The 42,865-nt window shown below is 63.6% G+C and carries 46 protein-coding genes and 1 tRNA gene (1 of these 47 cut by a window edge); 13 read left to right on the plus strand and 34 right to left on the minus strand.

Going from position 1 to position 42,865, the window contains the following annotated elements; translation table 11 throughout:
* Positions 1-1,717, minus strand: partial view of a GumC family protein gene (locus tag RFN28_RS21370; protein ID WP_320289204.1) — the 5' portion only. It extends 464 nt beyond the left edge of the window; 1,717 of the gene's 2,181 nt are visible here — the first part of the coding sequence; the start codon lies at positions 1,715-1,717; its stop codon lies beyond the left edge, outside the window.
* Positions 1,718-1,981: 264 nt separating this feature from the next.
* Between RFN28_RS21370 and RFN28_RS21375 the strand changes: the two genes are divergently transcribed.
* Positions 1,982-2,545: a polysaccharide biosynthesis/export family protein gene (locus RFN28_RS21375; RefSeq protein ID WP_040969219.1), complete on the plus strand. Its 564-nt coding sequence runs from the start codon at positions 1,982-1,984 to the stop codon at positions 2,543-2,545.
* Positions 2,546-2,553: 8 nt separating this feature from the next.
* The gene (locus RFN28_RS21380) at positions 2,554-3,684 is read left to right on the plus strand and encodes a glycosyltransferase (RefSeq protein WP_320289205.1); all 1,131 of its coding nucleotides are present in this window, start codon (positions 2,554-2,556) and stop codon (positions 3,682-3,684) included.
* Between the two features lie 123 nt (positions 3,685-3,807).
* Here RFN28_RS21380 and RFN28_RS21385 read toward each other — a convergent pair whose 3' ends face one another.
* Positions 3,808-4,920 carry a hypothetical protein gene (locus RFN28_RS21385; protein ID WP_320289206.1) on the minus strand — a complete coding sequence of 371 codons (1,113 nt, stop codon included), beginning with the start codon at positions 4,918-4,920 and terminating at the stop codon, positions 3,808-3,810.
* Complete coding sequence (locus tag RFN28_RS21390; protein WP_320289207.1) at positions 4,878-6,269, minus strand: ATP-binding protein; 1,392 nt, start codon at positions 6,267-6,269, stop codon at positions 4,878-4,880. The genes RFN28_RS21385 and RFN28_RS21390 overlap by 43 nt, the downstream gene beginning before the upstream one ends.
* Between RFN28_RS21390 and RFN28_RS21395 the strand changes: the two genes are divergently transcribed.
* The 4 genes from RFN28_RS21395 (at position 6,250) to RFN28_RS21410 (ending at position 9,891) form a co-directional block, all read left to right on the plus strand.
* On the plus strand, positions 6,250-6,672 hold the full coding sequence (locus RFN28_RS21395) for a DUF1127 domain-containing protein (protein WP_320289208.1): 423 nt from the start codon (positions 6,250-6,252) through the stop codon (positions 6,670-6,672). The two genes, RFN28_RS21390 and RFN28_RS21395, sit on opposite strands and share 20 nt — an antisense overlap.
* A 263-nt stretch (positions 6,673-6,935) precedes the next feature.
* On the plus strand, positions 6,936-8,471 hold the full coding sequence (locus RFN28_RS21400) for an undecaprenyl-phosphate glucose phosphotransferase (protein ID WP_320289209.1): 1,536 nt from the start codon (positions 6,936-6,938) through the stop codon (positions 8,469-8,471).
* Positions 8,468-9,760, plus strand: a complete 1,293-nt coding sequence (locus tag RFN28_RS21405; protein ID WP_320289210.1) for an O-antigen ligase family protein — start codon at positions 8,468-8,470, stop codon at positions 9,758-9,760. Before RFN28_RS21400 ends, RFN28_RS21405 begins: the two co-directional genes overlap by 4 nt.
* A gap of 54 nt (positions 9,761-9,814) precedes the next feature.
* Positions 9,815-9,891: transfer RNA gene (locus RFN28_RS21410), tRNA-Pro, on the plus strand.
* 51 nt (positions 9,892-9,942) lie between these two features.
* Here the strand turns inward: RFN28_RS21410 and RFN28_RS21415 are convergent.
* Positions 9,943-10,401, minus strand: a complete 459-nt coding sequence (locus tag RFN28_RS21415) for a YbaK/EbsC family protein (protein WP_320289211.1) — start codon at positions 10,399-10,401, stop codon at positions 9,943-9,945.
* Positions 10,402-10,606: 205 nt separating this feature from the next.
* Positions 10,607-10,873, minus strand: a complete 267-nt coding sequence (locus tag RFN28_RS21420) for a helix-turn-helix domain-containing protein (RefSeq protein WP_320289212.1) — start codon at positions 10,871-10,873, stop codon at positions 10,607-10,609.
* 305 nt (positions 10,874-11,178) lie between these two features.
* Here RFN28_RS21420 and RFN28_RS21425 point away from each other — a divergent pair, with 305 nt between their 5' ends.
* On the plus strand, positions 11,179-11,784 hold the full coding sequence (locus tag RFN28_RS21425) for a hypothetical protein (protein WP_320289213.1): 606 nt from the start codon (positions 11,179-11,181) through the stop codon (positions 11,782-11,784).
* A 94-nt stretch (positions 11,785-11,878) separates the two neighbouring features.
* Here the strand turns inward: RFN28_RS21425 and RFN28_RS21430 are convergent, their stop codons facing one another.
* From RFN28_RS21430 to RFN28_RS21455, 6 genes are all read right to left on the minus strand, one after another.
* Positions 11,879-12,418, minus strand: a complete 540-nt coding sequence (locus RFN28_RS21430; RefSeq protein ID WP_320289214.1) for a MerR family transcriptional regulator — start codon at positions 12,416-12,418, stop codon at positions 11,879-11,881.
* 131 nt (positions 12,419-12,549) lie between these two features.
* Complete coding sequence (locus RFN28_RS21435; protein WP_320289215.1) at positions 12,550-12,873, minus strand: integration host factor subunit alpha; 324 nt, start codon at positions 12,871-12,873, stop codon at positions 12,550-12,552.
* A gap of 92 nt (positions 12,874-12,965) precedes the next feature.
* Positions 12,966-13,937, minus strand: coding sequence for a beta-ketoacyl-ACP synthase III (locus RFN28_RS21440; protein ID WP_320289216.1), 972 nt, complete (start codon positions 13,935-13,937; stop codon positions 12,966-12,968).
* 9 nt (positions 13,938-13,946) lie between these two features.
* Positions 13,947-15,017: a phosphate acyltransferase PlsX gene (gene plsX, locus RFN28_RS21445; protein ID WP_071098650.1), complete on the minus strand. Its 1,071-nt coding sequence runs from the start codon at positions 15,015-15,017 to the stop codon at positions 13,947-13,949.
* A gap of 130 nt (positions 15,018-15,147) precedes the next feature.
* Entirely contained in the window at positions 15,148-15,696 is a 549-nt protein-coding gene (locus RFN28_RS21450; RefSeq protein WP_320289217.1) for a YceD family protein, read from the minus strand.
* A gap of 11 nt (positions 15,697-15,707) precedes the next feature.
* On the minus strand, positions 15,708-16,250 hold the full coding sequence (locus RFN28_RS21455; RefSeq protein ID WP_320289218.1) for a ubiquinol-cytochrome C chaperone family protein: 543 nt from the start codon (positions 16,248-16,250) through the stop codon (positions 15,708-15,710).
* 117 nt (positions 16,251-16,367) lie between these two features.
* Between RFN28_RS21455 and RFN28_RS21460 the strand changes: the two genes are divergently transcribed.
* Complete coding sequence (locus tag RFN28_RS21460; RefSeq protein WP_320289219.1) at positions 16,368-16,892, plus strand: outer membrane protein assembly factor BamE; 525 nt, start codon at positions 16,368-16,370, stop codon at positions 16,890-16,892.
* A 144-nt stretch (positions 16,893-17,036) separates the two neighbouring features.
* Here RFN28_RS21460 and RFN28_RS21465 read toward each other — a convergent pair whose 3' ends face one another.
* The 23 genes from RFN28_RS21465 to RFN28_RS21575 all read right to left on the minus strand — a co-directional run bounded on the left by RFN28_RS21465 (position 17,037) and on the right by RFN28_RS21575 (position 39,119).
* The gene (locus RFN28_RS21465) at positions 17,037-19,178 is read right to left on the minus strand and encodes a sodium-translocating pyrophosphatase (protein ID WP_320289220.1); all 2,142 of its coding nucleotides are present in this window, start codon (positions 19,176-19,178) and stop codon (positions 17,037-17,039) included.
* A 307-nt stretch (positions 19,179-19,485) separates the two neighbouring features.
* A complete protein-coding gene (locus RFN28_RS21470) occupies positions 19,486-20,235 on the minus strand; it encodes an ABC transporter permease (RefSeq protein ID WP_320289221.1) in 750 nt (249 codons plus the stop codon).
* Entirely contained in the window at positions 20,232-21,167 is a 936-nt protein-coding gene (locus RFN28_RS21475; RefSeq protein ID WP_320289222.1) for an ABC transporter ATP-binding protein, read from the minus strand. Before RFN28_RS21475 ends, RFN28_RS21470 begins: the two co-directional genes overlap by 4 nt.
* Positions 21,164-22,327, minus strand: a complete 1,164-nt coding sequence (locus RFN28_RS21480) for an ABC transporter permease (RefSeq protein ID WP_320289223.1) — start codon at positions 22,325-22,327, stop codon at positions 21,164-21,166. Before RFN28_RS21480 ends, RFN28_RS21475 begins: the two co-directional genes overlap by 4 nt.
* A 330-nt stretch (positions 22,328-22,657) precedes the next feature.
* Positions 22,658-23,569, minus strand: coding sequence for a glycine betaine ABC transporter substrate-binding protein OsmF (gene osmF, locus RFN28_RS21485; RefSeq protein WP_320289224.1), 912 nt, complete (start codon positions 23,567-23,569; stop codon positions 22,658-22,660).
* 320 nt (positions 23,570-23,889) lie between these two features.
* A complete protein-coding gene (locus RFN28_RS21490) occupies positions 23,890-24,216 on the minus strand; it encodes a GYD domain-containing protein (RefSeq protein ID WP_320289225.1) in 327 nt (108 codons plus the stop codon).
* A 105-nt stretch (positions 24,217-24,321) separates the two neighbouring features.
* The gene (locus tag RFN28_RS21495; protein ID WP_320289226.1) at positions 24,322-25,548 is read right to left on the minus strand and encodes an MFS transporter; all 1,227 of its coding nucleotides are present in this window, start codon (positions 25,546-25,548) and stop codon (positions 24,322-24,324) included.
* Positions 25,545-26,039, minus strand: a complete 495-nt coding sequence (gene nusB, locus RFN28_RS21500; protein ID WP_320289227.1) for a transcription antitermination factor NusB — start codon at positions 26,037-26,039, stop codon at positions 25,545-25,547. Before nusB ends, RFN28_RS21495 begins: the two co-directional genes overlap by 4 nt.
* On the minus strand, positions 26,036-26,530 hold the full coding sequence (locus RFN28_RS21505; RefSeq protein ID WP_320289228.1) for a 6,7-dimethyl-8-ribityllumazine synthase: 495 nt from the start codon (positions 26,528-26,530) through the stop codon (positions 26,036-26,038). Before RFN28_RS21505 ends, nusB begins: the two co-directional genes overlap by 4 nt.
* A gap of 136 nt (positions 26,531-26,666) precedes the next feature.
* Positions 26,667-27,656, minus strand: a complete 990-nt coding sequence (locus RFN28_RS21510; RefSeq protein ID WP_430678550.1) for a methyltransferase — start codon at positions 27,654-27,656, stop codon at positions 26,667-26,669.
* A 143-nt stretch (positions 27,657-27,799) separates the two neighbouring features.
* A complete protein-coding gene (locus RFN28_RS21515; protein WP_320289230.1) occupies positions 27,800-28,075 on the minus strand; it encodes a type II toxin-antitoxin system RelE/ParE family toxin in 276 nt (91 codons plus the stop codon).
* Positions 28,075-28,335 (minus strand): CopG family ribbon-helix-helix protein, encoded by a 261-nt coding sequence (locus RFN28_RS21520; RefSeq protein WP_320289231.1) that lies wholly within the window; start codon positions 28,333-28,335, stop codon positions 28,075-28,077. Before RFN28_RS21520 ends, RFN28_RS21515 begins: the two co-directional genes overlap by 1 nt.
* A 55-nt stretch (positions 28,336-28,390) precedes the next feature.
* Positions 28,391-29,008, minus strand: a complete 618-nt coding sequence (locus RFN28_RS21525) for a riboflavin synthase (protein WP_320289232.1) — start codon at positions 29,006-29,008, stop codon at positions 28,391-28,393.
* Positions 29,008-30,138, minus strand: a complete 1,131-nt coding sequence (ribD, locus tag RFN28_RS21530) for a bifunctional diaminohydroxyphosphoribosylaminopyrimidine deaminase/5-amino-6-(5-phosphoribosylamino)uracil reductase RibD (RefSeq protein ID WP_320289233.1) — start codon at positions 30,136-30,138, stop codon at positions 29,008-29,010. The genes RFN28_RS21525 and ribD overlap by 1 nt, the downstream gene beginning before the upstream one ends.
* Positions 30,139-30,140: 2 nt before the next feature.
* On the minus strand, positions 30,141-30,620 hold the full coding sequence (nrdR, locus tag RFN28_RS21535; RefSeq protein WP_040969192.1) for a transcriptional regulator NrdR: 480 nt from the start codon (positions 30,618-30,620) through the stop codon (positions 30,141-30,143).
* Positions 30,621-30,767: 147 nt separating this feature from the next.
* The gene (locus RFN28_RS21540) at positions 30,768-31,358 is read right to left on the minus strand and encodes an invasion associated locus B family protein (RefSeq protein ID WP_320289246.1); all 591 of its coding nucleotides are present in this window, start codon (positions 31,356-31,358) and stop codon (positions 30,768-30,770) included.
* A gap of 98 nt (positions 31,359-31,456) precedes the next feature.
* Entirely contained in the window at positions 31,457-32,770 is a 1,314-nt protein-coding gene (glyA, locus tag RFN28_RS21545) for a serine hydroxymethyltransferase (RefSeq protein ID WP_320289234.1), read from the minus strand.
* Between the two features lie 128 nt (positions 32,771-32,898).
* On the minus strand, positions 32,899-34,542 hold the full coding sequence (locus tag RFN28_RS21550) for a Na+/H+ antiporter (protein WP_320289235.1): 1,644 nt from the start codon (positions 34,540-34,542) through the stop codon (positions 32,899-32,901).
* A 133-nt stretch (positions 34,543-34,675) separates the two neighbouring features.
* Positions 34,676-35,929 carry a L,D-transpeptidase family protein gene (locus tag RFN28_RS21555; protein WP_320289236.1) on the minus strand — a complete coding sequence of 418 codons (1,254 nt, stop codon included), beginning with the start codon at positions 35,927-35,929 and terminating at the stop codon, positions 34,676-34,678.
* A 332-nt stretch (positions 35,930-36,261) separates the two neighbouring features.
* On the minus strand, positions 36,262-36,714 hold the full coding sequence (locus RFN28_RS21560; RefSeq protein ID WP_320289237.1) for a hypothetical protein: 453 nt from the start codon (positions 36,712-36,714) through the stop codon (positions 36,262-36,264).
* A gap of 186 nt (positions 36,715-36,900) precedes the next feature.
* A complete protein-coding gene (gene ldtR, locus RFN28_RS21565) occupies positions 36,901-37,416 on the minus strand; it encodes a transcriptional regulator LdtR (protein WP_013896002.1) in 516 nt (171 codons plus the stop codon).
* A gap of 240 nt (positions 37,417-37,656) precedes the next feature.
* Complete coding sequence (locus RFN28_RS21570; RefSeq protein ID WP_320289238.1) at positions 37,657-38,079, minus strand: DUF6163 family protein; 423 nt, start codon at positions 38,077-38,079, stop codon at positions 37,657-37,659.
* Complete coding sequence (locus RFN28_RS21575) at positions 38,076-39,119, minus strand: enoyl-CoA hydratase/isomerase family protein (RefSeq protein ID WP_320289239.1); 1,044 nt, start codon at positions 39,117-39,119, stop codon at positions 38,076-38,078. The genes RFN28_RS21570 and RFN28_RS21575 overlap by 4 nt, the downstream gene beginning before the upstream one ends.
* A gap of 166 nt (positions 39,120-39,285) precedes the next feature.
* Between RFN28_RS21575 and RFN28_RS21580 the strand changes: the two genes are divergently transcribed.
* The 5 genes from RFN28_RS21580 to RFN28_RS21600 form a co-directional block, all read left to right on the plus strand.
* Positions 39,286-40,101, plus strand: a complete 816-nt coding sequence (locus RFN28_RS21580; protein ID WP_320289240.1) for a DUF8605 domain-containing protein — start codon at positions 39,286-39,288, stop codon at positions 40,099-40,101.
* Positions 40,102-40,260: 159 nt separating this feature from the next.
* A complete protein-coding gene (gene hemB, locus RFN28_RS21585; RefSeq protein WP_320289241.1) occupies positions 40,261-41,292 on the plus strand; it encodes a porphobilinogen synthase in 1,032 nt (343 codons plus the stop codon).
* 48 nt (positions 41,293-41,340) lie between these two features.
* Complete coding sequence (locus RFN28_RS21590; protein ID WP_320289242.1) at positions 41,341-41,637, plus strand: nucleotidyltransferase family protein; 297 nt, start codon at positions 41,341-41,343, stop codon at positions 41,635-41,637.
* 283 nt (positions 41,638-41,920) lie between these two features.
* Complete coding sequence (locus tag RFN28_RS21595; RefSeq protein ID WP_320289243.1) at positions 41,921-42,568, plus strand: dihydrofolate reductase family protein; 648 nt, start codon at positions 41,921-41,923, stop codon at positions 42,566-42,568.
* 79 nt (positions 42,569-42,647) lie between these two features.
* Positions 42,648-42,865 (plus strand): hypothetical protein (locus RFN28_RS21600; protein WP_320289244.1); only part of this gene is annotated, 218 nt, incomplete at its 3' end.

Here is a 42,865-nt window from a genome sequence, read left to right on the forward strand (position 1 = left end):
CATCGGAGACCTCTCGCGCCACCAGAACCGCAGTCGCCGCCGCCTCGTCGCCCTCGGGGGAGACGAAGATGGCGCGCGCGGCACCCGACGCGATCAGCTTCTCCGCCGCCTTTTCGACGTCGATCTCGCCCAGCCTGGACTGCCGGGGCTCAGGCGTTTCGGCGACCGACTCACCGGCCTCGGTGTCTTCGGCGCTCTCTCCGATTTGGTCGCCGGCGGCTGAATCATCGCGGTCTTCGTCGTCGGCTTCGATGACCGCGGGCTCTGTCCGCGCCACCGGCATCGCCACCTGCTCGATCGGCTCGAACTGGGCGCCGGCGGCCGGGCGCATGGCATGGCCGGAGAATAATTCCTTCAGAAGCGTGCCGATCGCCATCAACAGCAGCGACGCGGCCGCGGCGGCGCCGGTGATCGGGCCGACCTTCGGGAAATAGGGTTCGGTCGGCACCTGCGCCTTCGAGAGCAGGCGGGCGTCCACCGGCAGATAGTTGCGGTCCGCGCGCGAAGCCGCCTCGCGATAGCTCGCCATATAGGATTCAAGCTGCTGGCGCTGGGCATTGGCATCCCGCTGCAGCGCGTCGAGTTGCACCTGCTGCTCGCCGGCGCGGGCCGAAGCGACCTTTAGCTGGTTGACCTCCTGGACGAGCTGGTCCTCGCGAGCCTTGGCCGTCTGCGCCTGGGTCGCCAATCCCTTCAGGATCTTCTGCGCCTCGTTGCGGATCTGACCGTCGAGATCGGCAAGCTGCGACTTCAGCGCCCGGATGCGCGGATGGTTGTCGAGCAGCGTGGTCGACAGGTCGGCAATGCTGGTCCTGAGCTCCACCTGCCGCTCGAGCAGGCGCTGGATCAATTCGGAAGACAGGACTTCCGGCACGCTGTCGAGGGTGCCGCCATTCTGGAGCGCCTTGCGCACGCTGTCGGCCGTCGCCTCGGCGGCGGCGCGATTGGCGCGCACCCGCGAAAGCTCGGTCGACAATTCGGAGAGCTGCTGGGTCGCCAGCACCGAATTGTTGCCGCCCATCAAGAGGTCGGATTGCCCGCGGTAGGCGGCGACCTTGGCTTCGGCCTCCTTCACCCGATTCTGCAGATCGGTGATCTCCGGGCCGAGAAAGCCCGTGGCGGCAGTATTCGATTCCTTCTTCGCGTTACCCTTGGAGGCGAGGTAGGCCTGAGCGACAGCGTCGGCAATCTTCGCCGCGAGCTGCGGATCCTTGGAGGAGAACTCGACGGCGATAACGCGCGTTTTTTCAATGCTGTAGACGTTGATCTTATCGTGCATTGCCTTGAGCACGCGCTCTTCCGGCGGGATGTCGAAGGGATCGCTCTTCAAGCCGACAAGGACGAGCGCGCGACTGAGCGCCGACATCTTCAGCGTCTCGTCGAATTCGGGCAACTTCTCCAGATCGAGGTCCGACGCCACCTTCTTGAGGATGTCCGGGGACGATATGATCTGAACCTCGGTGGCCACCGCCTCTTCGTCGGTCGCCGGCTTGTCGTCATTGGCTGCGCCGGCCGGCCGCGTGAAGACCGATTCGCGCGGTCCGATCTCGAGCTTGGCCACCGCCTTATATTGCGGCGTCGCCAGCCAGGCGAAGGCAAATGCCAGCCCGGTGACAGCGAGCGTGACGAGAACAATGCGCAGCCAGTTCCTCGCCAGACTGGCGAAGAGCTGCCTCAGATCGACATCGACATCTGCGGCCGCGGACTGAACGGACATGCATCCTGCTCCGGAACTTTGAGTCGAGGATGGACCGTAAACAACTATGGTAACTCAGCCGTTAAGACCGGAATGCATGCCTATTAGGGGACCCTCAAAGAACATCGTGCGAAGGCAATAGAACAATTGGGCTTTTTGCCTGTCGGCGCTCTTTCCGTTCACCGTCCTTTACCGACCATTAACCCTAACAGGATGATAACAGACCCGCTTCCTGGGGTTGGCCGCCGCACCGGTGGCGAGAGCGATGAAGGTTCGTGTCCGATCATGAAAAGCACTGCTGGTCTCTTTCGCGCCTTGCTTGCCTTGTCGCTGCTTACCGGCTGTTCCAGCTACCGCCCGACGCCCGCCGCCTTCCATGAAGTGCTCGACCAGCCTTACAGGCTCGGCGCTGGCGACCGCATCCGCGTCACCGTATTCGAGCAGGACGGGCTGACCAACACCTACAGCGTCGACCAGTCCGGCTATATCTCCTTCCCGCTCGTCGGCGCCGTGCCGGCGCGCGGCCACACCGCCCAGCAGCTCGAGAAGGAAATCGCCGACAAATTGCGCCAAGGCTATCTGCGCGATCCAGACGTCTCGGTCGAGATCGATCGCTATCGGCCGATCTTCGTCATGGGCGAAGTCGGCGCCGCAGGGCAGTATTCCTACGTGCCGGGGCTTACCGTGCAGAAGGCGATCGCTATCGCCGGAGGCTTCACGCCGCGCGCCAACCAGGAAAGCGTCGACATCACCCGCGATATCAACGGCAAGGTCATGACCGGCAGGGTGCAGACATCCGACCCGCTTTTGCCCGGCGATACCGTCTACGTCCGCGAACGCCTGTTCTGAAAATCAACGTGGCGGCTCACCTCCGCATCGTCCACTGCTTTCGCTCACCTGTCGGGGGAATCTTCCGGCATGTGCGCGACCTGACCGAGGCGCAGGTCGCCGCCGGCCATTCCGTGGGCATCGTCTGCGATTCGACCACGGGCGGCGACTATGAGGAGCGGCTGTTCGAAGCGATGAAGGAGAGCTTGGCGCTGGGCATCCATCGCACGCCGATGCAGCGTCATATCGGGCCGGGCGATATCGCGGCGGCCCGGCGCACATATCGAATCATCAAGGAATTGCGGCCGGACGTGCTGCACGGGCACGGCGCCAAGGGTGGCGCCTACGCCCGTCTGTTCGGCTCACTGTTGCGGGTTTCAAGGTCTCGCGTGGCCCGCCTTTATTCGCCGCATGGCGGCTCGCTGCACTATGACGAAACGACGGCCACCGGGAAGCTGTTCTTCGCGCTGGAGCGCTTCATGGCACGCTTCACCGACTGTCTGCTGTTCGTTTCCGATTACGAGCGCAAAACATACCGCCGGAAGGTCGGCGAGCCGCCTGTGCCCAACAGGCTGGTCTATAACGGCCTGCGCGCCGTCGAGTTCGAACCGGTGGCGACGGCGGCGGATGCCGCCGACCTTCTCTACATCGGCATGATGCGCGACCTCAAAGGTCCCGACATCTTCATCGACGCGCTGGCGCGGGCCGGCAGTGAGCTAGGCCGCCAGTTGAGCGCTGTGATGGTCGGCGACGGCGACGACCTGCCGCGCTACCACGCCCAGGTGGAACGGCTCGGACTGAAGAACCACGTCCGTTTCCTGCCGCCTATGCCGGCGAGAGATGCCTTCGCGCAGGCCGGGCTGATCGTCGTGCCGTCGCGCGCGGAAGCGATGCCCTACATCGTGCTCGAGGCGCTGGCCGCCGGCAGGCCGATGATCGCGACCGCGGTCGGCGGCATTCCGGAAATCTTCGGCGAAACCTCCCCTGCCCTGATCCGGCCGGACGCCGGCCAGCTCGCCGACAAGCTCAAAACGGCCCTCGACGACCCCGGCGCCTACCGGAAGCTGATGCCGCTGGGCGATGAGCTGAAAGCGCGATTTGGCGCCGACGTGATGGCAGCCGAGATCGAGAAAGCGTATTTCGCGGCGCTTCGCGGTTAGAGCAATTCCAGGAAAAGTGTGAAACGGTTTTCCGTCCGGAATTGCGTCAAAACAAAGAGATAGAGCGGTTCGCCATTTCCGTGAAACGGTGAACGGCTCTAGGCTCGACTCGGAAGCCGCAGATCATCGCTCGAAACCCGCAAGTACGTCCGCCTCGAACAAGCTCAACGACCGGCCCCTCCCGCACAGCATAGCGTAGGATTCGGGTTCGAGCTGCGCCGACAAAATGGCCTCGATCCTCTCCCGTTGGGCAGCCTCGGTGGGCTGCCGGCCGTCGGGCCACTCATCAAAGCAATGATCGACAAAGCCTAACAGGAGCGCGGCGTCGCTCAATCTTCCGTCTCGTGCCGCGAGTTCAGTAGCGTTTTGGATGATGCACCAGTGCCATGACCCGTGATCGCGCGGCAGATATTTCCACGCTTCGTTGATGGCGTCCCTGGCCGCCTCGCTGTTGCCGAGCGCCATAGAATAGCAGGCAAGGTTGCTAAGCTGAGCGCCGAGTTCATGCGAGCTGCCGCGTTCCCGAAGGTTTGGCAAGATGCCTTTGGCGAGAGTTAGCGCGCCTTCATGATCCTGCTTCCTGTGAATCATTTCCGCCAGATACATTGTCGAGCGGAACAGGCCGCGCTCGTTTCCGCACGACCGATGCATCGCCAATCCCGCCTGGCATTTGGCCAATCCGGCGACATCTTCTCCACCTGTCAACAGCCACAAGCCAATCGAGACAAGAGTCCAGGCCTTCAGCTTTGATGGCGCAAGCGTGCCCGACAGTGCCTCGAGCCGCGCGAAGATCGGGCCAGCCTCGGGACGACGACTGGCGAAGTTGAGCGTGGTCCCAAGAAGAACGAGAGCGTGCGCCAGCTGCTCATCGTTCGCCTCGGCGTCGAATTGCTCCACCGCCTGGGTAAGCGCTTCGATCGCGCGCAGGTCCTGGGAATTGATCCGCGCCAGCTCCCCCACTGCAAGAAGAAGACGCCCGAGGACTGAAGGGCTGACGTGTTCGGCGAAGGCGACAGCGGCTTCGGCAAACCGAAGGCCTTCGCCACCGAGTTGAGCTTCCATCCAAAAGCGATAACTGGCTGCGGCCAAACCGACAAACAAGCCCCAATTGGCATTTGACCTGGCCCATTCGAAGGCCGAGCGCAGATTATCGGTGTCCGGCCGATAGGCCGCTACCCACGCGGCATCGGAAATCAATTCCCATCTGGCCAGGCTTTCCTCGAAACGGCGCAGCATGTGGTCCGCCAGACACGCCGCGCGTTCTGCTCCTCCGACAGCTTGGCCAATTCCTGCAGAGCGAAATGCCGGGTCGTCTCCAACAGCCTGTAGCGCGTCCGATCGCCGCCGTCGCGCGCGACCAGCGACCGCCGGACCAGCTCGGTCAAATGATCGTCGGCATGCTCTCCGATCACGGCGCGAGCACCATCCAGCGTGAAGCTGCCCTGGAAAACGCCAAGCGCCCTCAGAGCCCTTTGCTCGTCCTCGGTGAGGATGCCATAGCTCCACTCCAGTGACGCCGCCAATGATCGGTGCCGCCCGGATGCATCGCCTCGTCCGGTTGAAAGCTCGGCCAGATGTTCCGCCAACTGGCGATCCACCTCGCCGAGGCCGAGGGTTGCCGATCTTGCCGCCGCCATCTTGAGGGCAAGAGCGATCCCGTCGAGGCGGGTGCAAAGTCGTCTCACGAGAGGCAGTTCGTCGGCGGCAAGGGATTCCCCCTGCGCTTCATAGCAGCGGATAAAGAATATTTCGGCAGCCGAACGTTCGCTTGCGGATGCTGCGTCGATGCTGAAAGGTGCGAGCTTGAAAATGTGCTCTTCACCGAGTCCCAGCGGGACCTGTGACGTAGCGACGATCTTCAGCTTCACGGCTTCGTAGAGCAGGGAGCGAACAACGTTTGCGACGGCGTGAGCGACGTGCTCGCAATTGTCCAGGACGAGGAGCGCCGCCAACGGCCTCAGCAAATCGAGGATGGCTCGCTGCTGGGCGGTCTCGGTTCTGACCGGAATGCCCAGGACCTGCATGATCGCGCTCTCGGCCAGGCTTCCGTCGGAGATCGATGCCAGGTCCACAACCCACACGCCGTCCGGAAAACCGCGAGCGAGCTCCTCGGCCGCTTTCAGGACCAGCGTAGTCTTGCCGACGCCGCCCGGACCGAGGGTAGTGACCAATGGGTATTGATTGACGAGCGTGACGAGGCCTTTGATCTCAAGCTCCCGCGCGATGCATTCCGGCCGGTAACGCGACAGGTTGCCGCCGGACCGAAGGGCAGGTATCTCGGACCCTTGGACGCGCTTGGGCGGTGGGCCCACATATCGATAACCGCGACCATGGATGGTTGCGACGAAGTCTGGACCGAGGGCCTTGCGCAGGGCCGATATGTGAACGTGGAGGGTGTTCTCTTCCACGATCGTGCCGGGCCATACGATATCGAACAACTCGCGCTTTTCGACCAGCATATTGGGCCGCTCGAGAAACACGAAGAGCATGTCGATGCTGCGTGCGCTGAGGTCAATCGCCCCTTGCGGACCGGTCAGTGAACGCTCCCGCTCATCCAGCACGAAATTGCCGAAAGACAGCGCCATCGCCAATCCTGAATTGACCTCACAGAAACGCTACAGAAGATTTCAGCATCGCATCAAGGATTTTCCGTCGGCGCATCCGCATCCTTCGGTCGTTCGCAACGGAGAACCCACGATGCAGCGCCGCCAAACCACCTACATTCGTATTCAGCGTATCCTCATTGCGACCGTTTCGGCCGCTAAATCCGCCCTCGCACTCATGGCGGCGCGACATCGGGATCGCCGGATACTCGACCGGCTAAACTCTGCCGAACTGGAAGATATTGGTCTTTCCCGTGCCGAAAACGGCGTGATCTCCTTCCGGGCAGCGGAGCGCGACCGGCCACCGTCAATCGCTGCCGATTTCCACCCCGATCTCACCGACCTCGGTGCGAGCCGTACGCCAGCCAAGTCGACGCCAACATGAACGCAAGCCCCTACGGCGCCGATAACTATGAAAGGCACGCGTGGGGTCACCGGCGTCGAGACCCTCTTCGGCGCCGCTATGAGGACGGCCGAGATCAAGAGAGCGTATTTCGTAGCGCTAAAGATTTAGAATTTACTAATAGGTTATCGCAAGAAGACCGTTAGTCGTCAGGGCCGCCAATACGCATTCAAAGCCAGCTGTTGTCTCAAGTCTTTCTTAGCTCTCTTTTGCTATCGACTTGCGCACAGCTCGCGGACAATCCCATGAACGAGATCGATCCCGCACGCCGCTTTTCCATGGATGCGGTGCGCAATTTCGAGGGCCCGACCGAAGGGCAAGTGCCCAGCGGCATCAACGACGTCGCGCGCCAGGTCGCCTCGCAGTACCGACGCGATACGATGTCGCCGATCATGGTCAGTGGCGTGCTGCGCATGGTCGAATTCGCGGTGCTGTTCCTGTCGGGGGTCGGCCTCTATTTCTACTATGTCGGCTTCTTCAGCTATCTCGCCTGGCAATATCCGCTGACGATCGCCGCCGCCTCGTTCCTGGCAGTGGTGCTGCTCGACGTCACCGACAGCTACCAGATCGCGGCGCTGATGCGGCCCCTCGTCAATTTCGGCCGCGTGCTGCTCGTCTGGGCCGGCACCTTCGCGCTGATGGCGCTCACCGCCTTCGCCATGAAGGCCTCGGAGGACTATTCGCGCCTCTTGTTCGGCACCTGGTTCGTGGTCGGTTTCGTACTGATCTTCGGCCTGAGACTCGTGATGTCCACGCTAATCAGGCGCTGGGCGCGCGACGGGCGCATGGAGCGCCGCGCAGTCATCGTCGGCGGCGGCAAATCGGCCGAAATGCTTATCCGCTCGGTCGAGAAGCAGCCCTATAACGACATCCGCATCTGCGGCATCTTCGACGATCGCGGCGACAAGCGCTCGCCGCCCATCGTTGCCGGCTACCCGAAGCTCGGCACCATTTCCGAACTGATCGAGTTCGCCCGCATCGCCCGCATCGACATGCTGATCGTGTCGCTGCCGCTGACCGCCGAATCGCGCGTGTTGCAGCTTCTGAAGAAGCTCTGGGTGCTGCCGGTCGACATTCGGCTCTCGGCGCATTCCAACGCGCTGCAGTTCCGCCCGCGCGCCTATTCCTATATCGGCGCGGTGCCGATGCTCGACATCTTCGACAAGCCGATCAACGACTGGGACTCGGTCGCCAAGCGCAGCTTCGACATCATCTTCTCGCTCATCGGCATCATCGTCTTCTCGCCGGTGATGCTCGCCACCGCGATCGCCATCAAGCTCGACAGCAAGGGTCCGGTGCTGTTCAAGCAAAAGCGGCACGGCTTCAACAACGAGATCATCGAGGTCTACAAGTTCCGCTCGATGTACACCGACAAGTGGGACCCGACAGCCAGGCAGACGGTGACCAAGAACGACCCGCGCGTTACCCGCGTCGGCCGCTTCATCCGCAAGACCTCGATCGACGAGCTACCGCAGTTCTTCAACTCGCTGTTCGGCTCGCTGTCGCTGGTCGGGCCGCGCCCGCATGCGATCGCCGCCCAGTCGCACAACCTGCTCTACAATGAGGTGGTCGACGGCTATTTCGCCCGCCACAAGGTCAAACCCGGCGTCACCGGCTGGGCGCAGATCAATGGCTGGCGCGGCGAGATGGACACCAATGAGAAGATCCGCATGCGCACCGAATACGATCTCTACTACATCGAGAACTGGTCGATGCTGTTCGACCTGCGCATCCTGTTCCTGACGCCGGTCCGCCTGCTCAACACGGAAAACGCCTATTGAGCGCGGTCTCACATGAATTGCCGCCTCAGGCGGTCAGCCAGTTGCCGCCTCAGGCGGTCAACGCCAAGCTGATCGCGCTGATCTCGTCGGCGGCGATCGTCCTCGGCATCCTGCTTTCCGGCTTCGTCATCAGCGAGCCCGCGCCTTATGAGCTCTACATGGCCGGGCTGATCGCCGTCTGGGCGCTGTTTGGTCTTAGAATATCGCGGGCGATACTGCCGCTGCTGCTGCTCCTGGTGGCGATGAACATCGGCGGCATGATCGCGATGACGCAGATGGCGGAGCTCGCCAACACGCCGCTCTATCTCGCCGTCTCGCTGTTTCTCGCCTTCAGCGCGGTCTTCTTCGCATCGGTGACGTCGACGCAGCCCGACCTCTACCGGCTGATCTTCATCGCCTATGTGGTCTCGGCCGTCGCGACCTCGCTGCTCGGCATCGCCGGTTATTTCCATGCCTTCCCGGGCGCCGAGATCTTCACCAAATACGACCGCGCCGCAGGCGCGTTCCAGGATCCGAACGTGTTCGGGCCGTTCCTGGTTTTGCCCGGCACTTACCTGCTCTACCTGCTGCTCATCGGCCCTGTGTCGCGCATGCCGCTGCTGGCGGTGCCGCTGCTGGCCATCACCGCCGGCATCTTCTTTTCCTTCTCGCGCGGCGCCTGGGGCATGTTCGCGGTGTCGGCGGTGCTGCTAACCGGCTGCCTGTTCCTGCAGAGCGCCAGCGGCATGTTCCGGCTACGGCTGGTGGTGATGACGATCGGAGCCGCCGCGCTGCTGGTCATCGCCATCCTCGTCATCCTGCAACTGCCCGGCGTGTCGGACATGTTCACACAGCGCGCGCATCTGGAGCAGAGCTACGACACCGCACGACTCGGCCGCTTCGCCCGCTACACGATCGGCTTCCAAATGGCGCTGGAACATCCGTTCGGCATTGGCCCGCTGGTGTTCGGCACGATCTACGGCGAGGACACGCACGACATCTGGCTGAAGGCGCTGATGGATTATGGCTGGCTGGGCTTCGTCTCGTTCCTGACGCTCACGCTTTGGACCATCGCCGCCGGCTTCCGCATCCTGCTGCGCGACCGGCCATGGCAGCCTTACCTGCTTTGCGCCTATGTCGCCTATCTCGGCAATATCGGGCTCGGCACCTTCATCGACATCGACCACTGGCGCCATCTCTATCTTCTGCTCGGGCTGGTCTGGGGGGCGATCGCGCTGGAGTACCGGCACCAGAAGCAATTGCGGCGGACGAGCGCCGTTCCTGCCGCGGCAATATCATCGGCGCGATAGTCGCCGAATTCGGTTGACCGGCACCGGGTTATCACGATACATCGCCACCCGGTCCGGAGTGTAGCGCAGCCCGGTAGCGCACTTGACTGGGGGTCAAGGGGTCGTCGGTTCGAATCCGGCCACTCCGACCATTTTCAAGCCTGAGACTTGGCCCCAAGCCCTTTCCCTCTTCAGCAACGCCGCTACTGGCAGACGTCCACCCATTCCGCGCCGACGAGATCGGCCATGCGCTGCGGCGCGATGCGTACCGCGGCGTTGGTGGCGCCGGCGGCGGGGACGACCTCTTCGAAGGCTCTCAGCGATTCGTCGCAATAGACCGGCAGCGGCGCCGGCAGGCCGAACGGGCAGACACCGCCCGGCGGGTGGCTGGTCGCCTCCAGAACCTGTTCGCCGTCGAGCATCCGCGGCTTACCGCCAAGCGTGTCCTTGCACTTGCGGTTGTCGAGCCTGGCGGTGCCGCTGGTCACGACCAGCATGGTCTTTTCGCCGACGCGCAGGCAGATGGTCTTGGCGATCTGCGCGGGCATCACGCCATGCGCCTCAGCCGCCAGCGCCACGGTCGCCGAACTCGCTTCGGTGACCAGGACTTCGATGTCGGGCGCATGTTCGGCAAAGAAGGCGCGGACCGATTCCAGACTCATGAGCGACACCTCGTCAGGCATGTTGGCTCAGGCATGTTGGCTCAGGCATGTTGGCCAGTCGATGCCGCCGAATCGCGGCAGCGGACGCGATTGCCACATGACGCGGCGGCAGTTGGCAAGGGCCAGAGCACCATATGAGGAAGGCGCAAAAAACCCGCCAGGGCGACGCCAAGGCGGGCTTTTTGCGCGGACGCTTCTTGCGTCTCTATTGCTGTGTGGGCCGGCTCTCCGAAGCCGGCACCTTGATCAATTCCTCTTCCGGCACCTGCAACGCGGAGGCGATGCGCCGGAGCTTGGCGGGATCGGCGTCCTTGCCGTCCTCGATATCGATGATCTCGCCCACGGCCAGGCCGCAGGTCAATGAGAGCTCCTCAATCGTATACCCCTTCGTTTCACGTACGGCCCTGAGGGCACTGTAGCCGTTCGCGGCAATCATGTTGTTGGAAACATGGTTTCGTGCGGTGTTGGGCATGGCAACTCCTTGGGATGAAACACGTCTGATGAAAAGTGGCGTTGCCTGAGACGGGCGCGAGAATGGCCGTTAACAATTGATTTGCCAAGAGGGACCGTTGCGACCGTCACGCCATCGTGAACCGGTCCCGTCGACAGGAGGTCGAGGCCGCAGGCCACCAATATGTAAGGTTGCGCTGTGCCCAATCAAGTTCTTTTGAAGCACTGAAAACCGAACCCGCCGGCATTTTGCCTGCTCCAAATCGTTAGGTTTGTGTCTCTGGTCGACGGCGGGCGGCGTCAACTCCTTAGAAAGGATCAGATGCCATGAAACTGAAGCTATTCACTTTCGCCATTACGCTCGCCACGATTTCAGCTTTTGCGGGCGCCGCGCAGGCGGAAATGGTGCGCGTGCGCGGCACGGTAGCCAACTTCGCCGGAACGGCGCTGACGGTGAAAGCCCGGGACGGCAAGACCGATATGGTCACCCTTTCCCCGGGCTGGATGATCTCCGGCGTCGCCAAGGCATCGGCCGCCGAGATCAAACAGGGCGATTTCCTCGGCATCGCATCGGTTTCCAAGGCCGATGGCGGCAGCGGCGCGCTGGAGGTCGTGATCTTTCCGGCGGCGCTGAAAGGAACGGGAGAAGGCGACCGTGCCTGGGACCTGCAACCCAACAGCCGGATGACCAACGGCACTGTCGCCGACGTGACCCAGGTCAGCGGCCGGACGGTGACGCTCACCTATGGCAACGGCCAGAAGAAGCAGATCGCCATCCCGCAATCGACACCGATCGTGAAATTCGCGACCGCCAAACCGGCGGACCTCAAGCCGGGTATGGCGGTGTTCGTCAGCGCCGAGCGCGGCAGCAACGGCAAGCTCGTTTCACGCCGGGTGGTGGTCGGGAACCACGGCATCGCCCCGCCGATGTGAGGCGAGGAAACCGGCGTCGCCAGCGACACGGAAGATCGTGGCGCCACGCCCTTGCGCGTCCGAAAGGACACGCAAGGGGCGTGAGGGGCAGTCCTCAGCGCACCTGGTCGAGCAGGCGCTTGCACTCCAGGAGGTCGAAGAGCGCCTCCTGCAGCAAGGCCCGGTTGTCGCGCGACAATTTCGAGGAGTCCGGCTGCACGGGGCCTTCGTCGTCACTCTTGCCAAGACCGAAGAAACGGCGGCTGGGCTTCACCTTGGGCTGGCCGACAAGCGCATCCTCGTCGCCGCGCGGCTGGGCGGCCGTCGTCAACGGCACCTGATCGGCCTGCCGGCGCTGCGCGATCGCCTCGACCGCCGCCATATCGCCGTTGCCGATGGCGACCAGGAAATGGTTGCCGTTCTCGCGCAGCAGCTTCTGCACGCCCTTGATCGTATAGCCCTGGTCGTAGAGCATGTGCCGGATGCCCTTGATCAGTTCGACATCCTGCGGCCGGTAATAGCGGCGGCCGCCGCCACGCTTCATCGGCTTGATCTGGTTGAAACGCGTTTCCCAAAAGCGCAGCACATGCTGCGGCAGGTCGAGATCTTCCGCGACTTCGCTGATGGTGCGGAAAGCATCGGGGCTCTTGTCCATGGGCGAATCCTCACGCTGGACGACGATTCGGCAGTTACGCCGAATCGGGTCTTATTTCAGCGATTTATGAAACGATATTCAAGCCCGGCGTCAAAGCGGCCGCAGGTTTTCAACCGTATTTGCCGGGGCAGCTATTTGCCGCCCTTGGCCTTGCTGTTCTGGTGCGCGCGCAGAATGCGGTTCTTCAGCACATTCGACGATTTGAAGGTCATCACCCGACGTGGCGAAATCGGCACTTCCTCACCGGTCTTCGGGTTACGTCCGATGCGCTCGTTCTTGGAGCGGACATGGAAGGTTGCGAAGGACGACAGCTTCACCGTCTCACCGCGGACAATTGCTTCGCAAATTTCATCCAGCACGGCCTCGACAAGTTCAGCCGATTCGGTTCGCGACAAACCAACCTTGCGATAAACGGCTTCGGCAAGGTCGGCACGCGTAAGTGTCTTTCCCCCCATGCAACCGTCCCATCAGCTCAAAAAACGTAAATCGATACAGCCAGCGGCAGAGCCTAAGTAATTGATCCGGCAAGGTCAAGGACGTTCGGCACTTACCAGCGGAGCAACACCGCGCCCCAGGTGAAACCTCCGCCCATCGCCTCGAGCAGGACCAGGTCGCCCTTCTTGATGCGGCCATCGGCGACGGCCACCGACAAGGCGAGCGGCACGGAGGCAGCCGAGGTGTTACCGTGCAAATCGACGGTGACCACCACTTTCTGTTCGGCTATCCCGAGCTTCTTGGCGGAAGCGTCAATAATCCGTTTATTGGCCTGGTGCGGCACGAACCAGTCGAGATCGTCGGCCGTGATGCCAGCCTGGGCAAAAGTTGCCTCGATCACGTCGGTGATCATGCCGACCGCGTGCTTGAACACTTCGCGGCCTTCCATCCTGAGATGGCCGACCGTCCCCGTGGTCGAGGGGCCGCCGTCGACGAAGAGCTTGTCCTTGTGGACGCCATCCGAGCGCAGGCTTGCCGCCAGCACGCCGCGATCGCCCATGCCGCCCCTCCCCTCCGCTGCTTCGAGCACGACGGCTCCGGCGCCGTCGCCGAAGAGCACGCAGGTCGAGCGGTCGTTCCAGTCGAGGATGCGCGAGAAGGTCTCGGAGCCGATCACCAGCACGCGTTTTGCCAGCCCGCCGCGGATATAGAGGTCGGCGGTGGCGACCGCGTAGACGAAGCCGGAACACACCGCTTGCATGTCGAAGGCAAAGCCATGATGCATGCCGAGCCGGTTCTGGATATCGACGGCGGTCGCGGGAAAGGTGTTGTTGGGCGTCGAGGTCGCCAGCACGATCAGGTCGATGTCGGCCGGCGTCAGGCCGGCGCTGTCGAGTGCGGCGCGCGCCGCGGCCTCGCCCAGCGAGGCCGTCGTCTCGTCATCGGCCGCGACGTGGCGCTGGCGAATGCCGGTGCGCTGGACGATCCACTCGTCGGAGGTCTCGACCATGCCTTCGAAGTCGGCATTCTTCATGATGCGGCGGGGCAGCGCGGCACCATTGCCGCGCACGACTGATCTGATCAAGGTTCGTTCCTATTCCTCGGCGTCGACGGCGACGCCGGATTTCCTGTTTGCCTGGGCGTTTGGATTGCGCGCATGGAACAGATCGAGATCGGCCTCGATCCGGTCAAGCAGATTGTTGCGCACCATGTCGTAGCCGAGCTCGATCGCCGCCGCGAAGCCATCCGAATCGGCTCCGCCGTGGCTCTTCACGACGATGCCGTTCAAGCCCAGGAAGACGCCGCCATTGGAGCGGCCGACATCCATCTTCTCGCGCAGCCGGTCGAAGGCGCCCTTGGCAAAGACATAGCCGATCCTGGCCATCAGCGTGCGGCTCATGGCGGCGCGCAGATAGCCTGCGATCTGCCTTGCCGTGCCTTCGGCGGTCTTGAGCGCTATGTTACCGGCAAAGCCCTCGGTGACAACCACGTCGACCGTGCCCTTGCCGATATCGTCGCCCTCGACGAAGCCGCGATAGTTCATTGAGGCCATGTTGGCCTCGCGTAGCATGCGCCCGGCCTCCTTGACCTCCTCCTGGCCCTTGATCTCCTCGACGCCGACATTGAGCAGGCCGACGCTCGGCCGCTCGATACCGAACACCGAGCGCGCCATGCCGGTGCCCAGGATGGCGAAATCGACGAGCTGATGCGCATCGGCGCCGATGGTGGCGCCCACGTCCAGCACCACGCTCTCGCTGCGCGTCGTCGGCCAGAGCGCCGCGATCGCGGGGCGGTCTATGGTGGCCATGGTGCGCAGGCAGAACTTCGACATCGCCATCAGCGCACCGGTGTTGCCGGCCGAAATGCAAGCTTGCGCGGCGCCATTCTTCACCGCCTCGACCGCCTTCCACATCGACGATTTCCAGCGGCCCTGGCGCAGCGCCTGGCTCGGCTTGTCGTCCATCCGGACCGCGATCTCGCAATGGACGAACTCGCTCACCTCGGCCAGTTTCGGGAACTTGGCGAGTTCGGGACGCACCGCGTCCTCGCGGCCATAGATGACGAAGCGGATGTCGGGGCGACGGATGGCGACGGTCATCAGTGCCGGGATGACCACGCTTGGTCCGTGATCGCCGCCCATGGCATCGATGGAAATTCTGATCACGTGGTGTTTTTCTCACGGTTTGCCTGGCTTGCGGCGGACGCCTGCCGAGGTAAGGGGGCTCGCGAAGGTTCGGCGAAAATAGCGGTTTTGGGCTTCCGCACAACCAACTTTTCCAAAATCCGGACCGCCTTCAGGATTTTCCGAGCAGCGAACGCAGCTTTTTCTGGAATTCGCTTTCTTCCGGAGGATCGTCGCCGGCGGCGTCGAGCGCGGCGCCCGGCTTGCGCGGATAGGGATCGATCGCGAGGCCAAAGAACTGCTCGGCGAGCGCCCCGACATCGATGGTGTCGCCGGAAAATGTTTCAGGGCTGTCCGGCCCGTCGGCGTCGATGATGATCTCGCCGCCGCCCTCGAACCCTTCGCGACCGAGCTTCGACTGCTCGGGCAAGAACAGTGCCTCGACAGGTTCGTCGATATGCGCGGTCACCGGATCGAGAGTGACGATGCAGGCCTGCGTTATGTCGGCCTCGACGCGACCGCTGACCTTGACGCCGTTGCGCTTCCAGGACGTCACCAGCAGCTCGGCGCGGTAGCCCTCTACCGAAAGCAGGTCACATTCGGCGGCAAGTGCTGCGCGCTGCCGCTCGTCGGCTTCGATCACGACCGGCAGGCCCTTTTGCGGCAGGCGGGCGACATTGGCGATAAAAGACACAGGGCTCTTCGGTTCCGCGTGTTTCATGCTCGCCTCCTTCATGCGGCTTCAGCCACCGGGAACGCGACAGTGCCGGCCACGATCGATTCGCTCGGCTGCGCGGCAAGCTGCCGGGACGCCTCGCAGACATAGCTCGCCAGCAGCGGCGCCTCGGGCCACTCGCCGGCGTCCGGCCTGACGTTGCGGGCGAGCGCTGCGCCAAGGGCCGCGCGGTCGTCGTCGCGCAAGGCGTCGCCATAGGCCGCGGTGCGGCCATAGAACATCTTTGCCAGCTTCTTCATGCGCTTCGGCACGCCGACATCGCTGATACCGAGCTCCCTCAGCGAATGGTCGACATCCAGGAAGAACTCGTCGATCAGCACCTGCGCGACCTCGGCCGCCGCTCCATCCTCCCCGCGCAGCCGGTGCTGGAACAGGAACATGTGCAGCGACAGCATCTCGAAGCGGCCGAGCGGCGTGTCCGGCACATTCCAGTCGGAATAAAACACGGTTTGCCGCGCCGCCGCCACGATTTGTGCGTAGAGCGCCTCGGTGATGGCGCGGTTGGCATGACGTTCGCGGCCAAAAAGGCGCTGGAACATTGAGGGTGGTCTCCCGGGGACCTTTTGTTTGATTTGGCCTTGTTGCATCGGCATGCAAGCTGGTTTACCGGTTTTGCGGCCCAGCGCAAGTTGCGGGGATGTGATGGAGAATTGTTGTTGGGTGCGCTGAAGTTCAAGTCGTTCTTTGCGCCTGCCCCGGTGGGCGTGGCCTCGCTGCTGATCGCGGTATCAGCGCTTTCTGCCTGCAATTCGTCCAAGATGTTCGGCGATCTCCATCCGAGCGAGACGCTGACGAAAGGCTATGTCATCGACCAGCAGGCGATCGATTCGGTGCCGGTCGGCTCCAGCCGCGAGCAGGTTCTGCTGGCGCTGGGCACGCCGTCGACGACGGCAACCTTCGACAACGAGGCGTTCTATTACATCTCGCAGACGCGCAAGCGCTACGTCGCCTTCGATAACCCGCACATCATCGACCAGCACGTGCTGGCCGTCTATTTCGGCGCCGACGGCCGCGTCACGCAGATCGCCAATTACGGCCTGAAGGACGGCAAGATCTTCGACTTCATCTCGAGGACGACACCGACCGGCGGCAAGGACCAGAACTTCCTCAGCCAGGTCATCAACGGCGCCAGCAAGCTGGCACCCGGCATCCCGGGCGGCGGTGGCGGCGGCACGCCCTGAACTCGGCCTCCGGAAATTCAGACAATCAAGACCCGCCGGACCGCTCCGGCGGGTCTTTTGCTTGATAGCGAGCCGTGCGGTTGCCACACGCAAAAAACCCACGGGATTGCTCCTGCGGGTCCAGTCCTGGAAGGAGCGCTGGGCTCAGCCGTGCGCGAGCACGGCAAGCAAGAGCAGCGCCACGATGTTGGTGATCTTGATCGCCGGATTGACGGCCGGGCCGGCGGTATCCTTGTAGGGATCACCGACAGTGTCACCGGTGACGGAGGCCTTGTGCGCTTCCGAACCCTTCAGGTGCTTGACGCCGCCCTTGTCGGTGAAGCCGTCCTCGAACGACTTCTTGGCGTTGTCCCAGGCGCCGCCGCCGGAGGTCATCGAAATGGCGACGAAGAGGCCGTTGACGATGACGCCGAGCAGCGAGGCGCCGAGCGCGGCAAAGGCCGAGGCCTTCGAGCCCGAGATCAGGAGTACGCCGAAATAGACGACCAACGGCGCAAGCACCGGCAGCAGGGACGGGATGATCATTTCCCGGATCGCCGCCTTTGTCAGCAGGTCAACCGCCCGAGCGTAGTTCGGCTTCGAGGTGCCGGCCATGATGCCTTTGTCCTCGCGGAACTGCTTGCGCACCTCCTCGACGATCGAGCCCGCCGCGCGGCCAACGGCCGTCATGGCGATGCCCCCGAACAGATACGGGATCAGGCCGCCGAAGATAAGGCCGGCAACGACATAGGGGTTGGAGAGGTCGAAGGAGATCTCGCCCATGCCCTGGAAGTAGGGATACTTGTCGCCGTTGGTGGCAAAGAATCTGAGGTCGTTCGAGTAGGCCGCGAACAGCACCAGCGCGCCGAGGCCGGCGGAGCCGATGGCGTAGCCCTTGGTCACCGCCTTGGTGGTGTTGCCGACCGCGTCGAGCGCGTCGGTGGACTGGCGAACTTCCTTGGGCAGGCCCGCCATTTCGGCGATGCCGCCGGCATTGTCGGTGACCGGGCCGAAGGCGTCGAGCGCCACGATCATGCCGGCGAGGCCAAGCATGGTGGTGACGGCGATCGCCGTGCCGAAAAGGCCGCCGAGCTGGTAGGTGGAAATGATGCCGGCGACGATGACGATGGCCGGAAGCGCTGTCGATTCCAGCGAGACCGCGAGGCCCTGGATGACGTTGGTGCCGTGGCCGGTCACCGACGCCTGGGCGATCGAGGTCACCGGGCGCTTGTTGGTGCCGGTATAGTATTCGGTGATCACCACGATCAAGCCCGTCACAGCCAAGCCGATCAGGCCGCAGATGAACAGGTTCTTGCCTATGATGACCTTGCCGGCGACAGTGCCGATCTCGCCCCAGCCCAAGACCGCCGACGTGGCGATTGCGAGGCCGACAATCGACAGCAGGCCGGTGACGATCAGGCCCTTGTAGAGCGCGCCCATGATCGAGCCGTTGGAACCCAGCTTGACGAAGAAGGTGCCGACGATCGAGGTCAGGATGCAGGCGCCGCAAATGGCGAGCGGATAGAGCATGGCAGCGCCCAGAACGGCGGTGCCGCCGAAGAAGATGGAGGCGAGAACCATAGTGGCGACGACCGTCACCGCATAGGTCTCGAACAGGTCGGCGGCCATGCCGGCGCAGTCGCCGACATTGTCGCCGACATTGTCGGCGATGGTGGCCGGGTTGCGCGGATCGTCTTCCGGAATGCCAGCTTCGACCTTGCCGACGAGGTCGCCGCCGACGTCGGCGCCTTTGGTGAAGATGCCGCCGCCGAGACGGGCGAAGATCGAGATCAGCGAAGCGCCGAAACCGAGCGAGACGAGCGAGTCGATGACGACGCGGTCGTTCGGCTGAAGGCCCATCGGGCCGGTGAGGATGAAGTAGTAGATGGAGACGCCAAGCAGCGCCAGGCCGGCCACCAAGAGGCCGGTGATGGCGCCGGACTTGAAGGCGATGTCGAGGCCGGCGGCGAGGCTGTTGGAAGCGGCCTGCGCGGTGCGCACATTGGCGCGCACCGAGACATGCATGCCGATGAAGCCAGCGGTGCCCGAGAGCACGGCGCCGATCAGGAAGCCGATCGCGGAGGTGACGGACAGCAGCCACCAGGCGAGCAGAAGCACGACGATGCCGACGACGGCGATGGTGGTGTACTGGCGCGCCAGATAGGCCTGGGCGCCTTCGCGAATGGCTGCGGAGATTTCCTGCATGCGCTGGCTGCCCTGATCGGACGCAAGGACCGAACGTGTCGCCCAGATGGCGTACAGGACTGAAAGCAGGCCGCAGGCGATGACGGCGGTAATGATGGTCATTGCCGGATTTTCCTCGATTGATGGCCCAAAAGAACCCCTCCCTGGGCCGTTGGAACGGGGATGAATGCCGCGCTCGGAATCCGCCCCTTCGCTGGCGTGTATGCGAAACAGGGCCTGGAACGTCAAGATATTGTTCGGTTTTTGCCCTGCTTTCACCCAAAAGGGCGAAAGTCGACAGCGCCCGCCCAGCGCCGCCTCCGAATTAGATCGATTGAAATGACGTGGCGTAAATCAGCGCGTGCGCAAGTCGCCGTCCGGCTGGATGACGAAGATCAGCACCGCGAGCATGGACGACATTTGAAAGCAGCTACTCCGCTTCCCGCCCCATGCGGCGCGCGGCGTGGCGCTCGATCGCCGACAACCCGTCATAGATCAGCACCGCAAGCGCCGCGACGATCAGGCCGCCCTGCAGCACGAAGGCAAGGTTGCTCGAGATCAGACCGGCGATGATCACTTCGCCCAGCGTCTTGGCCGCCACTGTCGAGCCGATGGTGGCGGTGGCGAGGCTGATGACCACGGAGAGCCGGATGCCCCCGAGGATCACCGGGGCGCTCAGCGGCAGCTCGACCTTCACCAGCCTTTGCCAGCCGGTCATGCCGGCGCCGCGAGCCGCCTCCATCACGTTGCCGGGCAGCGTGGTGAGCGCGGTCAGCGCGTTCTCGAAGATCGGCAGCAGCCCGTAGAGGAAGAGCGCGATCAGCGTCGGTTTCTCGCCGAAGCCGACCGCCGGCACGGCAAGCGCCAGCACCGCGACCGGCGGGAAGGTCTGGCCGATATTGACCAGGCTGCGCGACAGCGGCAGGAATTCGGCGCCGGCCGGCCGGGTGACCAGGATGGCAAGCGCGACTGCCACGATCGTTGCGGCAATCGTCGCGACCAGCACAGTCCTCAGATGCAGCAATGTCAGCGTCAGCAGACTGCCTTGATTGTAGATCGCCGGCGCGCCGTTCTCGGTCAGGGGCTTCAGCAGCGGCTCGAACCAGCCCGGACTGGCGATGAAGACCACCAGCAGCACCAGAAGCGCCAGCCTCAACAGCGCGGGCAGCCAGGCCTTCATGCCGGCCTCGCGTGCTTCACCAGTCCTTCCACGGTAATGCGGCCGATGAGCTTGCCGTCGCCGTCCTTGACCGGCAGCGCCGGGCGGCCCGACCACAGAAGCTCGGCCAGCGCGTCGCGCTGGCTGGCGTCGCCCGGGATCGCCTCGCCTTCGGCGCCGCCGGGCTCCACGGCATCGCGCGTGCGACCGAGCGACAGCAGCCGGAACGGCCGCTCGCTGGAGCCGACCAGGGTCTCGACGAAGCCGTTTGCCGGCCTCGCCAGGATCTCCGCCGGCTTGGCATATTGCAGCAGCTTGCCGGCATCCATGACGGCGATCTTGTCGCCCATGTGCACCGCTTCCTCCATGTCGTGGGTGACGAGGATGATGGTGGTGCCGAAACGCTTCTGGATCGCCAGCAGATCCTCCTGCGCCTTGGTGCGGATGATCGGGTCCAGCGCTCCGAACGGCTCGTCCATGAGAAGCACATTGGGTTCGGCGGCGAGCGCGCGGGCAACGCCGACACGCTGCTGCTGGCCGCCGGAGAGTTCATGCGGATAGCGCGGGCCATAGGCCTGCGGGTCGAGCTGGTAGAGCGTCATCAGCTCTTCGACGCGCGCCTTGATGCGGTCCTTGGCCCAGCCGAGCAGCAACGGCACCGTGGCGATGTTCTGCGCCACCGTGCGATGCGGGAACAGGCCGTGGCCCTGGATTGCGTAGCCGATGCTGCGGCGCAGCTCGTATCCGGGCAGCGAGCGGTTGTCGGCGCCGTCGATCTTGATGATGCCGGAAGTGGGCTCGACCAGCCGGTTGATCATCCTGAGCAGCGTCGTCTTGCCGGAGCCGGAGGTACCGACGACGGCGGCGATCGTGCGCGGCTCGACGACCATAGAGACATCGTCGACAACGGCCGTTCCGTTATAGCGCTTGGTGATGCCTTCGATCTCGATCATTCGGTATCCGTCCTGCGCCTGGTGGAGGTCATTTCGATAATCGCGTCGAGGATAATGGCCGCGGCGAAGGCCAGCGCCACGGTCGGCACCGCACCGAGCAGAACGAGGTCCATCGCCGTCTGGCCGATACCTTGGAATACGAACACGCCGTAACCGCCGCCGCCGATCAGCGCCGCGATGGTGGCGAGGCCGATGTTCTGCACCAGCACGATGCGGATGCCGGTGAGGATAACCGGAAAGGCAAGCGGGAACTCGACATCGAACAAGCGCTGGCGGTCGGTCATGCCCATGCCGCGGGCCGCATCGTTGGCGGCGCGCGGAACGCCGGCAAGGCCGACCACGGTGTTCGCCACCACTGGCAGCAGCGAATAGAGGAACAGCGCGACGAAAGCGGGCGCGGTGCCGATGCCTCTGATGCCGGCCGCCGCCGCGCCCGGCACATGCGCGGCGATCCAGCCGAGCGGCGCGATCAGCAGGCCGAACAGCGCGATCGACGGGATGGTCTGAATGATGTTGAGCACATTGAGGACGCTATCCCGCAGCCGCTCGACGCGGTGGCACAGAATGCCGAGCGGCACCCCGACGATCACCGCCGCCGCCAGCGAGCCAAGTGCCAGCGTGATGTGCTTGAGACCCTCGGCCCAGAAACCGTCGGCGCGACTGGCATATTCCTTGAGGATGGAGAGACTGTCCCAGTTCCCCGACAAAAGCAGCGCGCCGACGGCAAGCGCGGTGACGGCAAGGACGCCGACGCGCGCCGCAGGCGACAGGTTGAGCCTCGTCAGTACATCGGCCAGAAGCAGCGTGAAGGCGAAGATGAGCAGCCAGAAGCCGGAGGCCGGCGCAACGCGGGCGAATGTGTTGCCAGCGGGCGTCAGGAAGCTGCCGGCAATGCCGATCAGGATGGCGAGAGCGACAAGTGCAAAGACGCTGGCGGCCAGCCTGAGGATGAGCGGTGTTCGCAGAAGCGCGACGATGCCGCCGGCAATCAATATCGCCAGCAGCAGGATGCCAAACGTGGGCGGCAGCGCTTCAAGGATCGAGCGCGCTTGTCCCGGAACGATGCGGTTGGCGCGGAAAGTGGCGAAGGGTGCCGCAAAGGCGGCATAGGCGTCGATGGCGGCAATAACCACGCCGAGCTTGTCGAAGCGCAGGGTCATCGAGACCTCTCCGGAGAAGCGACAGAAAGCTTTGCCGACGTGGCAAATCCTGCAACTTTGGAGATTGGCGAAAGCCTGCTCGACATCCGATCTCCCCCCTTGCGGGGGAGATGGCCGGCAGGCCAGAGGGGGGTGGGACGGATCGCTACCTTCCGGGCAATGGCTTGCGAGAAGCGAAGATTGTTGGTTGGCAAAGCTACAATCGGCTGAGAAGTCGGCGGGACAGCACCCCCCTCTGTCCTACCGGACATCTCCCCCGCAAGGGGGGAGATTGGCAGCTCCGCCGACCGCACCTCTCCAACTCGCACGTGTGTCGCGATCCCCGCCTGGCTACTTCAAGAACCCGTTCTTCTTCAAAAAGTCTTCCGCTACCCCCTTGGCGGGCTCACCGCCCAGCTGGACGCGGCCGTTGAGCTGCTGCAGCGTGGCAAGGTCGAGCTTGGCGAAGACCGGCTTCAGCAGCGTCTCGATCTCGGGATGCTGCTTCAGCACCTGCTCGCGGATGATCGGCACCGGCTCGTAGACCGGCTGCACATTTTTGTCGTCCTGAAGCACGACAAGGCCGGAGGGCTGGATGCCGCCGTCAGTGCCGTAGACCATGGCGGCGTTGGCGCCATTGGTCTGATTGGCGGCCGCGGCGATGGTCGCGGCCGTGTCGCCGCCGGAGAGCGTGATCAACTGGTCCGGCTTCAGCTTGAAGCCGTAGGTGGTCTGGAAGGCCGGCAGAGCCGCCGCCGAATTGACGAACTCGGCCGAAGCCGCGAGAACGACCTTGCCGCCGCCGGAGACGTATTTGCCGAAGTCCGACAAGGTGGTGAGCTTGTTCTCGTCCGCCACTTCCTTGCGCAGCGCGATCGCCCAGGTGTTGTTGGCCGGCGACGGCGACAGCCAGACGATCTTGTTGGCATCGTAGTCGAGCTTCTTGGCGATGTCGTAGGCCTTGGCGGCATCCTTCCACACCGGATCGTCGGCCTTCTGGAAGAAATAGGCGGCATTGCCGGTATATTCGGGATAGATGTCGATCTCGCCGGCAGTGATCGCCTTGCGCACCACAGGCGTGCCGCCCAGCTGGATGCGGTCGGTGGTCTTGATGTTGTTGGCGTTCAAAACCAGCTGGATGATATTGCCGAGCACACCGCCTTCCGTGTCGATCTTCGAGGAGACGACAACCTGGGCATGTGCCGAGGCTGCGGTGATGCCAAGCGCGATCGCTGCTACGACGAGCTTTCCGATTGAAAACATTGTGGAAATCCTTTGCTGTGAGCCGAAGGGTCGGAGGCGGCATATGAGCACGGGTTTAACGCGCCGTCGGGGCACACGGTTTCATAACTGGGAGAACGCGCGCAATAATTTTGTTCCCGGCGCGGATGCCGCGCCCGGCAACGTCCCGACAGCGTCGTGTCAGCTTCGGGGTCCCGGCCTTTCAGACGCGCATAGGACGCTGAAGCACCTCGATTTGGCGCATGATCCTGTCCGACGGAAGCTCGGCACAGACGCGACGCGCTTCATTGTTTCTGTGCGATGCGTACCCCTAGCTGGTGCGCGCTTTTGGGCGAACGGCATTAGGCTCCCGGCGGTCGATAACGGATCGACTTCGCCTTTCGGAGAGCTTCCATCGTCTCCTCGACGCTGAGCAGAACGGTGGTCTCGTACGAACTCAGCGCGCCGCCGGCCCCGATGGCAAGAGCGACGGCGGCCATCGACACATTGTCTGGCGCCTCCCATAGATTCCAGCCATCGTGTTCGCCGAAAGCATACCAGAACCCGTGCAGCTTTCCGCCCGCAGACTCGATGTACGAACGAGCCGCGTTGCGCCGATCCTCGGGATTTTCGATCATGCGCGCCCACGTCTCGGGAGTATAGCTGAAGCGTGTGAGATACATTGCCATGGTTCGCTCCTCCGTCAGAGTCACTCCCCTAGGCAAATTTACCGCTCAAACCGGAAAGGCGCGAATCATTTCCCTATCGGCCACGACCGATCCCGACTTTCAGCGTCAGATGCTGGGCCGGCGCAATCTCATGATCCGCAAGGCGCCGAGCGCCAGGAAGCAGAGCATGACAACCGGGAACACGGCCCAGTTCAGCATGGTCCAGCCCCAGGCGTTGTAGACCGCGCCCGACATCAGTGACGCGAAGGCGACGAAGCCGAACAGGACGAAATCGTGGAAGCCCTGCACCTTGCCCTTCTCGGAAGGCCGGTAGCTGGCGGCGACCATGGAGGTTGCGCCGATGAAGCCAAAATTCCAGCCGAGGCCGAGCAGGATCAGCGCCGTCCAGAACTGCCATAACGCAAGACCTGACAGTGCCACTGCTGCGCAGCCGGTGAGCAGGAGCAGCCCGAAGGCCACGATGCGCTCGGCGCCGAAGCGATGGATCAGCGAGCCGGTGAAGAAGCTCGGCCCGAACATCGCCATGACATGCCAGGAAATGCCGAGCGTCGCATCGTCGGTCGACAGCCCGCAGCCGACCATGGCGAGCGGCGCGCCGGTCATGACGAAGCTCATCAGCGCGTAGCTGCCGACCGCACAAAACAATGCCGCGACGAAGCGCGGCTGGGTGGCGATCTCGACCAGCGGGCGGGCGTCGCTTTCAGCAATTGCCGCGACGATGCCCGTCCGCTTGGACGTATGCAGGAAGGAAAGGATGACGGCGCCGACGGCCGCCAGCACCAAAATCGAGGCGAAGGATCCGGCAAACATCACCGGCGCCAGAAGCTCGCGCGTGTAGATGACGATCTGCGGCCCGAGGATGGCGGTGACGATGCCGCCCGCCAGCACGAAGGAAATGGCGCGCGCCTTGAATTCCGACGGCGCGTTGTCGGCGGCGGCGAAGCGGAACTGTTGGACGAAGGCGCCGCCGACACCGATCACGCCGAGACCGAAGGCGAACAGCCAGAAACTCGCCTCAAAGAGCGCCAGCGTCGCGATCAGGCCGCCGAGCGCGGTGACGACAGTGCCGGTCATGAAGCCGCCGCGATGGCCCAGCCGGCGGATGATGGCGGCGGCTGGCAGCGCGCCCAGCGCCACCCCGAGATTGAAGCCGGTGACCGGCGCCGTCGCCAACGATTTGTCGGGGCCGAGCAGATACTGTCCGGCGAGCGCGCCGAGCGAAATGGCAATGGGTGCCGCGGAGCCGACGATCGCCTGCGCCGCGGCAAGCAGCAGCGCCGTGCGGCGCGCTCCACGACCGGCTTCGGCGACCACGACCGCGGCGGCCGTCATGATGCGTCCTTGCCGCGCCCCTCGCCACGCACCCGGCGCGAGACGCGATCGAGCACGGCGTTCACCAGCTTCGGTTCGTCCTCCTCATAGAAGGCTTTGGCGATGTCGACATATTCCGAGACGATGACGGCCACCGGCACGTCATCCCGCTTCATCAGCTCATAGACGCCGGCGCGCAGGATGGCGCGCAATGTCGAATCCAGCCGTGACAGCGGCCAGTCCTCCGTCAGCGCCTGGCGGATGACCGGATCGATGGTCTTCTGGTTCTCGACGACGCCGGTCAGGATGGCGCGGAACCATTGCGCGTCGGCCTCGCGATAGAGCGCGCCGTCGACTTCCTTACCCAGGCGGAAGGCCTCGTATTCGGCGGTGATCTCGAAGACACCGCTGCCGGCCACATCCATCTGGTAGAGCGCCTGGACGGCGGCAAGACGGGCAGCGCCCCGCTTGTTGGCGTGGCGCACCGCACCGTTATGGGCAGGCTCGCTCACGATTGGGCTCCGAATTTCTCTTTGAGCGCGATCATGGTCAGCGCCGCGCGGGCGGCGAAGCCGCCCTTGTCGCCTTCGGTGCGCTTGGCGCGCGTCCATGCCTGCGCATCGTTCTCGGTGGTCAGGATGCCGTTGCCGATCGGGATCGCTTCCTGCACCGACAGGTCCATGAGCGCCCGACTCGATTCATTGGCGACGATGTCGAAATGATAGGTATCGCCGCGGATGACGGTGCCGAGCGCGACGAAGCCATCATAATGCGTGCCGCCTTCGCCGGCGCCGTCCAGCGCGAAGGTGATCACGGCCGGTATTTCGAGCGAGCCGGGAACGGTGACGACGTCATAGGTCGCGCCGGCCTCGTCCAGCGCGCTGGTCGCGCCTTCCAGAAGCGCGTCGGCGAGGTCGTCGTGGAAGCGCGCCTCGACGATGAGCAGATGCGCCTTCGCCTTCGGACGAATGAACGCTTTGCCGTGTTGGGATATGCCAGCCATAAAAGTCTCCGGGGGTCGCCGGTGACTTAGGCCGAAGCCGGATTGATCGCAAGCACAAGATTGTCCAACCGACACCGGCCCCGCCTCTCTCGACGGTTTCGGCTCCCGCGCAGCGATGTTTCGGCACGTTCCTTGGCTAGGCAGGCGAAGCCTCGAGGATCGAGATCGGTGCCCGGGTGCCGATCACCCGCTCGAGCTTAAGTCCTGCGCCCTCGAACAGCCTGGCGTACTGTGTTTCCGTCCGCTCGAGGCCGCCAGTGACCGCGAGCATGACCACATCGATGGCCTTGATCTGATCCGGCTCGTCGCCCGGAGGCACGATCGTCTCGGCCACGAGCACCCTGCCATGCGTTGGCATGGCCTCGCGACAACGCCGCAGGATCAGCCCGGCACGTTCGTCGTTCCAGTCGTGGATGACCTTCTTGATCACATAGACGTCGCCGACCGGGATGCCCTCGAAGAAATCGCCTGCGACGAAGTCGGTGCGCGGCAGATCGCCTCCGGCGCCCTGGCGCGCCGCCGCCACCCCGGACGGCAGATCGAACAAGACGCCGCTCAAATGGGGATTGCGGGCAAGGATCGCCGAGAGAAGCTGCCCATGCCCGCCGCCGACATCGACGATCCGCGTGTATCGGCCGAAATCATAGGCGTCGGCTACCGCCTCGTTGCTGCCTTGGCTTAAGGCGACCATGGCCCGCTGGAACAGGGCAGCTTGCTCCGGGTGAGCCGAGAGCCAGTTGAACCTCGGGCTCCCGAACACCTTGTCGAAGGCCGGCCTTCCCGTGCGGACGGAATGCAGAAGCTGCTCGAAGGCAAGATAGGCTTCACTGTTGATCATCCGGATGAAGTCGCGCGGTCCGGGCCGATCGGAACGAAGCACTGCACCAACTTCCGTCAACGCAAAGTGGCGCGGGCGAATTTCAGTGAAGACCCCCTCCGGCGCCAGGAGCCGCATCACACGGTAGAGCGGTTCCGCATCCGCCTTCGTGGCGGCTGCCAAGTCTTCAACCAACAGTGCGCCGGAGGCCAGAAGATCGGGAATTCCAAGTTCGATAACGACGCGTAGCGCCTGTGACACGGCAAATCCGAAACCAAGCCTAATGACTTGTTGCGACGGGCTGCTCATGCTTTCCCCTCCAGCCGAGGAGAAAGCTTACGTGGGGTGCGAGCAGATGTGAAGCGGGAAGCCATGCTGAACGGCGGATTGCGTGGCAGAGGCCGAAGCCGCGTTGATCGCAAGCGGAAGACCGCTTGGGACCAAGCTCGGTCCTATCGATCCTCTCGCGTGTGCCACAAGCGCAGCACAAAAATCGTCGCGTTCTGTATTTCGTAGCGAATCTCGTAGTTGCCCACCAAAATGCGGCGGACCTCGCGTGGCTCGAACTCTTCCAGCTTCTCTCCGATACGCGGGTACTCGATCAGCCGTGCTGGCGCAGCAGCCAGGGCCTGCACGACACGTGCGGCCGCCTTGCCGTTTGCTGGCGCAAGAAAATCATGAAGCCTGACCAGATCGGACAAAGCCCTACTGGTCCACTTCAGCTCCATCAACTCGGCACCGGCAGCGGTTCTTCAGTGCTAAGACTCTCGGCCCAGGCCTGAACTGCCTGGTGGTCAATAACCCGACCAGCGTCGACATCGGTCAGCGCTTCAAGCGTAAGCCGCCGGCGCTCCTCCTCCAAATCGACCCACGCGGAAAGGGCTTGTTTGACGATCCAACCGCGCGGACGCTCAAGTCGGGCAGCCAATTGGTCTACCTTCTCCGCCAGCGGCAGGGGAACATGGGCTGTGATTACCTTTGTGTCCATCCGAACCTCGCAATCAAGCTTAATCATAGCGATTAAAACTGATTAGGTCGACGCCTCACAGCCCCTCTTTCGCCGCTTCCGCCAGGCGCGCGGCATAGCGGGCCATGGTGTCGATCTCGATGTTGACGCGGTCGCCCACCTGGCGTTCGCCCCAGGTCGTCACGCTCAGCGAATGCTGGATCAGAAGCACGTCGAAGCGGGTGCCTTCGACCTTGTTGACGGTGAGCGAGGTGCCGTCGAGCGCGACCGAGCCCTTCGACGCGATGAATCTTGCCAGATGGCGCGGCGCTTCCAGTGTGAACCGGACGGCATCGCCCTCCTCCTTGCGTTCGACGAGCTCGGCGGTGCCGTCGACATGGCCGGAGACGATGTGGCCGCCGAGCTCGTCGCCGATCTTCAGCGCCCGTTCGAGATTGATCCTGGTGCCGGATTTCCAGCCCGATGCAGTGGTGAGCCTCAGCGCTTCTTCCCAGGCCTCGACCTCGAACCAGCGCGCGTTGGAGCCATGCTCGGGCAGCGCCGTGACGGTCAGGCAGACGCCGCCGCAGGAAATCGAAGCGCCGATCGCGATGGTTTCGGGATCGTAGGCGGTGTCGATGCGCAGGCCGACGCCTTCGCTCAAAGGCTTCACCGAAGCGACGGTGCCTACATCGGTAACGATCCCAGTAAACATCACAAATCCCTTACCCACTCGGCGTAGCTGTCTTCGCCGAAGAGCATCCGGCGCAATTTGCGGAATCCCGGCGGGATATGGTCGGCATCGATGGGCGATGCAATGCCGTCCTCGCCGATCGCCTCCGGCCCCTGGAACAATACGATACGGTCGACCAGGTCTTCTTCGAGAAAGGCCTTGGCCACCTTGGCCCCGCCTTCGACGAGCACGCTTGCCATGCCGAGTGCCGCCAGGTCCTCCAGCAGTTCCGGCAGAGCCACTTCGCTCTCGTACGTTTCGGTGCCGATGAAGTGCACACCTGCGTGTTCGAGCGCCGCCCGCCGGTGCGGGTCGGCCTCGGGGCACGCCGCGATATAGAGCGGCACATGACCGACGCCGGAAACAAGCTTCGACGTCTCCGGCAGCCGGATCTGGCGATCAAGGATGATGCGCGCCGGCGAACGGCTCTCCAGCCCCGGCAGGCGCACGGTCAGCGCCGGGTCGTCCTCAAGCGCCGTGCCGATGCCGACCAGGATGGCGTCCACCTCCGCGCGCATCAGATAGACCTCGCGCCTGGCAATCTCGCCGGTGATGGCAACCTGGCCGGCGCCTTTCCTGCCGATCTTGCCGTCGATCGAAAGTGCAAGCTTCAGGATCACTTCCGGACGTTTTTTCAAGGATCGAATCAAATAGCCGGCCATCTGCTCGGCGGCCTCGGCAGCAAGCACCTTCTCCGCCACCTCTATGCCGGCGGCGCGCAGGATGGCATAGCCCTTGCCGGAGACGCGCGGATCGGGATCGCTCGCCGCCCCCACCACGCGCGCAATGCCGGCATTGACTAGCGCGTTGGCGCAAGGCGGCGTGCGGCCATGGTGGGCGCAAGGCTCCAGCGTGACATAGGCGGTGGCGCCGCGCGCCAGCTCGCCGGCTTCCGCAAGCGCCTCCGTCTCGGCATGCGGCCGGCCGCCGACGGCGGTGACGCCTGTGCCGACGATCATCGGGCCTGCGCCATCATCGCGCACGATGATCGTGCCGACGGAAGGGTTGGTGGAGGTGCGCCCGGCATTGCGGCGCGACAGCCTCAGCGCCGCGGCCATGTAACGACGATCCAGGGCCGCCTGCTCGGCCTCGCTCAGTCGCGGTCCTGCCATGATCAGCCGGCGTCCTCTTCGCTCTTTTCCTCGTCGCCCTTCAACTCGCCCAGCAATTCGTGGAAATCCTTGGCCTCGCGGAAATTGCGGTAAACGGAAGCAAAGCGGACATAGGCTACGTCGTCGAGCGACTTCAGCGCCTCCATGACCAGCCGGCCGACTTCGCCGGAGGCAATTTCGGTCTCGCCGGAGCTTTCGAGCTGGCGCACGATGCCGGTCACCGCGCGGTCGATGCGCTCGGGATCGACATTGCGCTTGCGCACCGCAATCTCGACGGAGCGCAGGAGCTTGTCGCGATCGAACGGCACCTTGCGGCCGGACTTCTTGATCACGACGAGGTCGCGCAGCTGCACGCGCTCGAAGGTGGTGAAGCGGCCGCCGCAATCGGGACAGACGCGCCGCCTGCGGATCGCCGCGCCGTCCTCGGCGGGGCGCGAATCCTTCACCTGGGTATCTTCGGACTGGCAATAGGGGCAGCGCATGGCGGGCCTTCGGTTGGCGATTCTCGGGTGGCGGAAAGGCTTAGTGCGTTTTGCCGCAACGGCAAAGCGCAGAGACATTTCGCGCCTCAGAGATAGCGAGGCGCGAGCAAGATTGCCAGCGCCCTGCCCCGAGCCCACCGTCAAGCGTTACGGCGCGACATCCTTGGTTGCGAAGCCGCAAGACGTGCCGAGATTGCGGTAGGCCTTGACGAAGCCGTCCATAGGGATGCTGGCAACCGTCTGCTTGCCGAAGGTTACATCGAGCGAGGTGACTTTGCGCATGGCGCGCAACAAGGCGAGACCGGTCTTGGTCTGGTTGTCGACCATCCAGCTTGGGCGGCCGTTGACGCCATCGCTGGAAGAGACCGTCGCCGAGACCTTGACGCCAGGGTCGCCGAAGGTCGCCGCAATGTTCTTGCCGGTCGGCAGGTCTTTGGTGTCGACAGAGATCATGACGGCGGGATAGGCATCGGGCGGCAGGGCGTCACCGGACGAAATCGACAGCGTGAGCGTGCCGGCATTGCCGTTGCCGTCGACAAACGCGGTCGAGGCGGCACAGGTCTTGTGGGCGTCCTGCCCGGTATCGAGCGTATCGATGATCGTGGTCCACCTGCCGAAAGTGTTGGTGGCCGGCAAATTCGGATCCGGCTGCGTTTGCTCCTGTGCAAGCGCGCCCGATACGGCAAAGCCGGCCAGCGAACCAAGCAGGACCAGGGCAGCGGGACGAAAAGTGCGCATCATCAAGTCTCCAGTTCGGAGCGTCGTCCAATCAGGACGACGCAATGCCGGCGGATAAAAGATGATGCGCAGCGCGCGGTCAACCAAGCGCGGGGGGATCAACCGAGATAGGGGTAGAGCGGGAAGCGATCGGTCAGCGCCGTGACCTTGGCCTTGACCGCGGCTTCGACGGCGGCGTTGCCTTCGTCGGAATTCGCCACCTTCAACCCGTCCAGCACCTCGGCGATCAGTTTGCCGATCTCGCGGAACTCTGCCTGGCCGAAGCCGCGCGTGGTGCCGGCGGGCGTGCCGAGGCGGACACCGGAGGTGACGAAGGGCTTTTCCGGGTCGAAAGGAATGCCGTTCTTGTTGCAAGTGATGTTGGCGCGGCCGAGAGCCGCTTCGGCGCGCTTGCCGGTGGCGTTCTTCGGGCGCAGGTCGACCAGCATCAGATGGTTGTCGGTGCCGCCCGAGACGATGTCGAGGCCGGTTTCCTGAAGGCTCGAAGCCAGCGCCTTGGCGTTGGCGACGATGCTTTCGGCATAGGCCTTGAAGCTCGGCTTCAGCGCCTCGCCGAGCGCCACGGCCTTGGCGGCGATCACATGCATCAGCGGGCCACCCTGCAGGCCCGGGAAGACCGCCGAGTTCATCTTCTTGGCGATCTCCTCGTCGTTGCAAAGGATCATGCCGCCGCGCGGGCCGCGCAGCGACTTATGCGTCGTCGTGGTCACGACATGGGCATGCGGCAATGGCGACGGATGCATGCCGCCGGCAACCAGGCCGGCGATATGCGCCATGTCGACCATCAGATAGGCGCCGATCGAATCGGCGATCTCGCGGAAGCGCTTCCAGTCCCAGACGCGCGAATAGGCGGTGCCGCCGGCCAGGATCAGCTTCGGCTTCGTCTCATGCGCGGTCTTCTCGATTGCGTCCATGTCGAGCAGGTGATCATCCTTGCGCACGCCGTAGGAGACGACCTTGAACCACTTGCCGCTCATGTTGACCGGCGAGCCGTGCGTGAGATGGCCGCCGGAATTCAAGTCGAGGCCCATGAAGGTGTCGCCGGGCTGCAAGAGCGCCAGGAACACGGCCTGATTCATCTGGCTGCCGGAATTCGGCTGGACGTTGGCGAAGTTGCAGCCGAACAGTTTCTTGGCGCGCTCGATGGCCAGTTCCTCGGCCACATCGACGAACTGGCAGCCGCCATAGTAGCGCTTGCCTGGATAGCCCTCGGCATATTTGTTGGTCATGATCGAGCCCTGCGCCTCGAGCACGGCGCGGGACACGATGTTTTCTGATGCGATCAGCTCGATCTCATGGCGCTGGCGGCCAAGCTCGTTGCGGATGGCGCCGAAAATTTCCGGATCGGCATCGGCAAGCGTGGTCTCGAAGAAGGATTCGAATTTGCTGGAGGCTGCCGCGGCATTTGACATGGCTTGCTTTCCCTTAGGGCCGGAGGTCTTGCGAGGTCGCCGCGCCATTAACACAGTTGTTTTCGGCCCGCCACGTTTGCGGCGCGAAATTTGCTAGCCGGATTGCGCCAAGCAAATCGGCTGAAGCGTTATTTCCTGTCCCGCCGGTTTTTGAGCAGGGCTTCGGTGAGCGTAATCTCGGACAGCAGCGCCCGCATCGTATGGTCGTTGATCTCGCGGCTGCGGAACATGGCGCGCACGGCGGCGCGCTCCGCCTCGATGCCGGCATGCCTCAGCTCGAGTTCCAGCCGCCCGGCCTCGCGGGCCTCGGCGCGCGCTTCTTCGGCCTCGTCGGAGGCCGCGATGCGGCGGCGGTAGCCGGCAACGATGCTGTCGGCGACCGCGAGCCGGGCTTCCGCCGCCTCACCCTCCTCGCCTCCATCGCTGGCGAGACTTTCTATCCTGGCGATGGCCGCGTTGGCGGCGCCGACACGCGCCCGGCGCTCCTCGGCCGCACCCGGATCCTCGCCTGGCTCGACCAGCCCGCGCGCGATCCCCGGCAAAGCGAGGCTCGCGATGACCAGCGAGCAGACGATGACGCCGGCAGCAAGGAAGATCACCACATCGCGCGCCGGAAATGGCGAGCCATCCTGCATTGCGAGCGGCAGCGAGAGGATGCCGGCGAGCGTGATTGCCCCGCGTACACCCGCCACCGATCCGGCAAGCCTGACACGGAAGCCGAAGGGCTCAGCCTTGCGCTTGCCGAACCGGGCGCTGACCACCGACGCCATGTCGCCGATCCAGATCCAGAGGAAGCGCAGGCCGATGAGGCAGAGCGTCAACAGCAACACAGTCAGCGCCGGCTCGAACAGCCAGTGGCGGCTGGTGAGCTCCGGCGGAACCTTGCGTATGATGTCCGGCAGCTGCAGGCCGAGCAGGATGAAGAGCGCGCCGTTGAAGACGAAGGTCAGCGTCGACCATAGCGACATCGCCTGGATGCGCGCCGAGACCGACAGATAGCGGAAAATGCCGGAGGTCCCGGTGAGCAGACCGGCGGTGACCGCCGCCAGGATGCCGGAGGCGCCGGCATGCTCGGCGATGAGATAGGCGACGAAGGGCAGCAGGATCATCACCAGCACCTGCGCCTCCGCCGGCGTGCCGCGGATGCGGCCGAGTATCTGCAGCGCCTTGGCGGCGACGAACAGCGCCGCGACGCCAGCGAGGATGCCGGCCGCCACGGCATAAAGGAAGCTCAGCGAAGCGGCGGCAAAAGAGAAGCTGCCGGTCAGCGCCGCCGCGACGGCGAAACGGAACATGACTAGGCCGGAAGCGTCGTTGAGCAGGGATTCGCCTTCCAATATGTGCATCAGCCGCGCCGGAACGACATTGCGGTCGACGATCGAGGAGACGGCGACCGCGTCGGTCGGCGACAGGACGGCGGCTAAAGCGAAGGCAACAACCAGCGGGATGCTCGGCACCAGCCAATGCAGGGCATAGCCGAAGCCGACGATGGTGAAGAAGGCCAGTCCGACCGCAAGATCGAGGATCGGCCCGCGCAGTTCGATCAGCTCGCGCTTCGGCGCCGCGAAGGCATCGCCGAACAGAAGCGGCGGGATGAATACCAGCAGGAAGAGCTCAGGATCGATCCCGACATGCAGGCCGCGCGCCGGCCAGGCAAGGACGGCGCCGATGGCGATCTGCAGCACAGGCAGAGGCACCCGAACCAGCCGAACCAGCGCACCGGAGAGCGCCACGAAGGCGAGCACGACGAGAATGAAGACGGCAACTTCCATGGCGCGATTCCGGCACGCTGGCCTACCATGCGTTGATCGGTCGTATCAGCGGCGCTGGCGAAGACTTCGAATTGAGGACGAAAAACAAAAAGGCCGCTTCGTGGCGGCCTTTTTTATCATCAAATTCAGTTCTTTACAGCGCGGACGTAATCTGCAGCTCGCTGTTGCCGTCGAGGCCGTAGATGTCGTCGCGGAACTGCACCACGCCCGGTCCTGTCGACCACGCCGACAGGTAAAGGAAGTGGACCGGCACCGGATTGACGACCTGCACCGGCGTGTTCTCGCCGGTCTTGATCGCCGCCTCGAAATGCTGGCGGTCCCAGCCGGGCGTGTCGCGCAGGATCCAGGTGACGAGGTCGCGCACGTTCTGGACGCGCACGCAGCCGGAGGAATCGAAACGCATCAGCTTGCCGAACAGGCTCTGCTGCGGCGTGTCGTGCATGTAGACGCCGTCCGGGCTCGGGAAGTTGATCTTGACCGAGGCCATGGCGTTGCCGACGCCGGGATCCTGGCGGAAGCGGTATTTCGCAGCATCGTCCGTCGACCAGTCAATGGTCATCGGATCGACTTCGCTGCCGTCCGGCGCAAACAGGCGGATGTGGCTGTCCTTGAGATAGTTGGGGTCCTTCCGCATCAGCGGAATGATGTCCTTGCGCACAATCGAGACCGGCGCGTTCCAGTAAGGATTGACGATGATCTCGTTGATCTTGGAGTTCACGATCGGTGTCTGGCGGTCGATCTTGCCGACGATCGCGGTGTGGCGAAGCACGACGCGCTCGTTCTCGACGGCCTCGATCTGCGCCGCCGGAATGTCGACCAGCACATAGCGGCTGCCCAGCGTGCCGGCCTTTTCCTTCAGGCGCTGCAGGTTGGTCTGCAGCTGGCCGAGCCGGATCTGCGCCGAGACGTTCATCGCCGCATAGGTGTATTTGCCCATCGAGCCGTCGGCCGGCAGGCCGTGGCGAAGCTGGAAGCGCTTGACCGCGGAATCGACATAGGAATCGAAGGCCGTCGAAATGCCGGCGCTCTGCGGCAGGTCGCCCGAGATCATAAGGCGCTTGCGCAGCGGAACGACATCCGGGTCGTCGACGCCGAGCTGAAGCTTCTTGGTCGCCGGAACCTGTTCCCAACCGCCCTGGCCGACGATGTTCTGGTACTGCGCCACCGCCTGCTCGGTGAAGGCGACGGTCTGCTGGCTGAAGATCGGCAGCGTCGAAGCGACCTTGTTCGTGTTGTTGGCGCGGGCGTCGAACTGATCGTCCCAATTGCCGCGGGTCGAGGATTTGAGGATATCCCCGACCACATCCTGCGCGCTGGCATGGCCGGCGACCATGGCTGCGGCGAGCGCGGAGGCTCCGGTAAGGAAGAAACGGCGGCTGGTTCTCATGGACGTTCCAGACATTCTAGCTATATCAAATCTCGCTCAGTTCGCTCTACTGGCGGGTTGCCCGCACTCTAGGGTCGGCAATCTTAACAATTAGCCAACCATGACCCGCGTCAGTGGGACGTGAACATATACCGCCTCGACGCCGGCTCCGGGGGTAGCTCGGCACGTGCCCATAGCCACCCGCATTCTCGCTTTCACCGGGATTATGGCGGCAACGTGGCCTTGGCCCGCGATTTGCGTCCGCGGATACGATCAAGAAAAACGACCGATGCTTTTCTGCATCGCCGATCGACATCAGGTCGGCAAAGACCTAGTTGCTTGCTGGATTGTCCCTACTTCACCCGGTTCGGGCAGAGGGCTTTGAACTGCTCCAGCGTATAGTCGTAGCCGGAGGCGCCTGAACCATCGAGCACCACGTTCTCGTCCGTATCGGTGATCACATAGTCCGTCGCGCTGCCGTCGGGGCTGCGCCCCTGGAAGAGCATGTTGGCGCCGTAGAAGGTGGTGAACTTGCCGGCCTTGCAGTCGGCGGTGATCTCCAGATGCAGCGGCGTCTTCAGTTCCTTGGCAATGCAATCCTCGGTCACCTTGCCGACATAGTCGCGGCAAAAGCCGATGGCGTTCTGCCTGGTGTGCTTCGTCAGGATGCTGGCATGCGACGTGTTGATGCCGGACTTCTTGACGATCGTGACCTCCATGCCCGCCCTGGAGCCGTAGTAGATCGTCTTGGCGGAGGCCGGTGACGCAAGGGCCATAGCGGAAAGCACAAGCAGAAAATAGCGCATGAGCCCCCTCCCCGTCGGCTGAAAAAGCTTCCATCAGCATTGCCGTTCCGTCAACCTCCCCTATAGCCTGGCTGAGTCTCGCCTTTGCCAACAAGAAGGGACCGGCACCTTTCGGCACCGGCCCTTGCTGTTTCCCCCGGCCGCGCTTCTTCGGCGCGGCTTCGATGTCCCGGGCTTCGGATGCGCTTACATCCGATACGCGATCGTATCGTTCCAGAAACGGTCGAGGCGCTGCAAGGCGCGGTTCATCTGCTTGAACTCGTCGGTGTTGATGCCGCCGACCTGCTCGATCGAGCCGACATGGCGCTCATAGAGGCCGGCGACGACGTCAGCCACCTCGTTGCCCTTCGGCGTCAGCGAGACGCGAACCGAGCGGCGGTCGATGCGCGAGCGCTGGTGGTTGATGAAGCCGAGATCGACCAGCTTCTTCAGATTGTAGGAAACGTTCGAGCCGAGATAATAACCACGCGAGCGCAGTTCGCCGGCGGTCAGCTCCGAATTGCCGATGTTGAACAGCAGCAGCGCCTGGATGGCGTTGATGTCGGAGCGGCCGTTGCGGTCGAACTCGTCCTTGATCACGTCAAGCAGACGGCGGTGCAGGCGCTCCACCAGCTGCAGCGATTCCATGTACAGCGAACGGATCGCCTCGCGGCGATCGTCGGAAACGTTGGCGGTCTTCGCCGCCGGACGCGAATTGATCATTGTCTTTGCCTCTCGTTTGTCGCCCGGTGATTTTTTGTTCTTCACCTTGATCGCGACACTATCGAATACTCATAAAATTCGACTTAAACGCCAGGGCTAACAAGAGCTTACCGATAAGAGGTTTCGAAAGAGGCTTAACGAACGGTCACGCGAGCAAGAACAATTAACCTAAAGATTTAGCCAATGGTTTTAGGGCAAATCGTGGCCGCGAATTTGACCCCCACCGAGCGGCCCGGATGCCTATTCCCGGAGCTGGCGCTTCTGCATCCAGATAGTGACCCGGAAGACGATGTAAAGCAGCGCCACGCAGGCATGCGAGACGACGATCAGCAGCCGGTGCCCGAAGAGATTGGGAAAGACCGCATACATGACGGTCTCGGTCGCCGCGCAGATGAACCAGATCACCGGTCCCCAGGAGGCGAGCATCCACAGGCCCGCGGCGGCGAAGGGAAAGAAGACCGCGAGCGTGGCCGCGGCCACCTGCCAGTGCACCGGCATCAGGTCGAAGCGCCACAGCTCGCCCGGATAGATGCCGATCAGCCGGATCCAGTAGAGGATGCCGAAGAGCAGGCAGTAGCCGGCAATGACGCGCTGGAACCAGGCGAAGATGACCTCGGTGGTCGAGGGCTGCAGCACCACGCGCCTGGAGGTGACCTCGCTCACAGCTCGAGCTCCCTAGCCCCAAGCGGCGCGAAATAGGCGTCGATATCGGCGGCAGTCACCGCATCGAGGCTCGCGGGCCGCCATTCCGGCTTCGAGCCCTTGTCGATGATGGCGGCGCGGATGCCTTCATAAAAGTCGTGGCCGGCGAGCATGCGGTTCAGGATGCGGAACTCCATCTTCATGCACTCGTCCATCGACAGTGTCAGCCCGGCGCTGATCTCACGCCAGGCGACATTGAGGCTGGTTGGCGAGCGCGTCCTGATCGTCGCCAGCGTCTTGGCGGCGAACGCGTCGGCGGCGGCCGCTTCCTCGAGGCTGGCGACGATGCCGGCGAGCGAGGCTTTCGAGAAGTGGCGTGCGATCGCCTCCAGATCCTGCCGCTCGGTCTCGCGCCTGGCGGGCGTGAAGAAGGCGCGCAGCTCCTCATCCGGATCTCCCGATGCCGCCAGCTCGTCGAGCAGGCCGGCCTGGTCCTCGGCCTTGATCGTGTGCGTGGCGAGCCCCGACCACAGCGCATCGCCATAGCGGATGCGATTTCCCGTCAGCCCCAGATACATGCCGAAGCTGCCGCCGAGATCCGGCAAGAGGTGGCTGGCGCCGACATCGGGGAAGAAGCCGATGCCGACCTCCGGCATGGCGAACTGCGCGTTCTCGGTCAGCACGCGATGCGAGCCGTGGAAGGAGATACCGACGCCGCCGCCCATGACGATGCCATCGATCAGCGCGACGTACGGTTTCCTGAAGCGGGCGATGCGGGCGTTGAGCCGGTATTCGTCGGCGAAGAAGTCGACCGGCGGCTTGCCGGCGCGGCCGGCCTCGTAAATGTGCAGGATGTCGCCGCCGGCGGAAAACGCCCTGCCCTCGGCTCTGACGACGACAAGGCTTACGCCGGCATCGCCCTCCCAGGCGTCGAGCGCCTTGCCCAGCGCCTTGACCATGCGATGGGTGACGGCATTGAGCGCCTGCGGCCGCGTCAGCGTGACGATGCCGGCCTTTCCCAAACGCTCGAAGCGAATCTCGTCGCCTCCGCCAAAATCCATCGTCAGAGAATCCTTCTCTCCGCCCTGAGGGGGATTGAAGTGCTAAAGGCGGTACAGGGATGCGTCAATGGCGGGATCGCCGTGCTGGCGACCGGCCGCGTCCGGTGTTAGGTAACCGGCAAAGGGTTGCGCTCGCGCGGCTCGACAGATTTGCGAGCAAATCGACATGCCTGGATTTTCTCGTTTCGCGGCTGGATTGGCAGGCCTCCTATGGCTTGGAGCTCCCACCGCCTTTGCCGCAACGTCCGCGGAGCTCTACCAGGCGCAGACCATCGTCACCGGTACAGGCGAGCCGAACCGTGAGATCGGCTTCAGGGATTGCCTCGACAAGGTGCTGGTCAGGGTCTCCGGCGACCAGCGGCTGACACAGAAACCGGAGATGCTGGCGCTGCGCAACAAGGCGGCCGACTTCGTCCAATCCTTCCGCTACCACGACCGGCTGGAAGGCATTCCGATCCATGACGAGCAAGGCACGCATGACCGGCCGCACGACCTGACCTGCCTCTACAAGCCCGCGGTGGTCGACAAGCTCTTGGCACAGCTCGGCAGCAAGCCCTGGCACGGCGAGCGGCCGCTGATCGCCGTCTTCCTGACAGCCGAGCAAGGAGCGAGGCATTTCGTGCTGACGGCCAACGAAGATCGCGGCGAGACGATGCGCGAATCCTTTGTCAACGCCACGGTGCCGCTGCTGATGCGTGTCAGCTTTCCGAAGGCCAGCCAGTTGGCCGGCTTAGACGACAAGGCGCTGCGCACTGCCGACATGGCAAAGCTCGACCGGCTCGCCCGGCAGGCAGGCGCCGCCCGGGCGCTCGGCGGCAGCATCGTGTGGAGCGACAAGGAATTGGGGTGGATCGCGGACTGGCGGTTGGCCGATCACGGCAAGACCTATCAATGGCAGGTGCGCGGCGTGAGTTTCGACGAAGCTTTTCGCGTGGCGATAAAGGGCGCGGCGCAAATTTTGTCGGGAAATGGGCAGCCATAACTATCGGCAACGTATGGCGGGACAGCCCCCCTCTGCCCTGCCGGGCATCTCCCCCACAAGGGGGGAGATTGGCAGTTTCGACCTTGGCACAATCGTGTCGCATTGGTCTGCGGTCGAGGCGCATGGTAAAAAGCCGGGACGAAATAGAGAGTTTTGGCGATGAACAGATTCACACCCGCAAAGCCTGCCGGCGCGCGCAGCGTCGATGAGATCACCGGCAGCCGGCGGCTGCGGCGTATGCGCAAGGCCGACTGGTCGCGCCGGCTTGTGCAAGAAAACCAGCTCTCGGTGAACGACCTGATCTGGCCGATCTTCATCGTCGACGGCAGACAAGTGCGCGAGCCGATCGCCGCCATGCCGGACGTCTATCGCCTGTCCGTCGACCTCGCGATCAAGGAAGCCGAGCGCGCTGCCAAGCTCGGCATCCCCGCGATCGCCACTTTCCCCAATATCGAGCTCTCGCTGCGCGACCAGACCGGCTCGCACATCCTCGATCCGGACAACGTCATCAACCGCGCCACCCGCGCCATCAAGGATGCGGTGCCCGAGATCGGCATCATCACCGACGCGGCGCTCGACCCGTTCACCAGCCATGGCCATGACGGCATCCTGCGCGACGGCATCATCGTCAACGACGAGACGGTGGCACAGGTTACCGCCGCGGCCGTCATCCAGGCCGCCGCGGGCGCCGATATCATCGCGCCGTCCGATATGATGGACGGCCGCATCGGCGCCATCCGCGACGCGCTCGATGCCAACGGTTTTCAGGACGTGGCGATCATGTCCTACGCGACGAAGTTCGCCTCCGCCTTCTACGGCCCCTATCGCGAGGCCGTCGGCACCGCCGGCCTGCTCAAGGGCGACAAGAAGACCTACTATATCGACCACGCCAATTCCGACGAGGCGGTGCGCGAGGCCGAGCAGGATCTGGCCGAAGGCGCCGACATGCTGATGGTCAAGCCCGGCCTGCCCTATCTCGACATCATCCGTCGGCTGAAGGACGAGTTCCAGATGCCGACCTTCGCCTATCAGGTGTCGGGCGAGTATTCGATGATCAAGGCGGCCGCCGCCAATGGCTGGATCGACGGCGAAAAGGCGATGCTGGAATCGCTCACCGCCTTCAAGCGCGCCGGCTGCGACGGCATCCTCACCTATTTCGCGCCGACCGTGGCCGAGATGCTGAAGGGCTAGGCCTGCTTCGCGATTTTGGAATTCTGACGGTATCCGTTAGAATGATCCATGAGCAGGAATGAAGTGATCGAGCGGTTGCGGAAGAACGCAGATGCCATCAGAGGCATGGGCGCGACTTCACTTTATCTGTTTGGGTCGGCCGCGCGCGGCAATACGCGCTCAGACAGCGATCTTGATCTTTTCATAGATTATGATCCGACGCGACGTTTCTCCCTGATCGATCTCGTCGGCATCAAACAATTTCTCGAAGAGACGATGTCGACTGAAATCGACATCACCACACGCGACAGCCTTCATCCGATGCTGAAGGCGGATATCGAACGATCGGCCGTGTGCGTATTTTGATGACGCCCCGTCGGATCAAACCGATCCTCGCCACTTCCGATGCTATCGTCTTGGCTGTCGTGACAGACAATTTGCCGGCACTACGCGTTGCCGTTGAACGCATCCTGGATGCTGCTGACCGCTAGCAGCCCACTGGCCTGTCTCAGCCAATATTCCCTGCCAGCCACCTTCCGCGACGACCCCACACTGGCCGACTTGAATGCACCATGAAATACTGCTTGCATTCCGCAATCAGTCAGTCCATAACTGCTTGCAAATTACCACTGGTTTAGGAGAGACAATGATGTCCAAGCTGCGTGTCAACGCTTTCACCTTGTCGCTCGACGGTTACGGCGCCGGTCCCGACCAGGACCTCACCAATCCGCTCGGCGTCGGCGGCGAAGGCCTGCATAAATGGATGATCGGCACCCGCACCTTTCGCGAGATGGTGATCGGCAAAGATGGCGGCACCACCGACATCGATGACAGCTTCGCCGTGCGCAGCTTCGAGAATGTCGGTGCCTGGATCCTCGGCCGCAACATGTTCGGGCCCGTCCGCGGCGAATGGCCGGACGAGAGCTGGAAAGGCTGGTGGGGCGACAACTCGCCCTACCATGTGCCGGTCTTCGTGCTCACCCACCACAAGCGGGCGCCGATCGTCATGGAAGGCGGTACCACCTTCTATTTCGTCACCGACGGCATCCGTTCAGCGCTCGAACAGGCGAAGGCGGCGGCCAAGGACAAGGACGTGCGGATCGGAGGCGGCGTCGCCACCATCCGGCAATACCTGCGGGAGAGCCTCATCGACGAGATGCACCTCGCGATCTCGCCGATCCTGCTCGGCTCCGGCGAGCATCTCTTCGCCGGCCTCGACATGCTGAAGCTCGGCTACCGCTGCACCAGCCAGGTCGCGACGGCCGATGCCACACATGTGATGATCGGGCGCGCTTAAGCTAGGCTCCCCCTTCTCCCCCATGTTTGGACCGGGGACATCGCGAACAGGTGTGCGAGGACATCGCGAACAGTTTTGCATGCTATCGAGCGAGGGCATTGAGGTCGATGGTTTCTATTTTCTGATGTCTGAACCAGGCGTCGAAGACGCCGTCGATGGCGGTGGGGCGGAAGGCGACGGACTTTCCGGCGAAGGCCCGGCACAAGCGTATGGTTCGGCCGAGAATGGAGACGAAGCCATGCTGCTGAACGCGGCGGATGAGATCGTCCTTGGCATATTCGAACGGCTCGACAGTTT

Source organism: Mesorhizobium album, from assembly GCF_033977205.1.
Taxonomy (GTDB): Bacteria; Pseudomonadota; Alphaproteobacteria; order Rhizobiales; family Rhizobiaceae; genus Mesorhizobium; species Mesorhizobium album.

Bases quoted from the DNA above. Each gene is read 5' to 3' on its own strand.
- RFN28_RS21375 (WP_040969219.1), top strand. From the start codon at position 1,982: ATGAAAAGCACTGCTGGTCTCTTTCGCGCCTTGCTTGCCTTGTCGCTG.
- RFN28_RS21385 (WP_320289206.1), bottom strand. From the start codon at position 4,920: ATGCTGCGCCGTTTCGAGGAAAGCCTGGCCAGATGGGAATTGATTTCC.
- RFN28_RS21390 (WP_320289207.1), bottom strand. From the start codon at position 6,269: ATGGCGCTGTCTTTCGGCAATTTCGTGCTGGATGAGCGGGAGCGTTCA.
- RFN28_RS21400 (WP_320289209.1), top strand. From the start codon at position 6,936: ATGAACGAGATCGATCCCGCACGCCGCTTTTCCATGGATGCGGTGCGC.
- RFN28_RS21415 (WP_320289211.1), bottom strand. From the start codon at position 10,401: ATGAGTCTGGAATCGGTCCGCGCCTTCTTTGCCGAACATGCGCCCGAC.
- RFN28_RS21420 (WP_320289212.1), bottom strand. From the start codon at position 10,873: ATGCCCAACACCGCACGAAACCATGTTTCCAACAACATGATTGCCGCG.
- RFN28_RS21425 (WP_320289213.1), top strand. From the start codon at position 11,179: ATGAAACTGAAGCTATTCACTTTCGCCATTACGCTCGCCACGATTTCA.
- RFN28_RS21430 (WP_320289214.1), bottom strand. From the start codon at position 12,418: ATGGACAAGAGCCCCGATGCTTTCCGCACCATCAGCGAAGTCGCGGAA.
- RFN28_RS21435 (WP_320289215.1), bottom strand. From the start codon at position 12,873: ATGGGGGGAAAGACACTTACGCGTGCCGACCTTGCCGAAGCCGTTTAT.
- RFN28_RS21450 (WP_320289217.1), bottom strand. From the start codon at position 15,696: ATGAAACACGCGGAACCGAAGAGCCCTGTGTCTTTTATCGCCAATGTC.
- RFN28_RS21455 (WP_320289218.1), bottom strand. From the start codon at position 16,250: ATGTTCCAGCGCCTTTTTGGCCGCGAACGTCATGCCAACCGCGCCATC.
- RFN28_RS21465 (WP_320289220.1), bottom strand. From the start codon at position 19,178: ATGACCATCATTACCGCCGTCATCGCCTGCGGCCTGCTTTCAGTCCTG.
- RFN28_RS21470 (WP_320289221.1), bottom strand. From the start codon at position 20,235: ATGAAGGCCTGGCTGCCCGCGCTGTTGAGGCTGGCGCTTCTGGTGCTG.
- RFN28_RS21475 (WP_320289222.1), bottom strand. From the start codon at position 21,167: ATGATCGAGATCGAAGGCATCACCAAGCGCTATAACGGAACGGCCGTT.
- RFN28_RS21480 (WP_320289223.1), bottom strand. From the start codon at position 22,327: ATGACCCTGCGCTTCGACAAGCTCGGCGTGGTTATTGCCGCCATCGAC.
- osmF (WP_320289224.1), bottom strand. From the start codon at position 23,569: ATGTTTTCAATCGGAAAGCTCGTCGTAGCAGCGATCGCGCTTGGCATC.
- RFN28_RS21490 (WP_320289225.1), bottom strand. From the start codon at position 24,216: ATGGCAATGTATCTCACACGCTTCAGCTATACTCCCGAGACGTGGGCG.
- RFN28_RS21495 (WP_320289226.1), bottom strand. From the start codon at position 25,548: ATGACGGCCGCCGCGGTCGTGGTCGCCGAAGCCGGTCGTGGAGCGCGC.
- RFN28_RS21505 (WP_320289228.1), bottom strand. From the start codon at position 26,530: ATGGCTGGCATATCCCAACACGGCAAAGCGTTCATTCGTCCGAAGGCG.
- RFN28_RS21510 (WP_430678550.1), bottom strand. From the start codon at position 27,656: ATGAGCAGCCCGTCGCAACAAGTCATTAGGCTTGGTTTCGGATTTGCC.
- RFN28_RS21515 (WP_320289230.1), bottom strand. From the start codon at position 28,075: ATGGAGCTGAAGTGGACCAGTAGGGCTTTGTCCGATCTGGTCAGGCTT.
- RFN28_RS21520 (WP_320289231.1), bottom strand. From the start codon at position 28,335: ATGGACACAAAGGTAATCACAGCCCATGTTCCCCTGCCGCTGGCGGAG.
- RFN28_RS21525 (WP_320289232.1), bottom strand. From the start codon at position 29,008: ATGTTTACTGGGATCGTTACCGATGTAGGCACCGTCGCTTCGGTGAAG.
- ribD (WP_320289233.1), bottom strand. From the start codon at position 30,138: ATGGCAGGACCGCGACTGAGCGAGGCCGAGCAGGCGGCCCTGGATCGT.
- nrdR (WP_040969192.1), bottom strand. From the start codon at position 30,620: ATGCGCTGCCCCTATTGCCAGTCCGAAGATACCCAGGTGAAGGATTCG.
- RFN28_RS21540 (WP_320289246.1), bottom strand. From the start codon at position 31,358: ATGCGCACTTTTCGTCCCGCTGCCCTGGTCCTGCTTGGTTCGCTGGCC.
- glyA (WP_320289234.1), bottom strand. From the start codon at position 32,770: ATGTCAAATGCCGCGGCAGCCTCCAGCAAATTCGAATCCTTCTTCGAG.
- RFN28_RS21550 (WP_320289235.1), bottom strand. From the start codon at position 34,542: ATGGAAGTTGCCGTCTTCATTCTCGTCGTGCTCGCCTTCGTGGCGCTC.
- RFN28_RS21555 (WP_320289236.1), bottom strand. From the start codon at position 35,929: ATGAGAACCAGCCGCCGTTTCTTCCTTACCGGAGCCTCCGCGCTCGCC.
- RFN28_RS21560 (WP_320289237.1), bottom strand. From the start codon at position 36,714: ATGCGCTATTTTCTGCTTGTGCTTTCCGCTATGGCCCTTGCGTCACCG.
- ldtR (WP_013896002.1), bottom strand. From the start codon at position 37,416: ATGATCAATTCGCGTCCGGCGGCGAAGACCGCCAACGTTTCCGACGAT.
- RFN28_RS21575 (WP_320289239.1), bottom strand. From the start codon at position 39,119: ATGGATTTTGGCGGAGGCGACGAGATTCGCTTCGAGCGTTTGGGAAAG.
- RFN28_RS21580 (WP_320289240.1), top strand. From the start codon at position 39,286: ATGCCTGGATTTTCTCGTTTCGCGGCTGGATTGGCAGGCCTCCTATGG.
- hemB (WP_320289241.1), top strand. From the start codon at position 40,261: ATGAACAGATTCACACCCGCAAAGCCTGCCGGCGCGCGCAGCGTCGAT.
- RFN28_RS21590 (WP_320289242.1), top strand. From the start codon at position 41,341: ATGAGCAGGAATGAAGTGATCGAGCGGTTGCGGAAGAACGCAGATGCC.
- RFN28_RS21595 (WP_320289243.1), top strand. From the start codon at position 41,921: ATGTCCAAGCTGCGTGTCAACGCTTTCACCTTGTCGCTCGACGGTTAC.